The 53509-nt window shown below is 65.7% G+C and carries 43 protein-coding genes and 1 tRNA gene; 19 read left to right on the plus strand and 25 right to left on the minus strand.

Annotated elements, in window-relative coordinates; genetic code table 11:
- Window positions 1-65: 65 nt before the first annotated feature.
- Complete coding sequence (locus MTBLM5_RS07355; protein WP_173975187.1) at window positions 66-1706, minus strand: ATP-binding protein; 1641 nt, start codon at window positions 1704-1706, stop codon at window positions 66-68.
- Window positions 1707-1816: 110 nt separating this feature from the next.
- Window positions 1817-2527 (minus strand): SDR family oxidoreductase, encoded by a 711-nt coding sequence (locus MTBLM5_RS07360; RefSeq protein ID WP_173975189.1) that lies wholly within the window; start codon window positions 2525-2527, stop codon window positions 1817-1819.
- A gap of 176 nt (window positions 2528-2703) precedes the next feature.
- Here MTBLM5_RS07360 and MTBLM5_RS07365 point away from each other — a divergent pair, with 176 nt between their 5' ends.
- Window positions 2704-3672, plus strand: a complete 969-nt coding sequence (locus MTBLM5_RS07365; RefSeq protein ID WP_254430947.1) for a GNAT family N-acetyltransferase — start codon at window positions 2704-2706, stop codon at window positions 3670-3672.
- A gap of 168 nt (window positions 3673-3840) precedes the next feature.
- On the plus strand, window positions 3841-5250 hold the full coding sequence (locus MTBLM5_RS07370) for a homospermidine synthase (protein WP_173975193.1): 1410 nt from the start codon (window positions 3841-3843) through the stop codon (window positions 5248-5250).
- Here MTBLM5_RS07370 and MTBLM5_RS07375 read toward each other — a convergent pair whose 3' ends face one another.
- The 9 genes from MTBLM5_RS07375 to had all read right to left on the minus strand — a co-directional run bounded on the left by MTBLM5_RS07375 (window position 5251) and on the right by had (window position 14105).
- Window positions 5251-6081 (minus strand): hypothetical protein, encoded by an 831-nt coding sequence (locus tag MTBLM5_RS07375; protein WP_173975194.1) that lies wholly within the window; start codon window positions 6079-6081, stop codon window positions 5251-5253.
- A 105-nt stretch (window positions 6082-6186) separates the two neighbouring features.
- Complete coding sequence (locus tag MTBLM5_RS07380; RefSeq protein WP_173975196.1) at window positions 6187-6426, minus strand: YfhL family 4Fe-4S dicluster ferredoxin; 240 nt, start codon at window positions 6424-6426, stop codon at window positions 6187-6189.
- Between the two features lie 36 nt (window positions 6427-6462).
- Window positions 6463-7302, minus strand: a complete 840-nt coding sequence (gene bcrD, locus MTBLM5_RS07385; protein ID WP_173975198.1) for a benzoyl-CoA reductase subunit D — start codon at window positions 7300-7302, stop codon at window positions 6463-6465.
- A 24-nt stretch (window positions 7303-7326) separates the two neighbouring features.
- Window positions 7327-8619, minus strand: a complete 1293-nt coding sequence (bcrA, locus tag MTBLM5_RS07390) for a benzoyl-CoA reductase subunit A (protein WP_173975200.1) — start codon at window positions 8617-8619, stop codon at window positions 7327-7329.
- A gap of 13 nt (window positions 8620-8632) precedes the next feature.
- On the minus strand, window positions 8633-9928 hold the full coding sequence (gene bcrB / locus MTBLM5_RS07395; protein ID WP_173975201.1) for a benzoyl-CoA reductase subunit B: 1296 nt from the start codon (window positions 9926-9928) through the stop codon (window positions 8633-8635).
- Between the two features lie 4 nt (window positions 9929-9932).
- Window positions 9933-11093, minus strand: a complete 1161-nt coding sequence (gene bcrC / locus MTBLM5_RS07400) for a benzoyl-CoA reductase subunit C (RefSeq protein WP_173975203.1) — start codon at window positions 11091-11093, stop codon at window positions 9933-9935.
- 1 nt (window position 11094) lies between these two features.
- Window positions 11095-11859, minus strand: a complete 765-nt coding sequence (locus MTBLM5_RS07405; protein ID WP_173975205.1) for a cyclohexa-1,5-dienecarbonyl-CoA hydratase — start codon at window positions 11857-11859, stop codon at window positions 11095-11097.
- Between the two features lie 4 nt (window positions 11860-11863).
- Window positions 11864-12997 carry a 6-oxocyclohex-1-ene-1-carbonyl-CoA hydratase gene (gene oah, locus MTBLM5_RS07410; protein WP_173975208.1) on the minus strand — a complete coding sequence of 378 codons (1134 nt, stop codon included), beginning with the start codon at window positions 12995-12997 and terminating at the stop codon, window positions 11864-11866.
- 31 nt (window positions 12998-13028) lie between these two features.
- Window positions 13029-14105, minus strand: a complete 1077-nt coding sequence (gene had / locus MTBLM5_RS07415; RefSeq protein ID WP_173975210.1) for a 6-hydroxycyclohex-1-ene-1-carbonyl-CoA dehydrogenase — start codon at window positions 14103-14105, stop codon at window positions 13029-13031.
- Window positions 14106-14365: 260 nt separating this feature from the next.
- Here had and MTBLM5_RS07420 point away from each other — a divergent pair, with 260 nt between their 5' ends.
- The 5 genes from MTBLM5_RS07420 to MTBLM5_RS07440 all read left to right on the plus strand — a co-directional run bounded on the left by MTBLM5_RS07420 (window position 14366) and on the right by MTBLM5_RS07440 (window position 19022).
- Window positions 14366-16039: a 2-oxoacid:acceptor oxidoreductase subunit alpha gene (locus MTBLM5_RS07420; protein WP_254430948.1), complete on the plus strand. Its 1674-nt coding sequence runs from the start codon at window positions 14366-14368 to the stop codon at window positions 16037-16039.
- Between the two features lie 3 nt (window positions 16040-16042).
- Window positions 16043-16882, plus strand: coding sequence for a 2-oxoacid:ferredoxin oxidoreductase subunit beta (locus tag MTBLM5_RS07425; protein WP_173975214.1), 840 nt, complete (start codon window positions 16043-16045; stop codon window positions 16880-16882).
- Window positions 16879-17388 (plus strand): rubrerythrin family protein, encoded by a 510-nt coding sequence (locus MTBLM5_RS07430; RefSeq protein ID WP_254430949.1) that lies wholly within the window; start codon window positions 16879-16881, stop codon window positions 17386-17388. The genes MTBLM5_RS07425 and MTBLM5_RS07430 overlap by 4 nt, the downstream gene beginning before the upstream one ends.
- A gap of 2 nt (window positions 17389-17390) precedes the next feature.
- Window positions 17391-17792, plus strand: a complete 402-nt coding sequence (locus MTBLM5_RS07435) for a RidA family protein (RefSeq protein ID WP_254430950.1) — start codon at window positions 17391-17393, stop codon at window positions 17790-17792.
- A 96-nt stretch (window positions 17793-17888) separates the two neighbouring features.
- The gene (locus tag MTBLM5_RS07440; RefSeq protein ID WP_173975265.1) at window positions 17889-19022 is read left to right on the plus strand and encodes an acyl-CoA dehydrogenase; all 1134 of its coding nucleotides are present in this window, start codon (window positions 17889-17891) and stop codon (window positions 19020-19022) included.
- Window positions 19023-19080: 58 nt separating this feature from the next.
- Here the strand turns inward: MTBLM5_RS07440 and MTBLM5_RS07445 are convergent, their stop codons facing one another.
- The 4 genes from MTBLM5_RS07445 to MTBLM5_RS07460 form a co-directional block, all read right to left on the minus strand.
- A complete protein-coding gene (locus MTBLM5_RS07445) occupies window positions 19081-19692 on the minus strand; it encodes a hypothetical protein (protein WP_173975216.1) in 612 nt (203 codons plus the stop codon).
- A 9-nt stretch (window positions 19693-19701) separates the two neighbouring features.
- On the minus strand, window positions 19702-19989 hold the full coding sequence (locus MTBLM5_RS07450) for a hypothetical protein (RefSeq protein WP_173975218.1): 288 nt from the start codon (window positions 19987-19989) through the stop codon (window positions 19702-19704).
- A gap of 80 nt (window positions 19990-20069) precedes the next feature.
- Window positions 20070-20261: a DUF4169 family protein gene (locus MTBLM5_RS07455; RefSeq protein ID WP_173975220.1), complete on the minus strand. Its 192-nt coding sequence runs from the start codon at window positions 20259-20261 to the stop codon at window positions 20070-20072.
- Window positions 20262-20265: 4 nt separating this feature from the next.
- Window positions 20266-20496, minus strand: coding sequence for a zinc ribbon domain-containing protein (locus tag MTBLM5_RS07460; protein WP_173975222.1), 231 nt, complete (start codon window positions 20494-20496; stop codon window positions 20266-20268).
- A 173-nt stretch (window positions 20497-20669) separates the two neighbouring features.
- Here MTBLM5_RS07460 and MTBLM5_RS07465 point away from each other — a divergent pair.
- The 3 genes from MTBLM5_RS07465 (at window position 20670) to MTBLM5_RS07475 (ending at window position 24544) form a co-directional block, all read left to right on the plus strand.
- A tRNA-Asp gene (locus MTBLM5_RS07465) sits at window positions 20670-20746 on the plus strand.
- A gap of 355 nt (window positions 20747-21101) precedes the next feature.
- Window positions 21102-22403, plus strand: coding sequence for an ammonium transporter (locus tag MTBLM5_RS07470; protein ID WP_173975224.1), 1302 nt, complete (start codon window positions 21102-21104; stop codon window positions 22401-22403).
- Window positions 22404-22441: 38 nt separating this feature from the next.
- Window positions 22442-24544 carry a sensor histidine kinase gene (locus tag MTBLM5_RS07475; protein ID WP_173975225.1) on the plus strand — a complete coding sequence of 701 codons (2103 nt, stop codon included), beginning with the start codon at window positions 22442-22444 and terminating at the stop codon, window positions 24542-24544.
- Window positions 24545-24792: 248 nt separating this feature from the next.
- Here the strand turns inward: MTBLM5_RS07475 and MTBLM5_RS07480 are convergent, their stop codons facing one another.
- Entirely contained in the window at window positions 24793-26208 is a 1416-nt protein-coding gene (locus tag MTBLM5_RS07480; RefSeq protein WP_173975227.1) for a malonyl-CoA decarboxylase, read from the minus strand.
- A gap of 197 nt (window positions 26209-26405) precedes the next feature.
- Window positions 26406-27866 (minus strand): NAD(P)H-hydrate dehydratase, encoded by a 1461-nt coding sequence (locus MTBLM5_RS07485; RefSeq protein ID WP_173975229.1) that lies wholly within the window; start codon window positions 27864-27866, stop codon window positions 26406-26408.
- Between MTBLM5_RS07485 and MTBLM5_RS07490 the strand changes: the two genes are divergently transcribed.
- On the plus strand, window positions 27865-29271 hold the full coding sequence (locus MTBLM5_RS07490) for a D-amino acid dehydrogenase (protein WP_256367164.1): 1407 nt from the start codon (window positions 27865-27867) through the stop codon (window positions 29269-29271). The two genes, MTBLM5_RS07485 and MTBLM5_RS07490, sit on opposite strands and share 2 nt — an antisense overlap.
- A 24-nt stretch (window positions 29272-29295) precedes the next feature.
- Here MTBLM5_RS07490 and MTBLM5_RS07495 read toward each other — a convergent pair whose 3' ends face one another.
- Window positions 29296-31446 (minus strand): ComEC/Rec2 family competence protein, encoded by a 2151-nt coding sequence (locus tag MTBLM5_RS07495; RefSeq protein WP_173975233.1) that lies wholly within the window; start codon window positions 31444-31446, stop codon window positions 29296-29298.
- A 67-nt stretch (window positions 31447-31513) separates the two neighbouring features.
- Between MTBLM5_RS07495 and gltX the strand changes: the two genes are divergently transcribed.
- The 4 genes from gltX to MTBLM5_RS07515 all read left to right on the plus strand — a co-directional run bounded on the left by gltX (window position 31514) and on the right by MTBLM5_RS07515 (window position 36533).
- Window positions 31514-32929: a glutamate--tRNA ligase gene (gene gltX / locus MTBLM5_RS07500; RefSeq protein ID WP_173975235.1), complete on the plus strand. Its 1416-nt coding sequence runs from the start codon at window positions 31514-31516 to the stop codon at window positions 32927-32929.
- Window positions 32930-33137: 208 nt separating this feature from the next.
- Window positions 33138-34436, plus strand: a complete 1299-nt coding sequence (gltA, locus tag MTBLM5_RS07505) for a citrate synthase (RefSeq protein ID WP_173975237.1) — start codon at window positions 33138-33140, stop codon at window positions 34434-34436.
- A gap of 16 nt (window positions 34437-34452) precedes the next feature.
- A complete protein-coding gene (locus MTBLM5_RS07510; protein WP_173975239.1) occupies window positions 34453-34602 on the plus strand; it encodes a hypothetical protein in 150 nt (49 codons plus the stop codon).
- 104 nt (window positions 34603-34706) lie between these two features.
- A complete protein-coding gene (locus MTBLM5_RS07515) occupies window positions 34707-36533 on the plus strand; it encodes a pentapeptide repeat-containing protein (RefSeq protein ID WP_173975241.1) in 1827 nt (608 codons plus the stop codon).
- Between the two features lie 673 nt (window positions 36534-37206).
- On the opposite strand, the gene rpoH is transcribed toward MTBLM5_RS07515, so the two are convergent.
- A complete protein-coding gene (gene rpoH, locus MTBLM5_RS07520) occupies window positions 37207-38094 on the minus strand; it encodes an RNA polymerase sigma factor RpoH (RefSeq protein WP_173975242.1) in 888 nt (295 codons plus the stop codon).
- Window positions 38095-38261: 167 nt separating this feature from the next.
- Here rpoH and MTBLM5_RS07525 point away from each other — a divergent pair, with 167 nt between their 5' ends.
- From MTBLM5_RS07525 to MTBLM5_RS07535, 3 genes are all read left to right on the plus strand, one after another.
- Window positions 38262-39578: a hemolysin family protein gene (locus tag MTBLM5_RS07525; RefSeq protein WP_173975244.1), complete on the plus strand. Its 1317-nt coding sequence runs from the start codon at window positions 38262-38264 to the stop codon at window positions 39576-39578.
- A gap of 128 nt (window positions 39579-39706) precedes the next feature.
- Window positions 39707-40363, plus strand: coding sequence for a TetR/AcrR family transcriptional regulator (locus MTBLM5_RS07530; RefSeq protein ID WP_254430951.1), 657 nt, complete (start codon window positions 39707-39709; stop codon window positions 40361-40363).
- 65 nt (window positions 40364-40428) lie between these two features.
- Window positions 40429-40740 carry a hypothetical protein gene (locus MTBLM5_RS07535; protein ID WP_173975248.1) on the plus strand — a complete coding sequence of 104 codons (312 nt, stop codon included), beginning with the start codon at window positions 40429-40431 and terminating at the stop codon, window positions 40738-40740.
- A gap of 54 nt (window positions 40741-40794) precedes the next feature.
- Here the strand turns inward: MTBLM5_RS07535 and MTBLM5_RS07540 are convergent, their stop codons facing one another.
- From MTBLM5_RS07540 to MTBLM5_RS07565, 6 genes are all read right to left on the minus strand, one after another.
- Window positions 40795-41769 carry a Tim44 domain-containing protein gene (locus MTBLM5_RS07540; RefSeq protein ID WP_173975250.1) on the minus strand — a complete coding sequence of 325 codons (975 nt, stop codon included), beginning with the start codon at window positions 41767-41769 and terminating at the stop codon, window positions 40795-40797.
- A 95-nt stretch (window positions 41770-41864) separates the two neighbouring features.
- The gene (gene prfB / locus MTBLM5_RS07545) at window positions 41865-42974 is read right to left on the minus strand and encodes a peptide chain release factor 2 (protein ID WP_173975252.1); all 1110 of its coding nucleotides are present in this window, start codon (window positions 42972-42974) and stop codon (window positions 41865-41867) included.
- Between the two features lie 59 nt (window positions 42975-43033).
- Window positions 43034-45538: a penicillin-binding protein 1A gene (locus tag MTBLM5_RS07550; protein WP_173975254.1), complete on the minus strand. Its 2505-nt coding sequence runs from the start codon at window positions 45536-45538 to the stop codon at window positions 43034-43036.
- Between the two features lie 217 nt (window positions 45539-45755).
- Window positions 45756-47774 carry a TonB-dependent copper receptor gene (locus tag MTBLM5_RS07555; RefSeq protein WP_173975256.1) on the minus strand — a complete coding sequence of 673 codons (2019 nt, stop codon included), beginning with the start codon at window positions 47772-47774 and terminating at the stop codon, window positions 45756-45758.
- Between the two features lie 77 nt (window positions 47775-47851).
- Window positions 47852-48265, minus strand: coding sequence for a DUF2946 family protein (locus MTBLM5_RS07560; protein ID WP_173975258.1), 414 nt, complete (start codon window positions 48263-48265; stop codon window positions 47852-47854).
- A gap of 73 nt (window positions 48266-48338) precedes the next feature.
- Complete coding sequence (locus MTBLM5_RS07565) at window positions 48339-49886, minus strand: N-acetylmuramoyl-L-alanine amidase (protein ID WP_254430952.1); 1548 nt, start codon at window positions 49884-49886, stop codon at window positions 48339-48341.
- 584 nt (window positions 49887-50470) lie between these two features.
- Here MTBLM5_RS07565 and MTBLM5_RS07570 point away from each other — a divergent pair.
- Complete coding sequence (locus tag MTBLM5_RS07570; RefSeq protein ID WP_173975260.1) at window positions 50471-53368, plus strand: ribonuclease E/G; 2898 nt, start codon at window positions 50471-50473, stop codon at window positions 53366-53368.
- Window positions 53369-53509 lie beyond the last annotated feature (141 nt).

Consider the following 53509-nt stretch of genomic DNA (forward strand, 5'->3'; position numbering starts at 1 on the left):
GGGTCAAGCCCGGCCATGACGGATTGAGGAAGCTGACAGGAGTGCCGAGTTCTTCCCGCAGCCTGTTAGAAATTGCCCAGCGGCAGGATCACCGTGGCGGTGGTGCCTTCGCCCGTGCGGCTGGCGATCTCGACGCGACCGCCATGCAGGCGGGCCAACTGGTCGGCCAAGGAGACGGCCAGGCCGGTGCCCTCGCCCGGGCGTGAGGCCTGCAGCGGCGCCCGTCCCAGCGGCGCCAGCGCCAGTTTCATCGCCGGACCGCTCATGCCCGGGCCCTGATCGGCCACGCTGACGACGGCGAATCCTTCGGCGCCCGGCGCCAGGGACACGGTGACCGTACCGCCCTTCGGCGACATCCTGATCGCCTCGCTGACCAGGTTGAACAGCATCTGACGCAGGCGCAGATTGTCGCCATCGACCCTGAGCGGCTGATCCAGACCGACACTGGCCAGGCCGACCTCACGCCGGCGGGCCTGGTCGGCCGCCGCCCGCAAGGTCTCGCGGATCACGGTGACCAGATCCACCGGGGCGCGCTCGATCGCCAAGGTTCCGCCTTCGATGCGGGTCAGATCCAGCAGATCGTTGATCACCGCCTGCAAATGCCGCCCCGAGGCGGTGATGTAGCTGAGATATTCCTGGCAACGGGCATGACAGGACTGGCTGGGTCCGGAATGGGCCAGGGATTCGGCGAAGCCGATGATGGTGGTCAGCGGGGTCCGAAGCTCGTGGCTGGCATGGTTGACGAAGGCCGACTTGGTCTCGGCGGCGGCCTCGGCGGTGGCCTGCGCCGCCATCAGCAAATCCTGCGTCCGTTCAAGCTTGCGTAGCTGGGTCTGCATCCGCGTCAGCAAAAGGCCGATCAGCAACAGCAGCAGCACCACCAACAGGCCGGGAACGATCATGTGATTGGCCCAGCCCAGCAGCACCTGATCGGTATCCATCGATACGATGGTGATCAGCGGGAATTCGTTGCTGCGGGCGAAGCCGAAGATGCGTTCGTGATTGTCGAACGGCGACATGGTGACGCCGCCGCCCCGGCGCTCGCCCACCGCGCGGCGAAAGGCCGGCATATCGGCGATCGAGCGGCCGGTCACGCCATCGGGGTCGGGGACGCGGACCAGCACGGTGCCGACCGAATCCACCAGCAAGGCGGCCATGCGCGGATCGTTCACGGCGCCGCGCAATTCCCGCGACAGCTGGTCGAACGACAAGGTGGCGGCGATCACGCCCAGGAACTCGCCCTTGGGACCGGTCAAGGACCGGCTGACCACCATGATCCACGTCCCGTCATTGCGGCTTTTCAGCGGGCCGCTGACAAAGGTGCGCCCGGCCGCTTCGAGATGGGCACGGAAATAGTCGCGGTCGGACAGATCGACGCGCGACATCGGCAGTGGCAGGTTGGTGGCATAGCGCGAGAAGCCGTCGGCGCCGATGATCAACAGGCCGCGCGCCTGACCGATCAGCGGCATCTGCCGGCGCAGCAAGGCCAACATGTCCTCGGTGCCGTCACCCAGCAGCCGGTACGAGGCATCAATGCCGGCCAGCACCTTGTCGATGCCGCCGAAGATGCCATCGACCGCCTGGGCCAGCAGCAGGCTGGAATTCATCACCTCGTTGCGGGCGGCATCGAAGGCAGCGGAACGCTCACGCTCGGCCCACAGGGCGAACGACGCCACCACCGCGATCCCTACCAACAGGGACAGCACCAACACCTGTCGGCGAAGTTTGACCGAAGAAACCATAGACCCGCTTCAGGACGATCCCCAAGGCTGCCATGGTAGAGCCCCCCCTCCCGCACCGCAAGGGGGGCACATGTCTATATATATTGACCGGAATCGACCTTGATCACCTCGCCGGTGACGCAGCGGGCCAGATCGGACAGCAAGAACAGCACGGCGTTGGCGATGTCGGTGGTGTCGGGAAGGATGGCGAGCGCCGCCTCTTCCAGGGCCTTGTCGCGGAATTTCTGGTCAAGCGCCAAGGTCATCTCGGTCAGCACCATGCCCGGAGCCACCGCGTTGCAGGTCACGCCCTTGCGCCCCAGTTCCTTGGCCACCGTCTTGGTCAAGGTCACCAGCCCGCCCTTTGCGGCGGCATAATTGCCCTGGCCGATCTTGCCGCGCAGGCCGTTGATGGACACCACGTTGACGATGCGGCCATAGCCGCCATCCACCATCCCCGGCGCCGCGGCGCGGATGACATGGAAGGCCCCGGTCAGGTTGACGTCGATCACCTGGCGCCACTCGTCGTCGCTCATGCGCATGATGGTGCGGTCGCGGGTGATGCCGGCATTGTTGACCACCAGCGTCACCGGCTTGCCGATGGCGGCGAAGGCGGCCCGCACGCTGTCGGCGTTGGCAATGTCGACCTCGTGCGCCACCAGGGGCGCCGCCAAGCCGGCCGAGACATCGCGGTCGAACACATGCACCTCGGCGCCGCCAGCGGCCAGGATGTCGGCGATGGTACGGCCGATCCCGCGCATTCCCCCGGTGACGATTGCGACGCGGTTGGTGAAATTCCACTGCATGGTTCGAGCCCTCTCTTGACCGGCGACGTTATTTCGGTATTATCGTACCGATTTATCGGTTTAGCAAGCGTATCCCCGCCCCGCCCACGCGTCAAGAGACGGGGAACGCCCACCAACAGTTCATCGCGGGACCACGCCATTCGTGCGAACCCGTTCTAGGGAGGTTAAGGATGTCCATGACCGTGCGTGCCGTCACCTCTGCCGACCTCGACCGCGTCGTCGAACTCGACCGCCGGCTGACCGGCCAGCCCCGCGCCGACTTCTACAAGCGCCGTCTGGCCGCGCAGGCCGCCGACCCGAAGTCGTTCATCAGCTTCGCCGCCGCCGACGGCGCCGTCTTGAGCGGGTTTTTCTTCGCCCATGTGCTGGACGGCGAATTCGGCGGCCAGGCCCCGGTGGTGGTCCTTGACGCCCTGGGCGTCGACCCCGACATGCGCGGCCGCGGCGTCGGCCGCAAGCTGATGGTGCAGTTGGAAGAGGCCATGAAGGCGCTGGGCGCCAAGGAAATGGTCACCCAGGCCGATTGGACCGAGCATGCGCTGATCCGTTTCTTCGGCGCCAACGGCTTCAGCCTGGCGCCGCGCCTGATGCTGGAACGTTCGACCGCCGATGTCGAGATCGACGTGCCGGTGGAAACCCCCAGCCACGGCGCCGAGATCGATCTGTCCGACCCGTCGGGCGACCAGTCGGCGGCGCTGTCGCGCGACGTCGTGCCGGTGCGCTCGATGGCCGATTCCGACCAGGCGGCGATCGTCCATCTCGACAAGAAGATCACCGGCCGCGACCGGTCCGGCTATTACCGCCGCAAGATCGCCGAGGTGATGAAGGAATCCTCGGTCCGCGTGTCGCTGGTCGCCGAGATCGACGGCCAGTTCGCCGGTTTCGTGATGGCCCGCGTCGGTTATGGCGAGTTCGGCCGCGCCGAGCCCGTCGCCATCCTTGACACCATTGGCGTCGAGCCGGCCTTCGCCCGCCAGCATGTCGGCCGCGCCCTGCTGTCGCAGCTGTTCGCCAATCTGGGCTCGCTGCGGGTCGAGAAGGTGCAGACCGAAGTGGCCTGGAACGGTTTCGGCCTGCTGAAGTTCCTGGAACGTAGCGGCTTCGCGCCGGCCCAACGCCTGGTGTTTCGCCGCCGCGTCGGCTGATCCGGTCGCGTCGCGATCGTTCTTCGGCCCTCCACGAAGGAGACGGGCGCACCGCTTCGCGTCCGTCTCCTTTTTTTCATACATGTCTTCTTGCTTGACCTTGGCTAGTCCCTATACTCATGCGCCGTCATTGTCCGGCCATCCGCCACGACAAGGGAGTCGCCAAGAATGCAGAAACTCGTTTCGTTTGCCGGCCGTGTGATCATCGTCGGTTTCGGCAGCATCGGCCAGGGCGTTCTGCCCCTGATCCTGCGCCATATCGACCTCAATCCCGATCGGATTACCATCGTGACCGCCGAGGAACGCGGCCACGACGTGGCGAACGAGTACGGCATTACCTTCGTCAACCACGCGCTGACCAAGTCCAATTACAAGGACGTGCTGGGTCCGCTGGTGGGCAAGGGCGACTTCATCCTCAATCTGTCGGTCGATGTGTCGTCGGTGGCGCTGATCAAGCTGGCCCGCTCGGTCGGCGCGCTTTATCTCGACACCTGCATCGAGCCATGGGCCGGCGGCTACACCGACCCCTCGCTGTCGGCCGGCCAGCGCACCAATTACGCCATGCGCGAGCAGGCCCTGGCGCTGAAGAGCGCCGAGCCGCTGCCCACGGCCGTCGTCACCCATGGCGCCAATCCCGGCCTGGTCAGCCATCTGCTCAAGCAGGCGCTGCTGAACATTTCGGCCGATTGCGGCAAGCCGGTCACCGCCCCCGCCGACCGCGAGGGCTGGGCCCGCCTGGCCGCCGATATCGGCGTCAAGGTGGTGCACATCGCCGAGCGCGACACCCAGACCGCCGCCCATCTGCCCAAGGCCATCGGCGAGTTCGTCAACACCTGGTCGATCGACGGCTTCGTCGGCGAGGGCTGCCAGCCGGCCGAACTGGGCTGGGGCAGCCACGAGAAGCAATTGCCGCCCGACGGCCGCCACCACGATTTCGGCAACGGCGCCGCCATTTATCTGATGAAGCCGGGCGCCAGCACCCGGGTCCGCACCTGGACCCCGATCGAGGGTCCGTTCCACGGCTTCCTGATCACCCACAGCGAAGCCATCGCCATCTCGGATTTCTATACCGTCAAGGATGGCGACAAGGTGGTCTATCGGCCGACCGCCCACTACGCCTATCACCCGTGCGACGACGCCATTCTGTCGGTGCACGAACTGGCCGGCAAGAACTGGCACATGCAGCCCAACAAGCGCCTGCTGATGACCGAGATCACCGACGGCATCGACGAATTGGGCGTGCTGCTGGCCGGTCACGCCAAGGGCGCCTATTGGTTCGGCTCGCAATTGTCGATCGACGAAGCCCGCCGCCTGTGCCCGCACAACAACGCCACCAGCCTGCAGGTGACGGTGGCGGTGCTGGCCGGCATGGTGTGGGCGATCGAGAACCCCCATCGCGGCCTGGTCGAGCCCGACGAGATGGATTTCAAGCGCTGCCTGGACATCTGCATGCCCTATCTGGGTCCGGTGATCGGCGCCTACACCGACTGGACCCCCCTGTTCGGGCGCGAGGAACTGTTCCCCGAGGATTTGGACCGCGACGATCCCTGGCAGTTCAAGAACGTCCGGGTCTTGTAGTCAACCGGCGGCGGGCTTGATCGCCGCCAGGATCGATATCCGCTTGATCTTGTCGCCGCGGCCGAACAGGTCGCGGCCGACATAGATCGGCTCGATCAGGCCGGCGGCGGCGGCCTCGTTGAAACGGCTGACGAAATCGACGTTGAAGGCCAATCCGCCGCCAGGGTCCTGGTGGCCGATCTGCTGGTTGACCGGCTCGACGAACACCATCAACACCTCGGGCGTCAGGCGGGCGACGCGTTCGAAGAAGTCGGCCGGAAAGCGTTCCTGGAACATCACCGCGAAATTGGTGAACAGCAGCAAACGCCCGCTGGCGGCCAGCGGCGCCGGATCGAAGGAGTCGAAGTCGCCGGGCAGGAAGGTCACGTTCATCGCCGGCAGGCGTGCGGCCAGACGAGCGGCCAGGGCGCGGGCGTTCTCGTTGGGCTCGTAGCCGAAGAAGCGGGTGTCGGGGGCGCCGCCGCCGGCCAGCCACAGATCGAACAATTGGCGGCCATAGCCGGTACCGATCTCGGCCACCACCTCGGCGCCGGTGGCGAAATCGGCCAGCATGCGGGCGACGTTCAGATCGACATAGGGCAGGAACCGCGCTGCGTCACCGCACGACACGCCGTCTTCCGGCATGGACAGGTTGGTCAGCGGGTCATGCTGGCCCGGACGCGGAACGAAGCCGCACTGGCCGGTATCAGGATCGACCTGATAGCGGTTGGCCGTCTCGAAGCGATCGAAACGGCCGAAGATGCGGGCCAGCTCGGTCTCCTCGGCCAGCAGGGCGTCCAGAACCTTGCCCCGCGCCGCCCAGGCCAGACGGTAATATTCGATCCAGTCCATGCGCCCTCTCGCTGCAGGCTGCAACTATCCCCCGGCGCCTTAGTCCTGGCAAAGAAAAACCCCGACCCTGTCGCCAGGGCCGGGGCATTTCGACAAGATGGCAGATCAGCCGTGCAGGGCGGTGTACTTGGCCTGCAGCTGGTCGTGGCTTTCCTGAACGCCGACGACGATGCAGTCGGCCGGGCAGACCAGCTGGCACTGCGGGCTGTCCTCGGCGCCGACGCACTCGGTGCAGCGATCGGCGTCGATGACGTAGATCACGTCGCCGGCCGAGATGGCCGTGTTCGGGCAGGTCGACACGCAGGCATCGCAGCTGGTGCAATCGTCGGTGATCTTGAGCGACATTGTCTTGGTTCCTCTCTCTCTTTCGTTCCCCGGGGGTCAGGCAGCCTGGCCGAGACGGGCAAGTTTCTCGTGCCGGAAGGCTCCCCACAAGGCGGCCCCGATAGCACCAGCGTATATCGAGTCCGGGTGGTTCTTGGCAACCAGATTAACCTTCTCCTGCTCGGCCGCCTCGTTCAGGGCGGACAGCAGGCCGGCATCCAGCGCCAGACCGCCGGTCATCAGCACCACGCCGTCATTGGCGCCGATCGACTTCAACAGCTTGGCCAGGCGAACCGCCATCGAGACATGGATGCCCTTCAGGATGTTCGAGGCCGAGATGCCGCGGCTGACCATGTTGATGACGTCGGTTTCGGCCAGCACGGCGCAGATCGACGACACCTTTTCCGGGTTGTCGGCCTTGGTCGACAGGGTGCCGATCTCGTCCTGGGCGATGCCCAGATAGCGGGCGATGTTTTCCAGGAACTGCCCCGAGCCCGAGGCGCACTGGCTGGTCATCTTGTAGGACAGCACCTTGCCGCCCTCATCGACCTTGATGGCGCGGCCGTTCAGCGCCCCGATATCCAGCACCGAGCGGGCTTCGGGATCAAGGAAGATGGCGCCGCGACCATGGGTGGTCATGGAATAGAAGTGACCGGTCGAGAACTTCAGGTTCTCGGCATCACCCGTGGACGCCACATAGGCGACGTCCGAGGCCTTGATGCCGGCTTCCTTCAGCATGTCGTCGAAGCCTTCCTGCGCCAGCTGGAAGGGATCGCGGTTGCGGATGCGCGAGGTGAACTTGGCCAGCCATTCCTGCTTGTCGCCATCGACGCGGAACAGCACGCCCTTGACGCAGCCCGAGCCGATGTCGATGCCGGCGGTGATGATAGCGCTCATTGGATATATCCTCCGTTCCGGCTGTTAGTTGACCACCGCGCGCACCGCGAAGGTGGCGCCGCCCAGGGCTCCGGTGTAGATCGAGTCCGGGTTGATGTTGATGGTGACGTCGCCGTAATTCTCCTTGATCAGCTTGCGCAACTCGCGCACCGCCGCCTCGTTCTTGGCGACGCCACCGGTGAAGGTGAACTGGTCCTTGACGCCGCCGGCACGCGACAGGATCGACATGGCGCGCAAGATGATGGCGCGGTGCAGACCGGCCAGGATGTCCTCGCGCTTCTCGCCCAGGGCCAAACGGTCACGCAACTCGGCGCCGGCGAACACCGTGCAGGTCGAGTTGATGCGCACCTGCTTGGTCGAGTTCATGGCCAGCGGCCCCAACTCGTGCAGGCCCATGTTCATCTCGTCGGCGATATAGCCCAGATAGCGGCCGCAACCGGCGGCGCAGCGGTCGTTCATCTGGAAGTTCTCGACGATGCCGACGGGATCGACCTGGATGCCCTTGGTGTCCTGGCCGCCGATGTCCAGCACCGTGCGGGTTTCCGGGTACATCATGTGGGCGCCCAGACCGTGGCACAGGATTTCCGAGCGGATATGCTCCTTCGGGAAGGGCAGACGGACGCGGCCATAGCCGGTGCCGACCACATAGGTCTCTTCCAGCGGGATGGCCAGGGCGTCCTGCACCGGCTTGGCGATCAGGTTGTTGGCCATCTGGCCCTTTTCCAGGGCGCGGATGAACTTGCCTTCCATGTCACCCGACGGCGGCCGGTTTTCCACTTCGATGATCGACTTGTCATAGACATTGAGGATCATGTCGAAGCCCAGGCCGGCATCCTTGCACACCGCCTCGCCGACGGTCATGAAGTCCGACCCGGCCAGATCGCGGAAGAAGTCCGACTTGCGCTTGCCGCCGGCAGCGAACAGCTGGTCCGAACCGACGCGCAGACGCTTGAACACCTCGGCCAGGGTTTCCTGGACGCCCTTCTCACGACCGGCGAAGCGCGGGCCCTTGATGTTCTTGACGCAGGTTTCTTCCAGGTCGCCCAACTGCTCGAGGAACTGGACGTGGCGGAAATTGCGTTCCAGGTCGGCCAGGATCTCGTCGACCTTGCCGGCCACTTCCGGCACGCTCCCCAGAGCGCGACGGAACAGGGTCAGGCGGGTATCGATCAGCGCTTCCTGCTTCGACACGGCAGCCGCCGTGTCGTAGTTGGACCGCGAATTGGTGATGCCGCGCCCGAGGACCTGGGTGTTCTCATCCATCACCACCGCCTTGGTGGTGGTCGATCCCAGGTCGATTCCGATGAAACAACGCATATTCGTTTCCTCCTTACGCGGCCACGGTCTTGGAACCGCCGCCACGGCGCTTCTGCTCGATCATCTGGAAATAGCTTTCCAGGCGGTTCTTGACGTTGGCGGCCGAGAAGTAGCGCGGATCGACCAGGTCGGTTTCGATGAAGGCGCCGGGCTTGCCGGTGCGCCGTTCGACTTCCTTCATGATCATCAGCTGACCGGCCGAGAAGCTGTTGCAGCTCTTGATCGAGTTGATCAGCAGGCCGTCGGCCTCGTATTCCTCGACATACTTGGCCAGGATATCGACGCGGGTCGGCAGGTTGCGGTTGGTGTAGCAACCCAGGCAGTAATCGGCCAGGCTCTCCAGCGGATTGTCGGGATCGTGGCGGAAACCCAGATCGTACATGCCGCCGACCTTGGTGTAGGACGAGGCGACAACCACCGCGCCCTCGTCATAGAACATCTTCCAGAACTCGCGGAAGTTGGTCCAGTTGGGCGGGCCTTCGACGACCAGGCGGTACTTCTGGTCGTTGAAGCTGGTGCCTTCCGGCGTCAGCGGGCCTTCCTTGCGGTCGATGCGGCCTTGGACTTCGGCGCGCAGCATCTCGTAATACTTGACCGCGTCCTCGGTGCCGCGGAAAGCGGTGAAGATCGGGCCGATGTAATAGACGCCGCCGAAATAGGCGTCGATGGGCGACGGCTTGTGCTTGCCCTGCTCCAGGCACCACACCAGATCGTCCTCGGCCTTGGCCGAGTTCTTCAGGTACTGGCGCAGGCGATCGATGTCGAACTTGACGCCCGACACCTCTTCCAGACCGGGGATGACCACTTCCTTCAACTGCTTGACGATGTAGTCGCGCATGTTCTTGGTCGAGTGGCCGTCGCCCTCGTAAGGCACGTGCAGCATCAGGGTCGGGCACTTGTACTGCTCGCGCAGCAGTTCGAACCACTTCATGAAGGTGTAGCAGCCGGTATAGGACAGCATCAGCACGTCCGGGTCAGGGTACGGCTTGCCGTTCGGCGCGATGTTGCCCTTGCTCATCTGGCCGATATCGGCCTTGACGTAGGTGCAGACGTCTTCCGAATGGCCCGACTTCTCGGCTTCCATGATATAGCCGCCCGAGGCCTTGCGCATGCCGGCCTGGATGGCGTTGATCTCGGGCAGATTGTTGACGATGTCGAAGCACATCAACAATTCGTTGAGGTTACCCGGAACGAAGGTGGAGGACACCTTACGGCCGGTCTCATGCTTGGAGGTAATCGCCTCGTAGTTCCGGGCGATCATCTCCTTCTGCATGAGCATCGAGGGTTCCTTGGCGGCTTCAGTGCTCATGGCGTCAGCTCCACAGCTTGATGGAATCGGCGAAAGTGCCAGCCTGTTCGCGGATCGGCTGCATCTGGCCGGAATTTTCCGCGTACTTGAACGAGATGTAAGGGATCTTGGCCTCGGTCAGGGCCGAGCAGATCATCGGGCGGTCCAGCAGGGCCGGGTCGCAGAACGACGGGGTGGCGTAGATCACGCCCTCGGCGCCGCACTGCTTGACCTGGGCGACATGGTACTTGCCCTTCTCGCCCAGCTTGGGGACGTACTTGCACGACGTCTCGACCGAGTGGGTGATGAAGGTCATCGCCAGGTTCCGGACCGGGTCGCCATCGACCGGCACGTCCTCGGTGATGAAGCGGTTGACCAGCGAGTAATCGTCCTCGACCACGTAGCAGCCGGCCATCTCGATCGACTTGATCAGATTCAAGGGCGGCTGTTCGCAGAAGCTGCCATAGATGGCGATGCGGACATTGTCGCGCTTCGGACGATCCTCGGCGGCGGCGGCGGCCATGTAATCCTTGAGCAGCTGGTTGTGCTCTTCCACGTCCATCATCAGGCCGGCGCGCATCAGCACGTAGACCTCGGAGGTCGGGGCCTTCCACGGTTCCTTGGCCCGGAAGGCATAGACCTCGCGCACCAGGCGGCGATTCTCGTTGTAAAGGGTGATCGAGCGGCGGATGTCGTCGTCGGTGATCTTGCGCCCGGTCAGCTGTTCCAGACCTTCGCGCAGTTCCTGCAGTTCGATGGCGTAATAATCGCCGCCGATCGAGGGGTCGAAATTCTGCGGCGTGTCGAAGAACTTCGACCACACGTTCGGGAACATCATCTTCCAGATGCCCGACAGGTTGCGGATGACGTCGCAGACGAACGGGAAGATCATGCCATCGACGAAATCGACCCGGCCGGTCACCCCCAGCTCGATGGTCGAGCGCGGAATGCGGCAGATATAGGACTGGTAATAGGCGTCACCGTGGATGACTTCCATCTGGTCGCCACCGCCGAAGATTCCCAGCGGAAGGCAACCGGCGGCGTGGATCATCTCCATCGGCGCGTAAACCGGCAAGAACCCCACCACCTTGCGGCCGGCCTTGGCGGCCTTCCACTCGCGGGCATAGGTGAAGTTCAGGTCCTCGTACATGTCCTGACAACGCTTAACGATATCGGCGACGGCCATTTTAGCGGTCCTCCCAGTGAGCCGGCCTCTTCTCGACGAACGCGGTCAGTCCTTCGACTGCATCCCGCGTCGCCATCAGGCCGTTGAGATAAAGGTCTTCGACAAGGGCGATCTTGGCGATCACGCGCTCGACCATGCCGGCGCGCGCCGCGCTTACAGCAAAACGCAAGCTTGAAGCCGAATGCTTGGCCAGGCCGGCATCGAACCAGGCCAGCGCCGCCGCTTCCGGCTCGTCGGCCAGGGCGTTGGCAAGGCCGGTGGCGACCGCTTCGGCGCCGGTGATCGAGCGTCCCGAGAACAACAAGTCCTCGGCGGCGGCACGGGGCATGCGCTCGGGCAGCAGGCACGAGGCGGCCGGCGCGAACACCGCCAGCTGGATCTCGGGCTGGCCCAGGCGGGCATCTTCCGACACGAACATCAGGTGGCCGGCGGCGGCGACTTCCAGCCCACCGCCCAGGCACTGGCCGCGCACCGCCACCATGATCGGCACCGGATAGGCGACCATTTCGCGCACCAGCTCATGCAACGACTTCAGCATCCCGGCACATTGGTCGGGCATGTGTTCCGGCACCGAGGCACCGAAGCTGAAATGCGGGCCTTCATGGTCCAGCAGCACGCCGCGCAGATGGATGTCGGCCTTGGCCTCGACCAGGGCGGCATTCAGCGCCCCGATCATCTCGGCATCGACGATGTTGGCCTTGGGACGCGCCAGACGCAGCCTTAACAGCTTGCCGTCACGGTCGCGCCAGACTTTCAACGCGCTCATCGGTTCAGCCCTTCGCCTTGGGGATCAGGGATTCGATCAGTTCCGGAGTCCACGGCGCCCCCTTGGCCAGGGCCTGGCGCAGGGCGACGAAGTCGATCTCGCGCTCGTCCTTCGGCCCCTCGTTGAAGGCCCTGAAGCCGGTGCGGGCCTCGGTCATCATGTTGAGACCCAGCCAGTCGCGGCTGTTTTCCTTGTTGGCGTTCCAGGCGTTCAGCTTGGGCTTGCGCAATTCCTGGATGGTCTTGGTGAAGCAGTCGGGGAAGGTCATCAGGATCTTGGCGCAGACTTCCTCGACCTTGGCGTCCAACAAGGACAGGTCGATGGTGCCCTGCTTCAGCAGGTCCTTGCCCTTCATCAGCTCGTCGCCGGTCTTGCTCTCGCCATGGATGATGCGGCCGTATTCATCGAGATAGCGGTCGGTGACCACCAGCGGGTTGGCGACGAACTTGCCATCGACCTTCAGGGCCGGGACCACATCCATGATGATGCCGACACGGGCGGCCTTGTGGGCCGACCACGGCTCGCACAAGCTGCCCGACACCATCGCCTGCTCGCAGCCGATCATGACGGGAAGGAAGTCGGTGGCGCCGCCGATCGGGGCCGAGCCGTGCTTGGGGCCGGCCTGGCCGAACTTGGCCAGATCCTGGGCGATCGAGAAGTCGGCGGCCATGCCGATTTCCTGGCCGCCGCCGATGCGCATGCCGTTGACGCGGCAGATCACCGGCTTGTCGCAGCCCAGGATCGACGACACCATGTCGTTGAACAGGCGCATATAGGCCCGGTATTCCTGCGGGTTGCCGGCGTAATATTCGGCATATTCCTTGGTGTTGCCGCCGGTGCAGAAGGCCTTGTCGCCGGCGCCGGTGAACACCACACTGACCACGTCGCGGGCGTTCGACGCCTCGCGGAAGCCCATGATCACGCCCTTCACCATCTCGGTGGTGTAGGAATTGTACTGCTTCTGGTTGTCCAGGGTGATCCACACATTGTACAGGCCTTCGGCGACCGAGCCGTCCGGCCGCTTGGCCGGTTTCTTCTCGTAAAGGACGCCGGGGACGATCTGATGGGGCACCAGATCATGGTCGTTCAGATGGGCGGGCGCCGTGCGGTCGACGATGGCGGCGGTTTCGGGCTTCATGGTTTCGTCTCTCCCTCTTTTTCGCTTTTTGTCAGACCGCGGGCACCAGCACGGCGCGGCGGATCAGCTTGTGGTCGTGGGCGGCGGTGAAAATCTCGTTGATGGCATCCAGCGGATGGCGCTCGACGAAGTTCTTGACGTTGACCTTGCCCGACAGCACCAGCTCCAGCGCGCCCGGGTACAATTCGGGAACGCAGCCCCAGTTGCCCAACGCACGGGCATGGTAGGCCATCAGGTTGGACAGGCGGAATTCCGCCTTGTTGAAGGTGTAGCCGACGACGCACAGGGTGCAGCCGTGCACCATCAGGTCGAAGGCCGTCTGCTGGCCGGGCACCGAGCCCGAGCATTCCATGATGATCCACTCGGTGGCGCGCAGGCCGTTGGCTTTCGCGAAGGCCGAGATTTCCTTCTTGATCTCGCGGGTGCCGGGAAAGTTCTTGGGGTTCAAGGTCAGCGCCGCGCCATAAGCCGCGACCTGTTCCAGCTTCTTGTCGTCGATGTCCAAGGCCACCACCTTGGCGCCCAGGGCGTTGGCCACCTGGACCGAATAGCCGCCGACGCCGCCGGCGCCGATGACGATGACCAGGTCACCCTGGCCGATGCCGGCCTGGATCGCCGATTGATAGGGGGTGGTCAGCGCGTCGGCGACCACCGCGACCTCGGCCAGCTCCATGCCGATGGCGGCCAGACGGGCCTCGTCGACCGGGCACAAACCCTTGGCCGGCACCTTGATATGAGTGGCGAAGCCCCCCATGAAATCGTTGCCGGGCATCTTCTGCGAGCGGCAGATGGTTCCCTTGCCGCGCTTGCACAAATCGCACTCGCCGCAGGGGATCACTGCGGGTATGATCACCGCCTTGCCGAGCCAGCCTTCGGCGCCTGCCCCAGCCTTCTCCACGCGACCGGAAATCTCGTGGCCGAGGGTCAGCGGCAGGGGGTGGTTGGTGCGGACGCCGTTGTAATAATAGTCGAGGTCGGTATGACACACACCGCATCCGGCAATGGCGACCAGGACGTCCCCGGGCTCCAGGGTTCCGACATCCATCGGCTCCTTGACCATGGGCGCGCCCACTGCGGTCATCATCCAGCGATACGGTGAGTTGGCCATGCTGTCTCCTCTCTTGAAATTGCTTCGGTTTCCGAACCCGACCATTGACGTCAAATCAGCTGGCCGTCTATTATTGGGTAAATGCGTACCACAATGCCGAATTAAAGGTCAAGAGCGCATCGATCCAATCGGGTCCAACCATTCACAAGGCTGATCCGGCCGCCACCGGACCAATCGGGGAAAGAACGACAATGACTCAGAATAAGGGTGTTTCAGGGTCCGTCTCGCTTGCCATGTGCGGCAGCGGCGGCGCCGGCGTGATGACCGCCGCGAACATGTTGTTGGATGCCGCCGCCGAGGCCGGCTACTACGCGCTTTTCGGCCGGTCGTCCGGTCCGCAGATTCGCGGTGGCGAGGCTGCGGCGATCGTGCGCCTTAGCCCCGAGCCGGTGACGTCGGTCGACGACACCACCGAAATCCTGCTGGCCATCGACTGGCAGAACGTTCAGCGCTTCGCCGCCGAACTGCCGCTGGACAAGAACAGCGTCATCATCACCGACCCCACCCAGGGCGAGGTGCCGGAAGTGATGGCCAAGTCGGGTGCCCGCATCGTCGAGCTGCACATGAAGGACCTGGCCAAGGAAATTCCCGGCGGCCGCGCCAACATGATCGCGCTGGGCGCCGTCGCGCAGTTGATCGGCCTGTCGGTCGATACCGTCTGCGAGGTGCTGGGCCAGTCCCTGAAGAAGAAGCGCGCCGACGCCTACGAGGCTTCGGTCGCCGCCGTCAAGAAGGGCGCCGAGGCGGCCCTTTCCATGGGCACCACCAAGCAGCTGGGCAAGCTGGCGGGTGAGCCGGCCAAGCGCTGGTCGATCACCGGCAACGAGGCCGCCGCCCTGGGTGCCGTGCGCGGTGGCGTGCGTTTCTGCGCCGCCTATCCGATCACGCCGGCCACCGAGATCCTGGAATATCTGAGCAGCGCCCTGCCGAAGGTCGGCGGCACGTTCGTTCAGGCCGAGGACGAACTGGCCTCGATCAACATGTGCGTCGGCGGCTCGTTCGGCGGCGCCGCCTCGATCACCGCCACCGCCGGCCCCGGCCTGTCGCTGATGATCGAAGCCTTGGGCATGGCGACCGCCTCGGAAACCCCGGTGGTGGTGGTCGATGTCCAGCGCGGCGGACCGTCCACCGGCATTCCGACCAAGTCGGAACAGTCGGACCTGAACATCGCCCTGTACGGCCTGCATGGCGACGGCCCGCATCTGGTGGTCGCGCCGACCTCGATCGGTGACTGCCTGCTGACCACCCAATGGGCGGTCCATCTGGCGGAAATGACCCAGACCCCGTGCATCGTGCTGTCGGACCAGTCGCTGGGCCAAAGCCGCACCATCATGCCGGTGCCGGCCGACGTCGCCTTCGTCGGCAAGCGTCTGACCGTCACCGAGGCCCTGCCCGAGGGTCAGGTCTACAAGCGTTACGCCAACACCGCCTCGGGCGTGTCGCCGATGGCCATTCCGGGCACTCCGGGCTGCCAGTACACCGCCGACGGTCTGGAACACACCGAGACCGGTCTGCCGTCGTCCCAGGCCAACGACCACTCGACCCAGCAGGACAAGCGCCTGCGCAAGTTGACCGGGTTCGAATATGGCGACATGTGGGCCACCATCGAGGGTGAAGGCGACATCGCGGTGATGTGCTGGGGCTCGTGCGTCGGTGCCGCCCGCGAGGCGATTGCCCGTGCCGCCGCCGATGGCGTCAAGGCCAAGCTGATCGCTCCGCGTCTGCTTTACCCCACCCGTCCCGAGGTGATGGCCAAGGCCTTGGCCGGCGTCAAAAAGGTGCTGGTGGTCGAATTGTCCCATCTGGGCCAGTTCCACCGCTACCTGAAGGGCGAATACGACCTGCCGGCGGAAATCCAGCAGATCAAGCGCGGCGGCCCGCTGCCGATCCGTCCGAACGAAATCCATTCCCGCCTGCTGTCGATGGGGAAGTAAGTCATGACCGAATCCAATTGCGCCATCACCTACTCCGCCAAGGACTACAAGTCCGAGACCAAGCCCGTCTGGTGCCCCGGCTGCGGCGATTATTCCGTCCTGTCGTCCATCACCAAGGCGTTCGCCGACCTGAACCTCGAACCCCACAAGACCTCGGTGGTGTCGGGCATCGGCTGCTCGTCGCGTATCCCCGCCTATACCACCACCTATGGCTTCCACTCGATCCACGGCCGCGCTTTGGCCGTGGGCGCGGGTCTGAAGCTGGCCCGCCCGGACATGACCGTCCTGGTGGCCGGCGGTGACGGCGACGGCTTCTCGATCGGCGGCAACCACTTCCTGCATGCCTGTCGCCGCAACGTCGACATGACCTATGTGGTCATGGACAACCGCGTCTACGGCATGACCAAGGGTCAGCCCAGCCCGACCACCGAGCCGGATTGGGATGCCTCGGCCATGGCTCCGCCCGGCGGCACCGGCATGACGCCGTTCAACCCGCTGGCCATCGCGCTCGCCGCCGGCGCCAACTTCGTCGCCCGCTGCTTCTCGGGCGATCCGAACGGTACCGCGGCGGTGATCGCCGAGGCCATCAAGCACCCGGGCTTCTCGTTCGTGGCGGTGATGAGCCCGTGCATCACCTTCCGCGAGGAGCAGCGCGAGTGGAAGAACGTCGTTCGTCCGTCGCCGGTGGAATCCACCTCCGACGCCGCCCAGGCCGCCAAGCGCCTGATGACCGACGACGGCTTCAACATGGGCATCCTGTATCGCGGCGCCCGCGTTCCCTATTCGCCGAAGGGGGCCGGCCAGGCCACCATCGCCGATCTGGAAGCGGAGTTCGCCCTGTGAGCCTGGCGGCTGGCCAGATCACCTCGAAGGCCCAGCTCCTCGCCATCGCCCGCGCGATCGAGGAGCAGGCTGCCGAGCAATACGCCGAACTGGCGGAAGCGTTCGTGGAAGCGTGCAATGCCGATGCCGCGACCGCCTTCCGCGAGTTGGCCGAGGGCAGAAAGCCCCGGGTGGCGGCGCTGCCGCCGCTCGCGGGGCCGGTCCCCGGCCCGCTGCCCTGGGGTGACCGCGATCCCGAAATCTCGGACCCCGAGGCGGTGCATTACCTGATGTGGCCCTGGCACGTGTTCGACCTGGCTTTGCGCCACGAACAACTGACCCAGGCCTTCTTTGCCGCCATCGCCGAAAACTCGGCGGTGGCGGAGGTCTCGCAGGCCGCCCGCGACCTGGCCGCCCAAGGCCAGGCCCAGGTCGCCCAGATGAATGCGCGCCGGGATCAAGCCCCCATCCCCCCGGATGATTGGGACGAAGACCCCGACCCGCCCAATTGGGAAGCGAGCGAATAAGCATGGTGCATGAGGCGATCTTGCCCGAGGGGTGGAAGCAGCCGGTGGGTTACGCCAACGGCATGCTGGCGCGTCCGGGCAGGACGCTTTACATGGCCGGCCAGGTCGGCTGGACGGCCCAACAAGAATTCATGAGCGCGGAGCTGGTGCCTCAGTTCAGACAGGCATTGGAAAACATCCTCGCCATACTCAGACAAGCAGGCGGACAACCCGAGCATATCTGCCGCATCACCGCGTTCTGCATCGACCGGAACGCCTATCTTGCGGCCAGACGTGAACTCGGACTCATCTGGAAGGAACTGATGGGAAGCCATTACCCGTGCATGAGCATGATCTTCGTGGCCGATCTTCTGGATCACCCCGCCAAGATCGAGCTGGAAGCCACGGCAATCATTCCCGACTGATCCTTCCGACCAACAAGAACCGCCAAGACCCAGGAGGGTGAAGTGTCCAAGTCCAAGCAGAATTTCCAGTGGGAAGACCCGCTGCTGCTCGACGACATGCTGACCGAGGAAGAGCGCCTGATTCGCGATTCCGCCCGCAGCTACTGCCAAGAGCGGCTGATGCCGCGCATCACCGAAGCCAACCGCCACGAGATCTTCCATCGCGAGATCATGAACGAGATGGGCGAGTTGGGCTTCCTGGGCCCGACGACGCCCGAGGAATATGGCGGGGCCGGCGTCAATTACGTCAGTTACGGCCTGGTCGCCCGCGAGGTCGAGCGGGTCGATAGCGGCTATCGCTCGGCCATGAGCGTGCAATCCTCGCTGGTGATGTACCCGATCTATGCCTATGGCACCGAAGAGCAGAAGAAGAAGTACCTGCCCCGCCTCGCCACCGGCGAACTGATCGGCTGCTTCGGCCTGACCGAGCCCGACGCCGGCTCGGATCCCGGTTCCATGCGCACCCGCGCCAAGAAGGTCGATGGCGGCTATCAGCTCACCGGCAACAAGATGTGGATCACCAATTCCCCCATCGCCGACGTCTTCGTGGTGTGGGGCAAGACCGAAGACGGCGTGATCCGCGGCTTCATCCTGGAAAAGGGCATGAAAGGTCTTTCAGCCCCCAAGATCGAGGGCAAGTTCAGCCTGCGCGCCTCGGCCACCGGCGAGATCGTCATGGACGAGGTGTTCGTGCCAGCCGAAAACCTGATGCCGGGCGTCGAGGGCCTGAAGGGGCCGTTCGGCTGCCTGAACCGCGCCCGCTACGGCATCGCCTGGGGCGCCATGGGCGCGGCCGAGTTCTGCTGGCAGCAGGCCAGGCAATACACCCTGGACCGCAAGCAGTTCGGCCGGCCTTTGGCCAACAACCAGCTGATCCAGCTGAAGCTGGCCAACATGCAGACCGAGATCACCCTGGGCCTGCATGCCTGTCTGCGTCTGGGCCGGCTGTTCGACGACGGCCGCATGGCGCCCGAGATGATTTCCATGATGAAGCGCAACAATTGCGGCAAGGCGCTGGAAATCGCCCGCATCGCCCGCGACATGCATGGCGGCAACGGCATCAGTGACGAATTCCACGTCATCCGCCATGCCATGAACCTGGAAGCGGTCAACACCTATGAAGGCACCCACGACGTCCACGCCCTGATCCTGGGCCGGGCGATGACCGGGTTGAACGCCTTCAGCGGCTGACGCCCGAAGAACCCGGTCCCCGCAAGGGGGCCGGGCCTTTTCGCCAATGCTTGTCCATTCAGCTTACCGCAGCCAGCAACTTCAGCTCCCGCAGATTTTTGGGAGACTTCGGCTGAATGATGTCGCGGTTAATCTTGAGGACAAGCGATTTCAAAACATCAGTCCTGTTCAAATGCGAGGCATTCATGACGACCCGCATTTCAGCATCCGTGCTTTCCGTTACCTTGAACGAGATTCTCTTGGTTTTCTTGTCAGCGCTTGGGCTGAACTGAGCTGGAGCCGTGCGGATGACCTCCGCCAACTGTGCGGCCTCATCCACTCGCCCCGCCATGGTGTGAATGTAATATACGACCAACTTTTTTCTGAACTCGGCAGAGGACTTCGAATCGATCTTGTAGCAGGCGAGATCCAGGGCATCGACATAAATGGCAGGAAGAACCGCCTCGATCGGCTTCTCCGACTTCTCTCGTTGCGCTTTGATGGCGGGCGTCGATTGGGGGGGGATTGCGACAACGGCACCACAGCAATTACAGACGCCGACAAGGATATCCTTGACCAGGCCGCGCCCATCACTGAAGGGCACATCCCGGTACTGGTAGGTCGTCGAGACAATTCCACATTGATCGCAGATTGCTCTACCGGACTCACCTGGGGAATACAGTCTCGTCATGGCGAAATCTCATTGATGTACACTGATGAACCATGTGTCCGAATCAAGTAAATAAAATTTAATGTACCAGCCATCTTTCTTCAATACATGGACATCGATGGCCTGGATTTGATGATGCGGGCTTGTTGCGTGATCGCTTCCCCTGCATTTCTTAATGATATCGGCAACCTGACCCGGAGTGATTTCACCGACGGCAAGTTTGTTCTTCACATAAATATCACCGCCCCGGGCTTCATGCTGGTATGCCCCGGTACTCAGCGCCAGAAGAACTCCCTTCTTCGCATCTCGAAATCCCATGCCACCCCCGAGATATACGAAATTCTTCGTAACCTTTCAATCCCTCATCCGGAGGATATGACTTCCGGACACAGGCTCGCTCATTCCGATTTGTCGTCGCGGTCGATCTTGTGGGCGTCCAGCAGGCGGTCGGACTTGGCCTTGGCGGCCTTTTCCGAATCCTTTTCCACCTTGGTCCGGCCGAAGGCGGCGCGGTTGGTGGCGGCGGCGGATTCCTTGTCCGACTTCGCCTTGGCCTTCTTCCAGTCCTTCAGCTTGACGATGTCGGCCAACAGATCAGCGCCTTTTCAGTTCCGAGCGGGAATAATTGGACAGATGGCCCTCTCGTGCGGCCTGGGCGCGGACCTGGCCCATCAAGGCCTTGGACTTGCCCTCGGCGGCGACGGTGCCCAGCTGGCGCTCCAGATCGGCCGAGCCGCATTTGTCGCAGGCCGGCAGGTCCGAGCCCATCACCAGGGTCTCGAACACGGTATCGCAGGATTTGCATCGATAGGTATAAAGCGGCATGCCTTCCCCTTGAGGCTGGATGAAGGTGGCGGCGCCCCAAGGATAGACATTGTGCGGCGCAATGCAAGGAAACAGAAGGCTTGGACAGCCTTGGCAAAAAAACTGTCCCCCGACCGCGATTATCCTCTTGCGCCCTGGGATGGGGGCGGTTATAACGCGGCCCTCACGACGACGCGGGTGTAGCTCAGTCGGTTAGAGTGCCGGCCTGTCACGCCGGAGGTCGCGGGTTCGAGCCCCGTCACTCGCGCCATTCTCCCCTCAAGGGGTCGATGGCAGATCGTTCGTGAAATTTCGAAGAACCGCCCCTCGGGGCGGTTTTTTCGTTTGCGCCAGCGTTTTCGATTGCCTATTATGTGACCACAATTTGGTGATGCCTGTTTTTGCATCACATGACTCTCGGGCAAAACCCTGAGCGCATTGCCGCATGTTTGGGCAATGTGATCGGGTTTTTGCACGTTTGCGCGCCAGCGCTTGCCCTGATGTTTTTTTCATCACGGCCTAGCCCGTTGATTCCACGTCAAAACCAATCGTCCCTCGATCTGGCATGAAACTTGATCAGGCTGTCGCGCCCGTATGACGCGGGCTTGATCAAGGAGAGAGGGTCAATGGAAGCGACACGTACGGGTGTGGACGTCTTGTTCGTCCTGTTGGGGGCGATCATGGTGCTGGCGATGCATGCCGGTTTTGCCTTCCTCGAGGTCGGCACCGTCCGCAAGAAGAATCAGGTCAACGCCCTGGTGAAGATCATCACCGACTTCGCGATGTCGACCTTGGCCTATTTCCTGATCGGCTACGCCGTCGCCTACGGACCGACCTTCCTGGTCTCGGCCGATCAGTTGGTCGGCAAGGCCGATGGCTCGGCGTTTGCCGCCAACGGCTATGATCTGGTCAAGTTCTTCTTCCTGGCCACCTTCGCCGCCGCCATTCCGGCGATCATCTCGGGCGGCATCGCCGAGCGCGCCCGCTTCTGGCCGCAACTGATCGCCACCACCATCCTGGTCGCGCTGGTCTATCCGACCTTCGAGGGCATGGTGTGGGGCACCCGCCTGGGCTTCCAGGATTTCATGAAGGCCACCTTCGGCCAGCCCTTCCACGATTTCGCCGGTTCGGTGGTGGTCCATGCCGTCGGCGGCTGGATCGCACTGGGTGCGGTGCTGATGCTGGGCGCGCGCATGGGCCGCTACAAGAAGGACGGCCGCGTCGTCGCCATCCCGCCGTCCAACATTCCGTTCCTGGCGCTGGGGTCGTGGATCCTGTGTGTCGGCTGGTTCGGCTTCAACGTGATGAGCGCGCAATTGATCGACGCCATCTCGGGCCTGGTGGCGATGAACTCGCTGATGGCCATGGTCGGCGGCATCCTGGTCAGCCTGCTGGTCGGCAAGAACGACCCCGGCTTCGTCCATAACGGCGCGCTGGCCGGGCTGGTCGCGGTGTGTGCCGGCTCCGACGTCATGCACCCGCTGGGAGCCCTGGCCACTGGCGGCATCGCCGGCGGCCTGTTCGTCGCCGCGTTCGAGCTGTGCCAGAACAAGTGGCGCATCGATGACGTTCTGGGTGTGTGGGCCTTGCATGGCCTGTGCGGCTTCATGGGCGGCATCGCCTGCGGCGTGTTCGGCCAGGAAGCGCTGGGCGGCCTGGGTGGCGTCAGCCTGACCGCCCAGATCGCCGGCACCGTGACCGGGGCCGCCTTCGCCCTGGTCGCCGGCCTGGCGGTCTATGGCGGCCTGAAGGCCAGCATCGGCATCCGCCTGTCCGAGGAAGACGAGTTCATGGGGGCCGACCTGGCCATCCACCATATTCCCGCCTATCCCGAGGAATTCGCCTCGGTGCACGATACCGGCCCGATGGCCGCCCGTGCCTCGGCGAAGGCGACCGCCTCGGCATCGCGCAGCACAGCCATCGGCTGAGGACTGGACGAGCCCCCCTCCCGATGTGATAATCCCTAGTGGTTAGCCGTCGGGAGGGGGTGCTGGTGGCCGAGCAACAGCGAAAGGACCGAAACGACCTGGTCGGCAGCCGGGCCGTGATCGTCTTGGGGGCCATCCTGGTGGCCGCCGTGCTGTTGATCACCTCGTACGAAATCTGGCGCCAGCGCACGGTGGCGCTGTCGTCGTCGGCCACCAACCTGGAAGCGCTGGCCGTGGCCCTGGCCGAGCAGACCGAGCGCAGCATTCGCAACGTCGAAACGGTCATCGACGCCGTTCTCGAATCCATCGACGAAGGCGGCGGCATCGAGAACGCCAATTCGGCCGACATGCATCGGGAATTGCGCGAACGCGCGGTCGGCGTCCCGCAGATCGCCGGCATCGGCTTGGTCGATTCCACCGGACTCGGGGTCAACACCCTGGTCCACTGGCCGACGCCGCCCTTCAATGTCGCCGACCGCGACTACTTCCAATTTCACCGCGACCACGCCGACAAGGCGGCGCATATCGGGGCGCTGACCTCGGGGCGGCTGTCGGATCGCGAGATGATCACCATTTCCAAGCGGATCAGCGGGCGCGACGGGTCGTTCAAGGGGGTCGTGCTGGCCACCATCCTGCCCGGTTTCTTCCACGAGTTTTATGCCCGCGTGCTGCCGCCGACCCACAACAGCGCCGTGGCCCTGTTCCGTATCGACGGCATGTTGCTGGCCCGCGTTCCGGAAGCGCCGGGGACCAAGCTGGGCAAATCCTACGCCCACCTGCCCGACTTCCAGCCGGGAGAACCGCGATCCGGCCTGGTCCGTGGCCCCAGTCCGATGGATGGCGCGATGCGGATGGTGGCCTTCCAGACCTTGGAACGCTATCCGCTGAAGCTGAACCTGTCGCTGGACGAGGGGCAATTGCTGGCCTCGTGGCGCGGCAACACCCTGCGCCTTGCCGCCTTCGGGGTGACGGCGACCATCTTGCTGACCAGCATGGTGTTCTTGTTGGTCCGCCACATGCGCGGCGAAGAGCAAAGCGTGCGCCAGTTGCGCGACAGCGAGAACCGCCTGCGCCTGGCCCAGTTCACCCTGGACCACGCCGCCGACATGGTGTTCTGGGCGACCATGGACGGCCGCGTGATCTATGCCAATCGGGCGGCGTGCGAACGAACCAATGTGACCGTCGAGGAGGCGTCCACCGTGACGGTGGCCGAGCTGGACCCGGCCTTCAGCCCAGAAATGTGGCAAGGCCACCTGGCCACCTTGCGGCGAGACGGCACCGTCCGCTACGAGGCGGTGCACCGCCCGCGCAAGGGACGGCCGTTCCCGGTCGATGTGGTCATCACCACGGTCATGTGGGAGGGCCAGGAATCACTGTGCGCCTTCGTGCGCGACATCACCGACCGCAAGCAGGCCGAGGCCGCCTTGGCCGAACAGGCCATCAGCCTCGAGGCCTCGAACGCCGAACTGGAACAGTTCGCCTATGTCGCCAGCCATGACCTGCGCGAACCGCTGCGCATGGTCAACAGCTTCGTCACCATGCTGTCGAAGCGCTATGGCGACAAGCTGGACGACGAGGCGCGCGACTATATCGCCTTCGCCCAGGACGGCGCGGTGCGCATGGATCGGCTGATCCTGGACCTGCTGGAATATTCCCGGGTCGGCCGGCTGGACCGGCCGCTGGTCCCGACGCCGCTGGGCCAATGCATCGACCTGGCCTGCCGCAACCTGCTGCTGGCCATCGACGAAAGCGGTGCGGCCATCGATCGCGACACCGACTTCCCCATGGTCATGGCCAACGAGGAGGAACTGGTCCGCCTGTTGGTCAACCTGATCGCCAACGCGCTGAAATACCGCGCTCCCGACCGGGCGCCACGGATCACCATCGGCGCCGAGCGGCGCGACGACGATATCCTGGTCACCATCGCCGACAACGGCATCGGCATCGCGCCGGAATATTTCGAGCGCATCTTCCGCATCTTCCAGCGCCTGCACGGCCGCGACCGGTACGAGGGCACCGGCATCGGCCTGGCCATCTGCAAGAAGATCGTCGAGCGCCATGGCGGGCGCATCTGGGTGGAATCGGTGCCGGACCAGGGATCGTGCTTCTACTTCACCTTGAAGCCGGCCCCTACCCCGTGAAAAAGTCCCTCGGCTTCGCCTCGGTGTACTTTTCCCCGATTTTGTTTGGAAACCCCGTGCTCAAGCAAGCTTTCCGCGCGGGCTTGGTTTGATTTCCCGCCATGAGGCGAGCACGGCTCGCCTCATGGCGGGGGGGCAAACGCGAAAAATAGGCGCAGGGCCGCCCCAAGCCTATTTTTCTCCTTTTGAATCAACGTGCAAAAGTACACTGAGCGAAGCGAAGGACTTTTGCACGGCCGACCGGCCCCTCACCCCTTCGCCAGGGCCCTGACCTCGCCCGAAACCGCCACCCGGCCGGTTCCGACATAGGCCTCGTGGTTGGCCTCGATCTCGTCGGGCTTGTAAAGATAATTGACCATCAGCCCGAAGGATTGCCCCAGCCCCTTGCGGCTAAGGTCGGCCAACCAGTTCAGCCGTTCGACGCGGGCGCCGTTGGACAGGTGGAACTGCGCCACCGGGTCCAGCGCCTTGCCCCTGTCGTTCTTCTCGGCGGTCAGATAACGGGCCGCCAGCCGGGTCAGCACCGGCTGCAGCGCTTCGGCGAACAGCGCGTCTTGGTGCCAGGCCGGATCGGCCAGCAAGGCCTTCAGGCTGCCCTTGGCGCCCAGCCCGTGCGACACCTGCCCCAGCCGGTGGTGCTCGGCGGCATTCAGCAGACCAGGCTCGCCCGCGGCCAGGCGCCGGTTCAGCCAGGCGGCGAAGCCGGGAATCGGCGAAAGCGTGGCGAAGGTCGTAAGGCGGGGGAATTCGCGCCCCAGTTCCTCGACCACCTTCTTGATCAGGAAATTGCCGAAACTGATGCCGTTCAGGCCGCGCTGGGCGTTGTTGATGGAATAGAAGATGGCGGTGTCGGCCTGGGCCGGGTCGCCGACCGGGGCGGTGGGGTCCAGCAATTCCTGGACGTTGCCGGCCAGGCCCCTGACCAGGGCGACCTCGACGAAGATCAAGGGCTCGTCGGGCATGCGCGGGTGGAAGAAGGCGTAAAGCCGGCGGTCGGAATCCAGCCGGTTCTTCAGATCGTCCCAGCCCTGGATGGCATGCACCGCCTCGTAGGCGATCAGCTTTTCCAGGATCACGGCCGGCGAGCGCCAGGTAATGCGCGATAGCTCCAGGAAGCCGACGTCGAACCAGGCGGTCAGCAAGGCCTTCAGATCGGCTTCCAGGGCGGCCAGGCCGGGATCGCCTGTGCCCATGCCGGCCAGCTCGGCCCGCAAATCGACCAGGAACTTGATGCCCTCGGGCAGGGCGTTGAACTGGGCCAGCAGACGGACGCGCGGCGGCTCCAGGGCGGCGCGCAGCGCCTGCTCGGCGGCCGGGCGGGCCGCATCCTCGGCGGCGGCCAGGGTGGCGATGGCGGCATCGACGCGGGCGCGGTCGGGACCGAAGCGGTCGGCCATCACCTGAAGGAAGCGGCGCCGGCCATCGGCCGACAGCGCCAGATATTCGCGGCCCAAAGCCGAGGCCCGCGCCCGGGCCGACACCTCGCCGCCCTTGGCGTCCAGGCAGGCCCGCATCTGGGCGGCCAGACGCTCGGGGTCATCGCCGGAAAGATCGTGGGCGAAATGCAGGGTCTCGCCGCCCTTGGCCGAGCCGGCGACATCCAGCCACACCTTGGCCAGGCCCTTGATGCGTTCCAGCAGACTGGTTCCGACCGCGTGGGTCATGGCGGCCTCCTCGCTCTTCCTGCTCTCCATCCCATCCCTTTCATACCGGCGAGCCGATAAATCGACTCGCCGTATCAGCCCTCGCCGGGCGCGGCCGTCCGGCCGCTTGGCCGCGGCCTCAATGGCCGCAAGATACCGGCGTTCCGCGTCCTGTAGCGGGTCAAACATTGTGCTCGCCGGTATCACATAGGTCGGACTCAGGCCTGATGCCAGGCGGCCAACTCGGTCAGCACGCCGGGAATGGCTCCGACCAGATCCTCGGCGATCAGGCCGGGGCCGACGGTCGATGCCGCCCGTCCGTGCAGCCACACCGCGGCGGCCGCAGCCTCGAAACATTCCATGCCGGCCGCCATCAGGCCGCCGGCCAGGCCGGCCAGCACGTCGCCGGCTCCGGCGGTGGCCAGCCAGGGCGGCGCATTGGCGTTGATCACCGCACGGCCGTCGGGATGGGCGACCACGGTGTCGGGGCCCTTCAGCAGCACCACCGCCCCGGCCCGTTCGGCCGCCTGGCGGGCGCGACGCAGCCGGCTGCCGGTCAACTTTCCGAACAGACGCTCGAACTCGCCGTCATGGGGGGTCAGCAGCACCTGGGCCGACAGGTTACGGAACAAGGCGTCGGCCGAGCCGGCGAACACCGTCAGCGCGTCGGCATCCAGGATGCAGGTGCGCCCGGCGGCCAACACCTCGCGGACATGATGACGCATCTGGTCGTCGCGGCCGCCGCCCGGCCCCAGCACCCAGACATTGCGCCTGGAATCGGCCAGCAGGGCGTTGAAATGGTCCAGCCCGGTGACGATGGTGCCGGGATCGCCGGCCCGATAGGTCGCCAGAGCCGGCGGTGGTGCTGCGATGGTCGCCAGTCCCGCCCCGCCGCGGCGCGCCGCCAAGGCGGCCAGCCGGGCCGCCCCGGTCATCTCGGCGCCACCGACCACCACCGCATGGCCGCGCGCATATTTGTGGCCCGCCGCCTGCGGCCAGGGGAAGGAATCGGCCCACAATTCGGGGCCGTTCTCCCACGCCGCCGGCTCGACCTCGGCCAAGACCTGTTCGGGAATGCCGATGTCGGCCAGCACCACCTCGCCGCATTTCAGCCGGCCGGGCAGCAGCAGATGGCCGGGCTTCAGGCGGAAGAAGGTCACCGTCGCCACCGCCTGCGGCGCACAGCCCAGGATGGCGCCGGAATCGCCATCGACCCCCGACGGCACGTCGGCGGCGATCACCGGCACGCCCCGCGCCTCGACCGCTTCCACCATCTTCGCGGCAATGCCGTCCAGCGGCCGGGCCAGGCCGGCGCCGAACAGGCAATCCAGCACCAGATCAGCGTGCTCAATGATATCAATGGCCAAGGGCTCGATTCGATAGCGCCAGCGGGCCGCCATCAAGGCCGCGTCACCTTGCAGGTTGACAGCATCGCCCAGCAGCCCGACCCGCACCGCATAGCCGGCACGGTCCAGCAGCCGGGCGGCGACGAAGCCATCGCCGCCATTATTGCCCGGTCCGCACAGCACCGCCACCCGGCAGGCCGGGAACCGGCGCATCGACTCGCGGGCCAGGGCCCAGCCGGCGGCCTCCATCAGACGCTCGCCGGGGATACCGCCGGCAATGGCCAGCGAATCGGCGCGATACATCTCGGCGACCGACAGGACTTCGTTTGCCATGGTGCGCCTCCACTACCGCTTATCCATCAACGGTACGTCCGATCGCCCGGCAGGGAAAGCGCCAGCCTTGCAGCGCTGCCTTGCCCTGGCTTGGGGTTTGGGCTACCACGGATACAGCAATCGCCTGGGAGGCATTCCCGTGAGGGTCCTGGTTCTCGGCGCCGGTGTCGTGGGCACCGCCGCCGCCTGGTATTTGGCCCGCGCCGGCCATCAGGTGACGGTCATCGACCGCCAGCCCGCCGCCGGCATGGAAACCAGCTTCGCCAATGGCGGGCAGATCTCGCCCTGCCATGCCGAGCCATGGGCCAGCCCGGCGGTGATCGGCAAGATCGTGCGCTGGCTGGGCCGTGACGACGCGCCCTTGCTGTTCCGCTGGCGGCGCTGGGACCCCGATCTGTGGCTGTGGGCGGCGCGCTTCCTGACCAATTGCACCGGCCAGGCCCTCGAGATCAACCTGGAACGCACGCTCCGCATCGCCATCTATTCCCGCGCCAAGCTGGCCGAGTTGCGGGCCGAGCTGGGGCTGGAATACGACCAGCGCCGCCTGGGCATCCTGCATGTCTATCGCAGCGGGCGCGAATTCGACCATGCCTGCCACGCCGCCGACCTGATGCGCCAATACGGATTGTTCCGCCAGGTCAGGACCTCCAGCGAATGCGTGTCGCTGGAACCCGCGCTGGCGGCCGTCGGCACCCGTCTGGCCGGCGGCATCCACACCCCCGACGACGAAAGCGGCGACGCCCACAAATTCACCCAATTGCTGGCCGGCCATGCCGCCCGCATCGGCGTGACCTACCGCTATGGCGTCACCGTCAACGCCTTGTTGACGCAAGGCGACCGGGTGACCGGCGCCGCCACCGACCAGGGCGAGCTGCTGGCCGACGCCACCATCCTGGCGCTGGGCAGCTGGAGTCCGCCGATGGCCCGCCCGGCCGGGCTGCGCCTGCCCATCGTGCCGGCCAAGGGCTATTCGATTACCGTTCCGGTCGATGGTCGCAAGGGGGCGCCGTTCGTGTCGATCACCGACGACGAATACAAGATGGTCTATTCCCGCCTGGGCGACCGCCTGCGGGTGGCCGGCACCGCCGAGATGGCCGGCCATGATCCGTCCTTGAACGAGCGACGCTGGACCTTGATCCGCGAGCGGGCCAAGGGCCTGTTCCCCGATGGCGGCGATTACGCCCGGGCCGAGCCGTGGGCCGGCCTGCGCCCGGTCACCCCCGACAGCGTGCCGCTGATCGGCCCGACCCGGCTGAGGGGCCTGTGGCTGGATACCGGCCATGGCACCCTGGGCTGGACCATGGCCTGCGGCTCGGGCCGACTGCTGGCCGACATGGTCTCGGGGCGTCAACCCGAGATTGACACCGAGGGTCTGGGGCTGGATCGCTTCAAGTTTTTCATTTAAAAACAAAGCACTGAGAGGCACATCTTAATCTTCCGCCTCGACTGGCGGCTCGGTCGGCTCGGGCTTCTTGCGCCGATGCGGGCGATGGGCCCAGGGGCGATCACCTTGCCAGCCGGCCACCGTCTCGATGCGGGCGCGGCCCGGCTCCAGCCACAAGGCATGGGCGCCGCGGCGCCACAGATCGAAACGGTCGATAACGGTGTGCGGCCCCCGGCAGGCCTGGCGCAGCGGCACCGCCGCCACCACCGCCACCGCCGCCACGCAGGCCGCCTCGATGCCGGCTTCGTCCTGGACCAGGGCCACCGGACCGGCCGGGGCGCGATACAGGCAGCCCAGACCATCGCAGCCCAGGCGGCCGTCGGCCGAGCGGCCGGCCTTGGGCCAGCGTTCGGCGGCCAGCGGCCCGGCGCGGCGGTCCCAGCTTTCGCGGACCAGACGGCCGCCGCGATTGACCAGCAAGGCGCCGTCGCCGGTTCGCACCCCGAAGCTATAGCCGCGCGAATCGACGACGATGTCGGGCGGGCGCACCAGGACGAAGGTCGCCAGACCGGCAGCCATGGCCGCCAGCCCCCACAGCCGCCAGCGGGTCCGCCACAGCAGCAGCCACAGCCCGCCCAGGGTGAAGATGGCCAGCCCCTCGATGGGCAGCACCGGCAGGCGCTGACCGGCGGCCGGCCAAGCTGCCACCGCCACCGCAACCCGGTTGACGGCATCGACGCCCCAGCCCATGGGAGCCAGCGCCACCCCTTCCAGTCCCAGCGGCATCAGCACCAGCGCCAGCACGGCGAACGGCATCACCAGGAAGCCGGTCAACGGCACCGCCACCATGTTGGCCAGCACCGACCACACCGCCAGCCGATGGAAATGGAACCCGCCATAGACGGTGGTGGCAAGGCCTGCGACCAGAGAGCTGAACAACACGCCGAACAGATAAAGCCCAACCTGATGATGCCAGCCGCGATGCTGGATCTGCCACTGCGCCACCCTTGGGCTGACGACTTCATAGGCGGCGATCAGCGCGGCGACGGCGGCGAACGACATCTGGAAGCTGGGGCCGATCAGCGCTTCCGGCGCGATGACCAGCACCACCACGGCCGCCCACGCCACCAGACGCATGGACAGGGCGGCGCGATCCAGCAGCACCGCGGCCAGCACGATGCCGGTCATCAGGAAGGAACGCTGCGCCGGCACCGGGGCGCCGGCCAGCAGCATGTAAAGGAAGGTGGCGAGGATGGCGAATGCGGCCGCCCATTTCTTGATGGGATAGGACAGCGCCACCGTCGGCCACAGCGCCAGCCCGCCGCGCACCACGAAGAACACCAGCCCGGCCAGCAGGCTCATATGCAGGCCGGAAATCGACAACAGATGGGCCAGGCCCGAATCGCGATAGGCATCCAGCACGTCGCGGGGGATGGCCCCGACCTCGCCGGTGATCAGGGCCTGGGCCACCGCCCCGATGGCGCCGGGCAGCACCGCCATGATCCGCCGGCCAATGGCGGCCCTGATCGCGTTCAAGCCGCCGCCGCCTTCGGCCATCTCGATGTCGGGCGGCCCCAGGGCGGTCCCCACCGCCCCCAGACCCTGGAACCAGGCATGGCGGGCGAAGTCGAAGGCCCCCGGCAGGCTGGGTTGCGGCGGCGGCGTCAGGATCGCCGCCACGCTCACCTTGGCCCCCACCGGGATCGGCTGGTCGGTCTTGAAGCGCAGCCGCACCCGGTGCGGCACCGGGCCGTCCATCGCCATCGACACATGGTCCAGGGTGACGCGCTGGCCGCCGCCGGCCAGGGGCTCGACCTCGGCCGCCAGTCCCGACAGTGTGACCTTGCCGGACGGCCGTTCCAGCACCGGCGCCGCCACCCAGGCCGAGCGCAATTGCGCCACGGTGAAGCCGCCGGCCACCAGCGCCATCACCGCCATCACCGTCCACACCGCCGCAACCTTGCGCCCCAGCCAGGCACCCCCCAGGCACAGGGCCAGCAGCACGCCTCCGACCCAGCTCGGCGGCTCGAACGACACGGCGAAATAAAGGGAAATGCCAAGGCCGACAGCGACGGGAAGCCACAAAACCCAACGGTCCCGCTCGGCCAGCAGGAAGACACCTAACCGTTCGGTCAGGATTTTCCCTATCCTATCGGGCAGGAAAATCTCCGTCCCCCCCACTCTGCGGGCTGTCATGATCGAAAGTTTATGCTAGATAAGTCCGGTTTGCCAATTGCACTGCACAACACGAGCGCTTTCCATCATGTCGGTCGTCACCCGCTTCGCCCCTTCCCCCACTGGTTTCCTGCATATCGGCGGGGCGCGGACGGCGTTGTTCAACTGGCTGTTCGCCCGCCATCACGGCGGCAAGTTCTGCCTTAGAATCGAGGACACCGACCGCGCCCGCTCGACCGAGGCGGCGGTGGCGGCGATCTTCGACGGCATCAAATGGTTGGGCCTGGATTGGGACGGCGAGGCGGTGTTCCAGTTCGCCCGCATGGACCGCCACGCCGAGGTGGCCCGCCAGCTGGTGGCCGAGGGCAAGGCCTATTATTGCTATTGCACGCCGGAAGAGCTGGAAAAGATCCGCGAGCAGCAGCGGGCCGAGGGCAAGCCGATGCGCTATCCCGGCATCTGGCGCGACCGCGACCCGGCCGAAGGCCCGAAGGATCAAAAGCCGGTGGTGCGCCTGAAGGCCCCGCAAGACGGCGAGACCATCATCGACGATCTGGTCCAGGGCCAGGTCAAGGTGGCCAACGCCCAGTTGGACGACATGGTGCTGCTTCGCGGCGACGGCACGCCGACCTATATGCTGTCGGTGGTGGTCGACGACCACGACATGGGAATCACCCACGTCATCCGCGGCGACGACCACCTGACCAATGCCTTCCGCCAGTTCCAGCTTTACAAGGCCTGCGGCTGGGACGTGCCGGTGTTCGCCCACATCCCGCTGATCCACGGCCCCGACGGCGCCAAGCTGTCGAAGCGCCACGGCGCCCTGGGGGCCGAGGCCTATCGCGACATGGGCTTCCTGCCGGAAGCGATGCGCAATTATCTTCTGCGCCTGGGCTGGTCGCACGGCGACGACGAGATTATCTCGACTGAACAGGCCATCCTTTGGTTCGGCCTGGAGCAGGTCGGCCGTTCGCCGTCCAGGTTCGACATGACCAAGTTGACCAACCTCAACGGTCATTACCTGCGTCTGGCCGATGATGCGCGCCTGGTCGAGCTGGTGGTGCCGCTGATGGAGGCCAAGTTGGGCCGCGCCGCCGACCCGGTCGCCAAAGCCCGTCTGGCCAGCGGCATGGCCGGCATGAAGGAACGCGCCAAGACGCTGATCGAGTTGGCCGATATGGGCCTGTTCTACGCCACGGCCCGGCCGCTTTCCTTCGACGAGAAGGCGGCCAAGACCCTGGCCGAGCCCGAGCAGGCCAGTTTGTTGAAGGAGTTCGCGGCCCAGTTGGGACATGCGGACTGGACGAAATCGGTTCTGGAGGAAGCCGCCCGCCAATTCGCGGAAGGCCGGGGCCAGAAACTGGGCAAGATCGCGCAGCCCTTGCGGGCGGCGTTGACCGGTTCCTCGGTCTCCCCTCCCATCTTCGAAGTGATGGAGGTGCTGGGGCGGGCCGAGACCATGGGGCGCATCGAAGACGCTGGACGCGTCGGGCCGCCCCTTTGAGCACGATGATTTCAGGTAGAAATCATCGTGAGACAGCGGCCATTGAGGCCGCGGCCAAGGGCGCGGACGCGCCCGCCCGGCGAGGGGCATAATGACGGGGACCAAGATGACCTCATCTTGGTCTACCAAAGAGAACCGCCTGGGGCCCTGTCCCCAAGGCATGGCATTAACGAACGCACGTGAGTGTGACAGCACGGGGTAAGACGATATGACCAAAGAATCCGTGACGCTCATCAACAACAGCACCGGCAAGCAGGTGGAATTCCCGCTGCTCGCCGGTACCGTTGGCCCGAAGGTGATGGACATCCGCAAGCTTTACAGCGACCTGGACGTGTTTACCTACGATCCCGGCTACACCTCGACCGGTTCGTGTAAGTCGGCCATCACCTATATCGACGGCGACGAAGGCGTGCTGCTGCATCGCGGCTATGCCATCGCCGACCTGGCCGAGAATTGCGAATTCCTGGACGTCGCCTACCTGATCCTCAAGGGCGAGCTGCCCAACGTCGAGCAGAAGGCCAAGTTCGAGAACGACATCACCCACCATTCGATGCTGAACGAGCAGATCTCGTTCTTCTATCGCGGTTTCCGCCGCGACTCGCATCCGATGGCGGTGATGTGCGGCGTGGTCGGCGCGATGGCCGCCTTCTACCACGATTCGACCGACATCAACGACCCGCACCAGCGCATGATCGCCAGCTACCGGCTGATCGCCAAGATGCCGACCGTGGTCGGCTGGGCCTATAAGTACAGCCAGGGCCAGCCCTTCATGTACCCGCAGAACAAGCTCTCGTACTCCGAGAACTTCCTGCGCATGATGTTCGCCACTCCGTGCGAGGAATACGTCCCGAACCCGATCCTGACCCGGGCCATGGACCGCATCCTGATCTTGCATGCCGACCACGAGCAGAACGCTTCGACCTCGACCGTCCGTCTGGCCGGTTCGTCGGGCGCCAACCCGTTCGCCTGCATCGCCGCCGGCATCGCCTCGCTGTGGGGTCCCGCCCATGGCGGCGCCAACGAAGCCGTGCTGACCATGCTGCACGAGATCGGCTCGGTGGATCGCATCCCCGAATTCATCAAGAAGGCCAAGGACAAGGATGATCCGTTCCGCCTGATGGGCTTCGGTCACCGCGTCTACAAGAACTACGATCCGCGCGCCAAGATCATGGCCCAGACCTGCCACGAGGTTCTGGACGAACTGGGCGTCAAGGACGAGCCGCTGTTGAAGCTGGCGATGGAACTGGAGCGCATCGCGCTGGAAGACGACTATTTCGTGCAGCGCAAGCTGTTCCCGAACGTCGATTTCTATTCGGGCATCATCTTCCGCGCCATGGGCATTCCGACCCAGGTGTTCACCTGCCTGTTCGCCCTGGCCCGCACCGTGGGCTGGATCGCCCAGTGGAACGAGATGCTGACCGACGCCGATCAGAAGATCGGTCGCCCGCGTCAGCTGTATGTCGGCGCCGGCCCGCGGCCGTACGTGCCCCTGGACAAGCGTGGCTAGGCCGGGAAACCGGATATTGTCTCCCGAGGGGCGGCGCCAGTCGCCGCCCCGACGGATTCCCGCACCCGCCAACGACAATAAGGGACCGATGACGCTGCGCCTGAAACAGGCGGCGTTCCTGGCCCTGCTGGCCGCCATGATGGCGGCGATCTGGTGGATGCGCTGATAAGCCCCACCCACTTTTAAAGCGCTTTGGTTGACGCTATCCCCGTTCGCAATTTCCGAAACGTGTGGCACCATGAGTTGTCACAGGCTGCGGAAGGACCAGGGATGAGCCGGCAACACCCCCAGCGCGCCCCCTGGGTCGAGCGCCTGCTGGCCCGCCACCACCCCGACCGTCCCGACCTGACTTCACGGGTCACCGCCGTCAACGACGTCGCCAAGACCGCGCGCGCCCTGCTGGCCGCCTTGCTGGTGGTCGCCGTCACCCTGGCCGCCACCATGATCGCCGCCACCGACGAGGCGCTGTTCCGCGACGCCGCCAAGGTGTTCCCGTCACTGTCGGTGGAAATCCGCCTGTCCACCGCCTATGCCCTGGCCCCGCCTGTCTTCCTGTTCCTGCACATGAACGCGCTGCTGCAATTGCGGCTGCTGACCCGGCGGCTGGAAGCCCTGAGGGGCGAACTGGCCGGCCTGGCCCTGTCGGCCGAAGACCGCCGCGCCTGGGCCGGCCAGGTGCATGGGCTAGCCTTCGCCCAGATGCGGCTGACTGACGGCGAGGCCGGTTGGGGTCGAAGGCTTCAGGTGCTGATCACCTGGATTTCGGTGGTGCTGGTGCCGGTGCTGCTGTTGCTGGCTGCGCAGATGTCGTTCGTGCGCTACCAGAACTGGACCATCACCATCATCCACATCGCCTGCCTGGCCGCCGATCTGGCCCTGCTGTTCTGGTTTCATTGGTCGCCCTGGCCGGGCCGATGGCGCATGGGTACCGCCGCCCTGGCCGCCCTGCTGGTCGAGGCGATCAGCCTGACCCAAGCGCTGCCGCCGATGTTTCAGGATGAACCGTGGAACCTGATCGATCGAGTGGCGGGGATAGAGGGTTTCGCCTGGACCCGCCGCTGGCTGGATTTGCACGGCCAAGTGCTGGTCGCCACCGACGTCAAGCCCGAGCTGTTGAAGCCGCTGTTCGACGACGAAAATGAACTGCGCGCCGCCCAGGCCAAGATGCTGACGCTGTCCCTGCCCGACCGCAGTTTCCGCAAGATCAATCTGACAAACGCCGAGTTGTTCGCCATCGACCTGCAACGGGCGGATCTGAGCTGGGCCTTCGCATGGAACGTGCAGATGCGGGGGGCGAACCTTGGTGATGCGCAGATGCAGGGCGCTTACCTTCCTGGGGCGCAGATGCAGGGCGCCAAACTTGGTGGGGCGCGGATGCAGCGCGCTTACCTTATTCAGGCGCAGATGCAGGGCGCCAACCTTGAGGGGGCGCAGATGCAGGGCGCCGACCTTATGGGGGCGCGGATGCAGGGCGCTGACCTTGGGGCGGCGCTGATGCAGGGCGCTTACCTTCCTGGGGCGCGGATGCAGGGCGCCAACCTTGAGGGGGCGCAGATGCAGCGCGCTTACCTTTCTGGGGCGCAGATGCAGGGCGCCAACCTTGGTTGGGCACAGATGCAGGGCGCAGACCTCCGCCGAGCCGACCTTTCCCTGGCCACCGGAATTGCCGCCAGCTGCGACGGGGTCCGGGCCACCGACGCCATCACCGGTAACACCGTCCAGCACCTGCGGGAGATGCTTCAAAAGGAGTCTCTGCCCCAGAACGTCCTCGACTCCCGTTTGGACCGGGTCAAGCGCGAGCCGATGGCCACCTGCCGGGATGGCCAACCACTCGCCGGGCGCGACGCCCCCCCGTCGGACTATGCCCAGGCCAGCCGCGACGTCGCCTGTCAATTCGGCGAGATCGCGCTGGGATTGAATCCTGTGAGCGGCGACGATGCCCACGACCGCGCCGTCATCCTGGCCCTGGCCGCGCCGGCCGGCGACGCCTGCCCGGGTCTGCGCGATCTGGGCCGGACCAATCCCTATGCCAGGGCAAGGCTGGACGAGCTGGCAGCCGAACTGCGGGCCGCGAACGCCGGCCAGCCGAAACCGTGAACCTGACGGCAAGCCGCCAGCGGCACCCGATAAAAATGGATAAACCACAGAGGCACAGAGGCACAGAGGCACAGAGAAAATAGGAAAAACTAGAGCGCCGAGCATAAAATCCGGATCAGCTTTTCTTGCTCGTCATTGCCGGGCTTGACCCGGCAATCAATGCCCCCCCGGATCAAGCCCACTTCTGTCCGATTTAATCTTAAGCGTCCCGCCGCAAACGCTTGTGGCGCACGCCTTTAAAAGCTTGGAGCCCGGAAGGGACGCGAAGCCTTCGCCCCACACTCCGTCATGCCCGTGCTTGACACGGGCATCCCCGCGGTGGCGCGAAAAATCCATTGAAAAACAGCACGTTGCGCGGATGCGCGTGGATGGCCGGGTCAAGCCCGGCCATGACGAAAGGGACGATGGTTGGTAGGCCCGATCTTTGACCGGACAGCAGTGGATCAAGTCCGGGGGTGACGGCCGATGACTGAACCGCAAAGGCACAGAGGCACAAAGGTTTCCAAGCTGTGGTGACAGGGTTGCCCCACAAAAATCCCCTCTGTGCCTCTGTGCCTCTGTGGTGAATTGAATTTTCCCCAAACACCGGCACGGCATTTACGACACGGACTCCGCCCCGTGGCGACATCGCTGCCCCACGAACACGCTTCGTGCCTTTGAACCGAACGCTCCCCTACCGCGCCGGCAGCGCCTTGACCGGCTGGAAGCCGGCCATCACGAAGGCCTGGACCTTCTCGAAGGCTTTCACCTCGATCTGGCGGATCCGCTCGCGCGAGACGCCATAGCGCGCACCCAACTCTTCCAGCGTGATCGGGTTGTCCTTCAGGCGGCGCTCGGTGAACACCTCGCGTTCGCGCTCGTTCAGCACGTCCAGCGCGCCGGCGATCAGCTTCTTGCCCATCGACAGCTCTTCCCGCTTGGCCAGGGCGATTTCCTGGTTGTCGGTATCGTCGGGCAGCAGGTCGATGATCTCGGTCTGCGATTCGCCGACCATGATGTTGAGCGAGGAATCGCGCCCGCCCATGCGGCCGTTCATCGCCACCACGTCCGATTCGTCCACCGACAATTCGGTGGCGATGGCCTTGACGTGCTCGGGCGCCAGGTCGCCGCCTTCGAACAACTGCAGCTTGGCCTTGATGCGGCGCAGGTTGAAGAACAGCTTCTTCTGCGCGGCCAGCGTGCCGATCTTGACCAGCGACCAGCTGTTCAGCACGAATTCGTTGAGCGAAGCCTTGATCCACCACATGGCATAGGTGGCCAGCCGGAAGCCCTTTTCCGGCTCGAACTTCTTGACCGCCCGCATCAGGCCCAGATTGCCTTCCGAGATCAGATCGGCCATCGGCAGGCCGTAATGGCGATAGCCCATGGCGATCTTGGCGACCAGACGCAGATGGCTGGTGACCAGCTTGTGCGCCGCCTCGGTATCCTGGTAATCGACCCAGCGCTTGGCCAGCATGTATTCCTCCCCGGCCTCGAGGACCGGGAAGACGCGGATGTCGCGCATGTACTTGGTAAGGCTGTCACCCCCGACGACGGGGATGGCGGCGTTATTGGTCAGCATGTCATATCCTCCCACGAGCAACATGACCGGGCCCACCCGAGGGGTCGGGCCACAGCAGAAACGGCCCGCATGCGCGGCGCCCTTTCACTGAACATTATGCCAACACCCGCACGGGGTGGTCAAGAATTTCACTTGCCCCGCGAGCACGATGCACTAGGATTCACGCCATGTGGTGGGAATTCCTGATCGTCGCCCTGCTGATCCTGCTGAACGGCTTTTTCGCCATGTCGGAAATGGCGCTGGTGTCGTCGCGGCCGGCCGAGTTGCGCCGCCGGGCCGATCTGGGCTCGAAGGGCGCGCGCCAGGCCCTGGACCTGCTGGACGAGCCGTCGCGCCTGCTCAGCGCCGTGCAGATCGGCATCACCCTGGTCGGCATCGTCGCCGGCGCCTATTCCGGCGCCACCCTGGGCGGCGAGCTGGCCCGCTGGCTGGCAAGCGCCGCCCCTTCCATGGCCGAATGGTCGGAAGAGATCGCCATGACCTTGGTGGTCGGCATCATCACCTATCTGTCGCTGGTGGTGGGCGAACTGGTGCCCAAACGCCTGGCCCTGCGCCACGCCGAATCCATCGCCATCCGGGTCGCCCCGGTCATGCGGCTGATCGACAAGGTCGGCAGCCCGGTGGTCAGCCTGCTGCGCCATTCCACCGACACCATGTTGCGGCTTCTGGGCCAGCGCCCCGACGAGACCGCGCCGATGACCGAGGAGGAAGTCCGCGCCGTGATCGCCGAGGGTGCCGCCACCGGCGCCATCGAGCCGGTGGAGAAAGAGATGATCGACCGGGTGATGCGCCTGGCCGACCGCTCGGTCGGATCGATCATGACGCCCCGGCCCGACGTGGTGTGGCTGGATGCCGATGCCTCGCCCGACCAGTGGCGCGCCACCATGCATGGCTGCCCCCATTCGCGCTTCCCGGTGGTCAAGGGCTCGCAGGACCATGTGATCGGCCTGGTCGACGCCCGCAAGCTGCTGGACCGCCTGCTGGCCGGCGAGGCGTTCGACCCCGCCATCGCCATCGAGCCGGTGGCGGCCGTCCACGAAGAAACCCGCGCCACCCGCCTGATCGAGATGTTTCGCGCCAGCGGCACCCCCTTCGCGGTGGTGCTGGACGATCACGGCCGCTTCGAGGGGCTGGTGACCAATTCCGACATCCTGGCGGCCATCGCCGGTGAACTGGGCCCGGCCGGCCCCGACGACGACGAAGCGGCGGTGCGCCGCGCCGACGGGTCGTGGCTGGTCGACGGCCTGCTGCCGATCCACGAGGTCGAGGCCCTGACCGGCATTCCCGGCATGGCCGGCGAAAGCGACTTCCACAGCCTGGCCGGCTTCGTGCTGTCGCAATTGCCGCACCTGCCCCGGACCGGCGACCGCTTCACCTGGCAGGGCTGGCACTTCGAAGTGGTCGATATGGATGGCCGCCGGGTCGATCGCATCCTGATCGAGCCGCCAAAATCAGAGGGCGAAACCTCGGGCTCCGGCATCTAATTTATCACAACCCATAAGTATTGATTCGCATAAGGTGAAGGCTCTAGGCTGGCATACCCCTACCAATCGTGGTACGAGATGCCCACCATTAAGACCTATCCGCAACCCGTCATCTTCGAGCCTTGCCGGTGCCCACGCAAAAGCCAAACCCTGTCCGCCGCCGCCTGCCCCGCCAGGAGCGGGAGAAACTGATCGTCGCCGAGGCCATCCGCTTTTTTGCCGAGGTCGGATTCGAAGGCCAGACCCGCGCGTTGGCGCAGCGTTTGGGGGTGACCCAGCCGCTGCTGTACCGCTATTTCCCCGACAAGGACGCGCTGATCGAACGGGTCTATCAGGAGGTGTTCCTGGGCGGCTGGGACCCGGCCTGGACCGCGGGCTTAAGGGACCGCACCGTCTCGCTGCGCGATCGGATCGTGCAATTCTACCACGCCTACAGCCGCCGGCACTTCCGCTATGAACAGGTGCGCCTGTTCATGTTCGCCGGCCTGAAGGACCAGGGGCTGGCCAACCGCTATATGGGGTTCGTGCGCGAAAACCTGTTCGAGCCGCTGGTCGCGGAACTGCGCTTTGACATCGGGCTGCCGGCGCAGGCCCCCAACGATTACGAAGTCGAATGCGTCGCCGGCCTGCACGGGGCGGTGGCCTATATCGGCGTGCGCCGCTGGGTCTATCACGCGCCGGTGCCGGAAGACACCGACCGGGTGATCGCCAACATGGTCGATTCCTTCCTGTCGGGAATCCACGAAGTGTTCCGCCGCATGGCCGACGAGGCCCAGCCGGCATAACAGACCTTGCCAAGCAGGCCCCGGCACGGTAGGCAAGAGGGCCAACGCATCATCCGGGGGATATCATGAGGAACCTAGCGCTTGCCGTCACCGCCACGCTGGCCCTGGCCGCCTGCTCGACCTCGCCGCATTCCCTGGCCCCTGACACCGCGCAGGGTCCGACCAGCTATGTCTGCTATTCCAACCTGACCTCGAACCCGGAAGACGTCCGCGCCATTGGCGAAAGCCAGTGCCGCAAGTCGGGCTACGGCATTTCGTCGATGATCGGCCAGTCATGGACGCCGCTGCGCTGCGGCTTCCTGACGCCGTCGGTGGTGGCCTTCCAGTGCGGCAGCGGCTATTCCTCGATGCCGGCCTATATGCCGCCGATGCGCTGACGGCGCCTTCGGAAAAGAAAAGGCCGGGTCCCTGCGACCCGGCCTTTTTGTTGGTCAGACCTGCTCGATGGCGCTCAGCAGCCAGCTGCCGCCGCCGACCCGCAGGAAGGTCCACAATTCGGTGCTTTCCACCGGGCGATTGCGGTCGCCATCCACCACCTGGCCGTCGGACAGCCGCACGGTGTAATCCTTGGCCGAGAAGGTGATGCGGGCGGTGACGTATTCCCGTTCGCCCTCGCGCCACGCCTCGGTGACGTCGCCGGCCAGAAGCTGGACGTCCTCCATGACGTTGCGCACCCCGGCCGACTGGTCCTTGGCCAGATCCTCGCCCATCCAGCCGGCGACCTCGGGCGTCACCAACTGGCGGATCGCCACCGGATTGCCATCGCTCCACGCCTTCTGGACGCCGGTGATGATCTGGGTGAACATCTCCTGGTCGGCGGCCGAGGGCTCGAATTCCTTGGCGACACGGGCGGCGGCCTGGGCGCCCATCGGGGCGGCGGCTTCACGCTGATAGGGGGCGGACAGGTCCGAGCCGGCCGTCTGCGCCTTGCGGGCGAACAGGCGATAGCCCAGATAGGCCAGGCCGCCGATCAGGGCGATCTGCAAAAGCGTGCCCAGCATGCTGCCCATGGGCGAAGCGGCCCCGGCGGCGGCCATGGCCGGCGAATGGCCGAACAGCATCGAGCCGATGCCGGCGCCGACCAGACCGCCCATGATGCCGCCCAGGAAGGGATTGCGCTGGAAGAAGCCGGGCTGCTGCATCGGCGCCGCGGCGGGGGCGGCCATGCCGGGTTGCGGACGCACGGCGTTCGGATTGTACATCGGCTGGGCGGCGCCGGGGGCGGCGGGCGCCATCTGCGGCGCGGTGGGCGCTGGCGGCGCGATCGAACGCTCGATCGGACGGTCGTAGGTGCGGTCCCCGCGCGAGCCCATGCTGGAGCCCTTGCCGGCCTTGGCGAAAGCCTCGGCGGCGAAGGTCACGGAAAGGGTGGCGGCAAGAACGACGGCAAGAACGCGAAAGCCCATGATGTCCCCTGTCGAAAATGACGATGGCGGAACCGATATAGGCCCCGCCATCAAGAATTCAAATGACACTTTGGTCATGCGAGGCGCGCTGGGGGTTATTCCTCGTGCCCCTTGATGCGCGCCGCCAGCGAGGCGGCCATGAACTGGTCGAGATCGCCGTCCAGCACGCCCTGGCTGTCCGAGGTCTCGACATTGGTGCGCAGGTCCTTGACCATCTGATAGGGCTGCAGCACGTACGAGCGGATCTGGTGGCCCCAGCCGATGTCGGTCTTGGTGTCCTCGAGGGCCTGGGCGGCGGCCTCGCGCTTTTGCAATTCGGCCTCGTACATGCGCGAGCGCAGCATGTCCCAGGCCCGCGCCCGGTTCTGGTGCTGCGAGCGCTCGGTCTGGCAGGCCACGGCGATGCCGGTGGGGATATGGGTGATGCGCACCGCCGAATCGGTCTTGTTGATGTGCTGGCCGCCGGCGCCCGAGGCGCGGTAGGTGTCGATGCGGCAATCGCCTTCGTTGATCTGGATGTCGATGGTGTCGTCGACCTCGGGATAGACCCACACCGACGAGAAGCTGGTGTGGCGCCGCGCCTGGCTGTCATAGGGCGAGATGCGCACCAGGCGGTGGACGCCGGCCTCGGTCTTCAGCCAGCCATAGGCGTTGTGACCCGACACCCGGATGGTGCCCGACTTGATGCCGGCGGCTTCACCGGCGCTTTCTTCCAGATATTCGACCTTGAAGCCCTTCTTTTCCGCCCAGCGCATATACATGCGCAGCAGCATCTGGGCCCAATCCTGCGACTCGGTGCCGCCGGCGCCGGCATTGATCTCGACATAGCAATCGTTGGAATCGGCCTCGCCCGACAGCAGGGTTTCCAGCTCCATCTGGGCGGCCAGGGCCTTGAGCGCGCGCAATTGCGCCTCGGCATCGGCGGCGACGTCGGAATCGCCCTCGGCCTCGGCCATCTCGATCAGCTCGATCAGGTCGGCCATTTCGGTTTCCAGCCGGCGGCAGGTGGAAATCTGGGTGTCGAGCTGGGTGCGCTCGCGCATCAGCTTCTGCGCCTTGTCGCCGTCATTCCACAGATTCGGGTCTTCCGAGGCGGCGTTCAGCTCGTCCAGGCGACGCAACGCCTCGTCCCAATTCAGGTGGCGCTTCAACAGGGCCTGCGACTTGCGAATATCGGCGGCCAGCGCTTCGATCTCGGCGCGCAAGGGATGGTCCTTTCCAGCGAGGAACTGATGCAGGCGGCTTTTTTAGGGGAAGGCGCGCCCTAGTACAAGCCCCCCGAGGTCGGAGCCGGCCCGGTGGGCGGCGGCGGCGGCGCGTTGGGCATGACCAGACCGTGCGACGGGCCTGACTCGGTGGGCAGCGGATTGAAGGTGAAGCCCTCGGCGCCCTCGCCCTCCAGGACGTCCTCGTCCTCGGACGGCATGCGGTCGGTGGACTTGAAGGCCTCAAGGATGGCCTTGGCCTCGCCCGGCATCGCTGGCTTGCCGGTGGAAGCGTTGACCCGGACCATACGCACGCCCGGCGGCACGCGGAACGGCGTCGCCGGCTTGTCCTTCAAGGCTTCCATCATGAAGTCGCGGAACACCGGCGCGGCGACCGATCCGCCGGTTTCCTTGTCGCCCAGGCTTTGCGGCTCGTCGAAGCCGACGAACACGCCGACCGCCAGATCGGGCGAGAAGCCGACGAACCACACGTCGTAGCTGTCGTTCGAGGTACCGGTCTTGCCGGCCAGCGGCTTGTTGACGGAGGCGATGGCCCGGCCGGTACCGCGCTGGACCACGCCTTCCAGGATCGACACCATCTGATAGGCGGTGACCGGGTCGATGATCTGCTCGCGCAGGTCGGGCAGCATCGGCATTTCCTGGCCGGAATACTGGACCGGCCAGCAGCCGTCGCAGAAGCGCTTGTCGTGGTTGAACACGGTGCGGCCATTGCGGTCCTGGATACGGTCGATCAGGGTCGGCGTGATCTTCTTGCCGCCATTGACCAGTTGGGCATAGGCGGCGGTCAGCTTCAGGACGGTGGTCTCGCCGGCCCCCAGGGCCATGGCCAACTGGCGCGGCAGATTGTCGTAGATGCCGAACCGCTGGGCATAATCGGCGACAATATTCATGCCGATGGCCTGGGCCAGGCGCACGGTCATCAGGTTCCTGGATTTCTCGATGCCGACACGCAGCGTGGTCGGCCCCAGGAAGTCGCCGCCGTAATTCTTCGGCCGCCACAACGGCAGACCCGGCCCCTGCGGCAGGGCGATGGGAGCGTCCAGCACCAGCGAGGACGGAGTGTAGCCGTGTTCCAGCGCCGGCAGATAGACGAAGGGCTTATAGGCCGAGCCCGGCTGGCGCAGCGCCTGGGTGGCGCGGTTGAACTGGCTTTTGCCATAGGCCCAGCCGCCGACCATCGCCATCACCCGGCCGGTATGGGGGTCCATGGCCACCAGGGCGCCCTCGATCTTGGGGATCTGGCGCAGCGAATATTGACCGGCCGCCAGGGTCTTGCCTTCCTCGGTCCGCGCCCCGGCCTCGACCAGCACGACGTCGCCGGGCTGGACCACGTCGCCGGCCTTCCTGGGCATCGGCCCGACCTCTTGGTCCTTCATCCACGGCCTGGCCCAGCGCAGTTCGATCCACGGAATGGTGCCGGTGCGGCCGTCGGCAAAGCCGATCAGGGCGTTGGGCTCGTTCAGGGCCAGCACCACGGCCAAGGTCCAAGGCTCGGCGCCTTGCGGATAGGGCACCGCCGCCAGACGCTGCTGCCAGCCCTGGCCGGCCGGAAGGCGGGTGACCGGGCCGCGCCAGCCATGGCGGCGGTCATAGGACATCAGGCCGTCGCGCAGCACCTTCGAGGCATGGGCCTGCAGATGGGCATCGACGGTCGAGCGCACCACCAGACCGCCCTTGTAAAGGGCCTGCTCGCCGAAGCGGGCGGCCAGGTCACGGCGGATGTCCTCGGCGAAATAATCGGCGCCGACGATCACCTGGCCGTCGTCGCGCTTGCGCATCACCAAAGGCTCGGCCACCGCCTGCTCGTACTCGGCGCGGGTGATGCGCCCGTCTTCCAGCATGCGGCCGATCACCCAGTCGCGCCGCTCCTTGGCGGCCTGGGCGTGGCGGATGGGGTGGTAATTGTTGGGCGCCTTGGGCAGCGCCGCCAAATAGGCGGCCTCGGCCACCGTCAACTCGTCAAGGGCGCGGTTGAAATAGGAATTGGCCGCCGCCGCGACACCGTAATTGCCCATGCCGAGATAAATCTCGTTCAGGTACAGCTCAAGGATATGGTCCTTCGAGAAGGCCCGCTCGATGCGAAAGGCCAGGATCGCTTCCTTGATCTTGCGGGCGATCGATACTTCGTTGGTCAGCAGAAAGTTCTTGGCCACCTGCTGGGTGATGGTCGAGGCGCCGACCGGGCGGCGATCAGCCCCCATCCCCTTGTTGCGGATATTGACCACCACGGCGCGGGCGATGCCGATGGGATCGACGCCGGCATGGTCATAGAAATTCTTGTCCTCGGCCGACAGGAAGGCTTCCTTGATGCGCGGCGGGATGGCGTCGATGGGCAGGAAGGCCCGCTTCTCGACGGCGTATTCGGCCACCAATCGGCCGTCACCGCCATAGACGCGGGTGGTGATCGGCGGCTCGTAATGGGCCAACTGGTGATAGTCCGGCAGCGATTGCCCGTAATGCCAGAAGACATAGACCGCCCCGCCCGTGCCGATTATGGCGAGCAGCAGCAGCAGACTGAACATCAGGGCGAGAAAACGCAGCATGGACCCCAGGCGCGACGCGATGCGGCGGAACCGGCCGGTGGTACCCCGTGCCGGCCCCGCCGTCAAGCGTGGCGTGGTTCAGGGGCGTCGAGCCTTTCATCATGAGACGCGACGCCCCAGCGCCCATTGCCGGCGCGGCCAAGCCGCTGGAAGCGGCACCCGGCGAGGGGCAACCCAAAAGTGAGACCATCGTGCCTCCTCCCGGAGGCTCGATGGTCTAGAACTTCAGCGAACCGCGCATCCAGAAGGTCCGCCCCGGTTCGTTGACACGCAGATTGTCGTTGTACATCGACAGGTCGCCGCCGGACCAGGAACCGGTCTTGCTGATATGCTCGGCATAGGTCTTGTCGAAGATGTTGTCGATGCCACCGGTCAGGGTCATGGCATCGACCGGACGCCAGCCGATATTGGCCGACAGCACGGCGAAGCCCGCCGTCTTGTCGATATCGGTGCTCATGATGCTGCCCCAATTCTTGTCGATTCTGGACTGCGAGGCCACCGCGCGCAGATGCAGCCCCCCCAGGAAGGTGCCGTCGTCGTACTTGACGGCGGCCGAGCCGTCCAGCGGCGGGGTCTGGGCCAGCGGCACATCGTTGGTCAGGTTCTGGCCATAGGTATAGGCCACCGCGCCTTCGACCGTCCAATTCGGCATGAACTGGTAGGCCAGTTCGCCCTCGCCACCGACGCGCCGGGCATCCACGTTCTTGGCCATGCTGCTGCTGACCAGGATATAGCCGTCGGTGTAGGCATAGAACAGGGTGGCCGAGCCCCGCCACGGGCCTTGCTTGAACAGGGCGCCGATATCCACCTGTTCGGTGGTCTCGCTGTCCATATCGAAGGTACGGCCGCTGGCGGTGACCTTCTGGCGTTCCCAATAATCGGGGGCGCGCTCGATATGGCCTAGATTGACGAAGGTGGTGACCGGCGCCCCCAGATCGACATCGTGTTCGTAACGGCCGAACCCGGAATAGAGATTGCGCCCATCGGACAGGTTGGGCTGGAAGTTGTTGCGGGTGGCTTCGATCCTGCTGGCGCGCAGGCCGCCGGCCAGCCGGCTCATGCCGGACAGATCGTGCTTGACCTCGCCGAACATGGAATAGTTGTCAAGCTCCAGGTCCTTGACCCGAGGCTTGGTGTCGATGTCCAGCCCGGTGCGGTATTCGGTGTTGTTGAGCGACCGGGAACTGTGCTGGTCATGGGTGTAGTCGGCCCCGACCGTCACCTTGGTCGCCGCCGTCGGGGTCAGTTCGACCGATCCCTTGACGCCTTCCATCAGGTGATCGACCTGCGAGGCGGCGCTCATGGTTCCCATGCCGCCATTGTTGAAGCGCAGCGAGAAGGTATCCATCACGTGATCGACGTAATTGTGGAACACCTGAGCCTTGATCTTGGCCACCAACGGGGAAATGTTGGCGCGGCTGGCCTGGATGTTCAGCCCTTCACGGTCCAGCTTGGTGGCGTCCATCATCTTGCCGGGCATGGCGGCCTGGCCCTGGCTCTTGTCGGCGGTGATCTGGAGCAAGGTGTCCTTGTCCGGTGTCCAGCCCACCGACGCCGTGCCGGAATGGCGCCAGTAATGGCTATGCAGAACGGATCCGTTGCCGTCCTTGTAATTGTCCGACGACGAATGGGTGGCGATGGCCCGCACGAAGCCCTGTTGCGCCCCGGCCTGGGCATCGACCATCTCGTCGTTGCGGTCGAAGCTGCCGTACAACGCGCTGGCATTGCCGCGGATACCCCAATCGGTGAAGCGTGGCGCTTCGCGCTCGACCAACACCGTGCCCAGGGCGCCGCCGCCATGCACCACGCTTTGCGGCCCCTTCAACACCGTCAGCTTATCGAACGAATTCGGAAAGACGTACGAGGTCGGCGGGTCCATGCGGTTGGGGCAACCGCCCAGCAACGGCGCGCCATCCAGCAACAGGTCAAGGCGCGAGCCGCCCTGGCCGCGCAGGACCGGGTCGCCGTCGACCGCACCCTGGCGGACGACGTTGAAGCCGGGGATGCTTTTCAAATAGCCGGCGCCATCGGCCGGCGGGATCGGCGTGCGCGGATTGCGCGGGTCGGTCACGATCACCATCGGCTCCGCCATGGCGGGCGCGGTGACGATCACCTCGTCAAGGGTGGCGGGGGCGGCTTGTTCCTCGGCCCGGGCGGGGCCGGCGGCGGCCAGCAAGGCGGCCAGGGCGGCGCCCGAGCACAGGCGGGCCCGTCTTGTGCGAACGGATGTAGTCACGTCTGATCTCCTGAAAACAACGCAGTCGGGCACGGACCGCAGGCGGTCCGCGCGAAATCATTCGGTCGAAGGGAAGATCAGACGTGCGGAGGGGCGCGGGGGACCGCGACGGAACGCGGCCGGGCCGGGCGAAGCGGCGCCACATCGATCGGCATCGACGGGGCGAGGTCGGCATGACGGAACCCGTCGGCGCCGAAGGCCTGCGCGGTTGGTCCATTGCTGTGGAACAACGGCAGGCAGTAAAGACAGAAACCGTCGCCGCTGGCGGTGGCCGATCCGGCCTCGGCGTCATCGTGCAAGACGACGATGCCGCCGGCGGTACAGATCACCTGGTCGCCCAGGCCGACCGGCAGCGGCGCCGCCTGCAGCCCGAAACCGGCGACAAGGTTGACGGCCATCAGCGCCAGGGCAAGCCAAGCGCAGACGCGCCGCCGCAACCGGTGCGGCAGATCAGGCAGGGTCAGCGATGGCGTGGCGGCAATCATCGACATGGGGCCGGATCATTGCCCCGGCGAGCGGGCTTTGTCAATTCGGCCCCCTGCCCTAGGCGGGCAGGACACCGCATCAGCGCTTGGCCTTCTGGCCCTGCAGGAAGAAGCGATCGATCGAGCGGGCCACGGCGCGGGTCAGCTTCGAGCGATATTCGGGTTGGCGCAGGTTGCGCTCTTCGGCTTCATTGGACAGATAGCCCAGTTCCACCAGCACCGACGGCACATCGGGGGCCTTCAGCACGGCGAAGCCGGCGAAGCGGTGGGTATTGCCCAGCAACACGGTCTCGCGCCCGACCTCGTCGACGACGCCGCCGGCGAACACCGCCGACCGGTTCATGGTCTCGCGCTGGGCCAGGTCGATCAGGATGTTGGCGACGTCGGCCGATTCGTGGCTGAGATCGATGCCGGCGATCAGGTCGGCCTTGTTTTCCTTGTCGGCCAGGGCCTGGGCCTCGGTATCCGACGCCGTCTGCGACAAGGTGTAGACCGACAAACCCTTCAGGGCCGGGTTGGCCACCGAATCGGCATGCAGCGAGATGAACAGGTCGGCCCCCAATTGGCGGGCGATGGCGATGCGGTCGCGCAGGCGGATGAAGACGTCGCGGTCGCGGGTCAGGTGGACCTTGTAACGGCCGCCCTTTTCCAGCGTCGCCTTCAATTCGCGGGCCACCGCCATGGTGATGTACTTCTCGTAGATGCCCGAAACGCCGGTGGCGCCAGGATCGACGCCGCCATGGCCGGGATCGATCACCACGACCGGAGTGGCGTTGGTCGGCCGGCTGCGCGGTTCGGGCTCGGACATCGACGGCTGCGGCTGCGGCTGCGGCTGCGGCGGCGCCTGCATGGCCGCCTGCTTGACCGGCGAAGGCTCGCCGGCCGGGCGGTCCAAGGGCGGCGGCACCGGCGCCGACAGCATCGGGCCATTGGCCTTGGCGGCCTTGGAAGGCGGCGGGGCGATCGGTTGCGCGGCGACCGGCTGCGGCTTGGGTTCGGGCTTGGGCTCGGCCTTGAGCTCGGGCTTGGGCACAGGCAGCGGCACCGCCTGGACCTTGGCCACCGGCAAGGGTTCGGACGTGACCGCCGGCTGAACGGGAGTTGGGGCCGGGGCGGCCGGCGCGGCCGGCGGCCGCACCTCGGGCGAATAGACGACGATGGCGCGCGCCTGCGGCACCCCTTCGGGCGCGGGCGCGGGCTCGCTGATCCGGGCGCCCTCGATCTTGGGCAGCGGCCTAAAGGCGTTGGCCGACGAGGCGAAGCTGGCCTGGTTGGTCTGCTGCAGGTCCATCACGAAGCGCCAACCCAGCCCGTCGCGCGGGGCCATGACGAAGGCCGACTTCACCAGCGCCGGATCCTTGAGATCGACCAGGATGCGCCCCTGCCCGCCGATATCCTCGTACCGCACGGCGCGCACCGCGCCGGTCGGACGGTGCTGCGGCACACTCCAGGCCAGGCCGGGCGTGCTGACCACCACCCGGTTGGGCGAAGTGGCGGTCATCACCGAGAAATCCATATTGTCGCCCAGGTCCATCACGAAGCGGGTGATGCCGTCGGGATGGGCGCCCAGACGCAGGCCGGACACCGTATTGCGCGCGAACGCCGGCTGGGCGGCCAGAACGGCCACCACCAACACCAGTGCCCTTGCGGCAAATCGACGAATGGTCCTGATCACCATGCCTCACATTGTCGCGAACATGTCTTGAGCGAGCGTTAACAGCTTTAGCGCACCCAATGACTCAGCCTCAACGAAAAACGCATTGATTCCCCTGACTCTTCTGCCACATGCGACTTTTTTGCCACAATCGACTAAAAAATGACGCCCCCAACAAGGCCGTTGTGAAATCGCCGTGTAACAGCTATTTTGCTGTCACTAACCCCGCGGGCAGAGCGTCCCCCCATTCGGGACGAGCGGCGGGTGAGGCCTGAAGGCGCCAGACCGACGTTATTCGTCGTCCGCCGATCCAGGCCCCGAGCGTCGCTGCCTGTTGTCCGCGGTTTTTTTGTCCACGACCAATTTCGAGGCCGGGTGCTGCGCCCGTGACATCAGGTTCCTGCACATGAACGCATCTTGCGAAATGATCATGCAATGGCCCGCAGGCGCCACCGGCTTCGTTCAGCAACAATCTCCGCACATGATCGGTTTGTCCGCCGGGCAGGCATTCGCCTCGCCAGACCGGCTGCGTGCGGCGCCACGGAGACACAGGATTAATGGTCAAGCGTATGCTCATCGACGCCACGCACCCGGAAGAGACCCGGGTTGTCGTGGTGAATGGTACCCGTCTGGAAGAACTGGACGTCGAGACCAGCACTAAGCGCCAAATCAAAGGCAACATCTATCTCGCCAAGATCGTCCGGGTCGAGCCGTCGCTGCAAGCGGCGTTCGTCGATTACGGCGGCAACCGCCATGGCTTCCTGGCCTTCTCGGAAATCCACCCGGACTATTTCCAGATTCCGGTGGCCGACCGCCAGGCCCTGTTGGCTGCCCAGAAGGCCGAGGTCCTGAAGGACAATAACAGCGACCACGACCACGCCCCCGAGGCTCAGCCCGAAGGCGGCGAGGACGGTCACGGCCAGGCCGAGGACGGCGCCCAGGGCGACGACAACGCCAAGCCGACCCCGGTCGAGGTGGTGGGCGGCGACGATGCCGCCGAGCAGGAGCTGGAGCGCCGCCGCGCCCGCCTGCTGCGCAATTACAAGATCCAGGAAGTCATCAAGCGCCGCCAGATCATGCTGGTTCAGGTGGTCAAGGAAGAACGCGGCAACAAGGGTGCCGCGCTGACCACCTATCTGTCGCTGGCCGGTCGCTATTGCGTGCTGATGCCCAACACCGCGCGCGGTGGCGGGGTGTCGCGCAAGATCATCAACGCCAACGACCGTCGCCGCCTGAAGGCCATCGCCAGCGAACTGGATTGCCCCGAAGGCATGGCGGTGATCGTGCGCACCGCCGGTTCGGAACGTTCGAAGGCCGAGATCAAGCGCGATTACGAATATCTGCTCAGGGCCTGGGACCAGGTGCGCGAGCTGACCTTGAAGTCCAGCGCGCCGGCCGGCGTCTATGAAGAAGCCAGCCTGATCAAGCGCTCGATCCGCGACCTTTACGCCCGCGACATCGACGAGGTGCTGGTCGAGGGCGACGAGGGTTATCGCCTGGCCAAGGACTATATGCGCATGCTGACCCCCAGCCATGCCAAGAAGGTCCAGCCCTACAAGGACCCGACCATGCCGTTGTTCCACCGCTATCAGGTGGACAGCCAGCTGGACGCCATGCATTCGCCGGTGGTGCAGTTGAAGTCGGGCGGCTACATCGTCATCAGCCAGACCGAGGCGCTGGTCGCCATCGACGTCAATTCGGGCCGCGCCACGCGCGAACGCCACATCGAGGAGACGGCGGTCAAGACCAACCTGGAAGCCGCCGACGAAATCTCGCGTCAGCTTCGCCTGCGCGACCTGGCCGGTCTCATCGTGATCGATTTCATCGACATGGAGGAGAACCGCAACAACCACGCGGTCGAGCGCCGTCTGAAGGAAGCCCTGAAGAACGACCGCGCCCGCATCCAGGTCGGCAAGATCAGCGCCTTCGGCCTGCTGGAACTGTCGCGCCAGCGCCTGCGCCCCAGCTTGCAGGAAACCGCCTTCACGCCGTGCCCGCATTGCGCCGGCACCGGCCTGATCCGCTCGGTCGAATCGGCCGCCGTGCATGTGCTGCGCGCCATCGAGGAAGAGGGCATCCGCCGCCGCTCGTCCGAGGTCACGGTCTATGTGCCGTCGCAGATCGCGCTTTACATCCTGAACCAGAAGCGCGACGCCCTGGCCGCCATCGAGGAACGCTATCTGCTGCGCGTCTACCTGCTGGGTGACGACGAGTTGATCGCGCCGAACCTGCGCATGGAGCGGGTCAAGGCCGAGGGCCGTCCCGGGGAATTGCTGCGCCCGGCCGCCGCCGTGACCATGGAATCGGCCTCGGAAGCGGAAATCGCCGACGAGCAGGCCGAGGACGAGGACGAGGACGACGAGGCCGAGGAATCCGCCGAGACCGAGGCCGAGACCGAGACCGAAAGCGAAGCCCGTAGCGCCGAGGATGGCGAGGCCGGCGCCGACGGCAACCGCAAGCGCCGCCGCCGCCGTCGCCGCAAGCGCCGCCCGGGTGGACCGGACCAGAACGGCGACCAGCAGGCCCAGTCCGACGGTGACGAGGGCGAAGGCGAAGGCGACGACGAAGACGGCGAAGGCGAGGAATCCGCCGAAGGCGCCAACGCCGAAGCCGGCGATGTCGAGGGCGAAAGCGAAAGCGAACGCCGCAAGCGTCGCCGTGGTCGCCGGGGCGGCCGCCGCCGCCGCCGTGGCCGCGACGAGGCCGGTAACGAAGAGTCCCCGCGCGGAGCCGCCGAAGGCGAAGGCGATCAGGATGGTGAAGGCGACGGCGAAACCGCCGCCAACGACCAGGCTCCGGCCCGGGCGCCCGCCCCTGCCCGCCAGCCGGCCCCGCCGCGGGCTCCGGCCCCCATCAAGGCCCCCGGCGTACCCGGCATGGCCCTGATGTCCAACCCCGACGCCGTCGCCGACGTGTTCGAGCGGGCCGAGGCGATGGCCCTGGCCGAAGTCGAGGCGCGCACCGCCAAGGCGGCCGAGCCCCAGCCCGAGGCCGAGCCCGTCGCCACCGCCGAGCTGGCCGAGGAAGCTGCCGCCGAAGCCCCGGCCAAGGCCAAGCGCGTCCGCGCCCCGGCCAAGGCCAAGGGTGGCGACGAATCCGAGCCTGCGGCCGAGAAGCCCAAGCGCAGCCGCGCCAAGGCCGAGGCCAAGCCGGAAAAGGCCGCCAAGCCCGCCCGAGCCAAGAAGGCTGTTGCCGACGACGGCGCCGAGCCTGCCGCCGCGCCGAAGCGCGCCCGCAAGCCCAAGGCGTCGGAGGCCGAGCCGGTCACCGCCGAACCCGAACCGGCGTCTGCCCCAGAGGTGGTCGCCGAGCCGGTGGTCGCCGAGCCGGTGGTCGAGCAGGCCGCCCCCGCCGTGGCCCAACCCGAGCCGGCGGCTCCTGCCGCCGCCGAGGAGGTGGCCCCCGCCCCGGCCATGCCGGCCCGGCGCGGCTGGTGGAACAAGCTGCTGTCCTAGGATCGTGGCCTAGCCGTAAAAACGAACCCCCGCCGGGGCAACCTGGCGGGGGTTTCTTTTGGGGGTCTGTCCGGCCCAGGCTGAAGCACAATTCCTCAACCTGTCATGGCCGGGATCGCCCCCATAGGCGCTAACTTTAGA

It is taken from the genome of Magnetospirillum sp. LM-5 (assembly GCF_902729445.1).
Lineage (GTDB): Bacteria > Pseudomonadota > Alphaproteobacteria > Rhodospirillales > Magnetospirillaceae > Magnetospirillum.

Excerpts from the sequence above, each read along its gene's own strand:
- MTBLM5_RS07525 (WP_173975244.1), top strand. The coding sequence starts at position 38,262 with ATGTGGTGGGAATTCCTGATCGTCGCCCTGCTGATCCTGCTGAACGGC.
- MTBLM5_RS07470 (WP_173975224.1), top strand. The coding sequence starts at position 21,102 with ATGGAAGCGACACGTACGGGTGTGGACGTCTTGTTCGTCCTGTTGGGG.
- MTBLM5_RS07570 (WP_173975260.1), top strand. The coding sequence starts at position 50,471 with ATGGTCAAGCGTATGCTCATCGACGCCACGCACCCGGAAGAGACCCGG.
- had (WP_173975210.1), bottom strand. The coding sequence starts at position 14,105 with ATGGCCAACTCACCGTATCGCTGGATGATGACCGCAGTGGGCGCGCCC.
- bcrD (WP_173975198.1), bottom strand. The coding sequence starts at position 7,302 with ATGAGCGCTATCATCACCGCCGGCATCGACATCGGCTCGGGCTGCGTC.
- MTBLM5_RS07450 (WP_173975218.1), bottom strand. The coding sequence starts at position 19,989 with ATGGGATTTCGAGATGCGAAGAAGGGAGTTCTTCTGGCGCTGAGTACC.
- MTBLM5_RS07540 (WP_173975250.1), bottom strand. The coding sequence starts at position 41,769 with ATGGGCTTTCGCGTTCTTGCCGTCGTTCTTGCCGCCACCCTTTCCGTG.
- gltA (WP_173975237.1), top strand. The coding sequence starts at position 33,138 with ATGACCAAAGAATCCGTGACGCTCATCAACAACAGCACCGGCAAGCAG.
- MTBLM5_RS07435 (WP_254430950.1), top strand. The coding sequence starts at position 17,391 with ATGGTGCATGAGGCGATCTTGCCCGAGGGGTGGAAGCAGCCGGTGGGT.
- MTBLM5_RS07375 (WP_173975194.1), bottom strand. The coding sequence starts at position 6,081 with ATGGACTGGATCGAATATTACCGTCTGGCCTGGGCGGCGCGGGGCAAG.
- MTBLM5_RS07420 (WP_254430948.1), top strand. The coding sequence starts at position 14,366 with ATGACCGCCGCGAACATGTTGTTGGATGCCGCCGCCGAGGCCGGCTAC.
- MTBLM5_RS07490 (WP_256367164.1), top strand. The coding sequence starts at position 27,865 with ATGGTGCGCCTCCACTACCGCTTATCCATCAACGGTACGTCCGATCGC.
- MTBLM5_RS07405 (WP_173975205.1), bottom strand. The coding sequence starts at position 11,859 with ATGAGCGCGTTGAAAGTCTGGCGCGACCGTGACGGCAAGCTGTTAAGG.
- MTBLM5_RS07365 (WP_254430947.1), top strand. The coding sequence starts at position 2,704 with ATGACCGTGCGTGCCGTCACCTCTGCCGACCTCGACCGCGTCGTCGAA.
- MTBLM5_RS07515 (WP_173975241.1), top strand. The coding sequence starts at position 34,707 with ATGAGCCGGCAACACCCCCAGCGCGCCCCCTGGGTCGAGCGCCTGCTG.
- MTBLM5_RS07535 (WP_173975248.1), top strand. The coding sequence starts at position 40,429 with ATGAGGAACCTAGCGCTTGCCGTCACCGCCACGCTGGCCCTGGCCGCC.
- MTBLM5_RS07480 (WP_173975227.1), bottom strand. The coding sequence starts at position 26,208 with ATGACCCACGCGGTCGGAACCAGTCTGCTGGAACGCATCAAGGGCCTG.
- MTBLM5_RS07550 (WP_173975254.1), bottom strand. The coding sequence starts at position 45,538 with ATGCTGCGTTTTCTCGCCCTGATGTTCAGTCTGCTGCTGCTGCTCGCC.
- gltX (WP_173975235.1), top strand. The coding sequence starts at position 31,514 with ATGTCGGTCGTCACCCGCTTCGCCCCTTCCCCCACTGGTTTCCTGCAT.
- bcrC (WP_173975203.1), bottom strand. The coding sequence starts at position 11,093 with ATGGCCGTCGCCGATATCGTTAAGCGTTGTCAGGACATGTACGAGGAC.
- MTBLM5_RS07360 (WP_173975189.1), bottom strand. The coding sequence starts at position 2,527 with ATGCAGTGGAATTTCACCAACCGCGTCGCAATCGTCACCGGGGGAATG.
- MTBLM5_RS07380 (WP_173975196.1), bottom strand. The coding sequence starts at position 6,426 with ATGTCGCTCAAGATCACCGACGATTGCACCAGCTGCGATGCCTGCGTG.
- bcrA (WP_173975200.1), bottom strand. The coding sequence starts at position 8,619 with ATGCGTTGTTTCATCGGAATCGACCTGGGATCGACCACCACCAAGGCG.
- MTBLM5_RS07560 (WP_173975258.1), bottom strand. The coding sequence starts at position 48,265 with ATGTCGATGATTGCCGCCACGCCATCGCTGACCCTGCCTGATCTGCCG.
- MTBLM5_RS07495 (WP_173975233.1), bottom strand. The coding sequence starts at position 31,446 with ATGACAGCCCGCAGAGTGGGGGGGACGGAGATTTTCCTGCCCGATAGG.
- MTBLM5_RS07425 (WP_173975214.1), top strand. The coding sequence starts at position 16,043 with ATGACCGAATCCAATTGCGCCATCACCTACTCCGCCAAGGACTACAAG.
- rpoH (WP_173975242.1), bottom strand. The coding sequence starts at position 38,094 with ATGCTGACCAATAACGCCGCCATCCCCGTCGTCGGGGGTGACAGCCTT.
- MTBLM5_RS07370 (WP_173975193.1), top strand. The coding sequence starts at position 3,841 with ATGCAGAAACTCGTTTCGTTTGCCGGCCGTGTGATCATCGTCGGTTTC.
- MTBLM5_RS07460 (WP_173975222.1), bottom strand. The coding sequence starts at position 20,496 with ATGCCGCTTTATACCTATCGATGCAAATCCTGCGATACCGTGTTCGAG.
- MTBLM5_RS07445 (WP_173975216.1), bottom strand. The coding sequence starts at position 19,692 with ATGACGAGACTGTATTCCCCAGGTGAGTCCGGTAGAGCAATCTGCGAT.
- oah (WP_173975208.1), bottom strand. The coding sequence starts at position 12,997 with ATGAAGCCCGAAACCGCCGCCATCGTCGACCGCACGGCGCCCGCCCAT.
- MTBLM5_RS07440 (WP_173975265.1), top strand. The coding sequence starts at position 17,889 with ATGCTGACCGAGGAAGAGCGCCTGATTCGCGATTCCGCCCGCAGCTAC.
- bcrB (WP_173975201.1), bottom strand. The coding sequence starts at position 9,928 with ATGAGCACTGAAGCCGCCAAGGAACCCTCGATGCTCATGCAGAAGGAG.
- MTBLM5_RS07485 (WP_173975229.1), bottom strand. The coding sequence starts at position 27,866 with ATGGCAAACGAAGTCCTGTCGGTCGCCGAGATGTATCGCGCCGATTCG.